The sequence below is a fragment of the Vibrio scophthalmi LMG 19158 genome (genome assembly GCF_000222585.1).
Classification (GTDB): Bacteria; Pseudomonadota; Gammaproteobacteria; order Enterobacterales; family Vibrionaceae; genus Vibrio; species Vibrio scophthalmi.
In genome coordinates this window covers 115,343-173,013 of record NZ_AFWE01000040.1, presented here as the reverse complement: position 1 = coordinate 173,013, position 57,671 = coordinate 115,343, and the positions used below count along the sequence as shown (strand labels likewise).

The 57,671-nt window shown below is 45.9% G+C and carries 44 protein-coding genes (1 of these 44 cut by a window edge); 28 read left to right on the top strand and 16 right to left on the bottom strand.

Annotated features, from left to right (window positions below; genetic code table 11):
- The first annotated feature begins 83 nt into the window (after positions 1-83).
- The 15 genes from RH88_RS02545 (at position 84) to RH88_RS02475 (ending at position 22,065) form a co-directional block, all read left to right on the top strand.
- Positions 84-1,169, top strand: a complete 1,086-nt coding sequence (locus RH88_RS02545) for an AI-2E family transporter (RefSeq protein WP_005593240.1) — start codon at positions 84-86, stop codon at positions 1,167-1,169.
- Positions 1,170-1,265: 96 nt separating this feature from the next.
- Positions 1,266-2,288 (top strand): 16S rRNA (guanine(1207)-N(2))-methyltransferase RsmC, encoded by a 1,023-nt coding sequence (gene rsmC / locus RH88_RS02540; protein WP_005593239.1) that lies wholly within the window; start codon positions 1,266-1,268, stop codon positions 2,286-2,288.
- A 193-nt stretch (positions 2,289-2,481) separates the two neighbouring features.
- Positions 2,482-5,865 carry a response regulator gene (locus RH88_RS02535; RefSeq protein WP_005593238.1) on the top strand — a complete coding sequence of 1,128 codons (3,384 nt, stop codon included), beginning with the start codon at positions 2,482-2,484 and terminating at the stop codon, positions 5,863-5,865.
- A 642-nt stretch (positions 5,866-6,507) separates the two neighbouring features.
- On the top strand, positions 6,508-8,190 hold the full coding sequence (locus tag RH88_RS02530; RefSeq protein ID WP_005593237.1) for an ABC transporter substrate-binding protein: 1,683 nt from the start codon (positions 6,508-6,510) through the stop codon (positions 8,188-8,190).
- 172 nt (positions 8,191-8,362) lie between these two features.
- The gene (locus RH88_RS02525; RefSeq protein ID WP_005593236.1) at positions 8,363-9,349 is read left to right on the top strand and encodes an ABC transporter permease; all 987 of its coding nucleotides are present in this window, start codon (positions 8,363-8,365) and stop codon (positions 9,347-9,349) included.
- 2 nt (positions 9,350-9,351) lie between these two features.
- On the top strand, positions 9,352-10,377 hold the full coding sequence (locus tag RH88_RS02520) for an ABC transporter permease (protein WP_005593235.1): 1,026 nt from the start codon (positions 9,352-9,354) through the stop codon (positions 10,375-10,377).
- 2 nt (positions 10,378-10,379) lie between these two features.
- Positions 10,380-11,363 carry an ABC transporter ATP-binding protein gene (locus RH88_RS02515; RefSeq protein WP_005593234.1) on the top strand — a complete coding sequence of 328 codons (984 nt, stop codon included), beginning with the start codon at positions 10,380-10,382 and terminating at the stop codon, positions 11,361-11,363.
- Between the two features lie 39 nt (positions 11,364-11,402).
- Positions 11,403-12,398: an ABC transporter ATP-binding protein gene (locus RH88_RS02510; RefSeq protein WP_005593233.1), complete on the top strand. Its 996-nt coding sequence runs from the start codon at positions 11,403-11,405 to the stop codon at positions 12,396-12,398.
- A gap of 80 nt (positions 12,399-12,478) precedes the next feature.
- Complete coding sequence (locus RH88_RS02505) at positions 12,479-14,197, top strand: glycoside hydrolase family 9 protein (RefSeq protein WP_005593231.1); 1,719 nt, start codon at positions 12,479-12,481, stop codon at positions 14,195-14,197.
- Between the two features lie 4 nt (positions 14,198-14,201).
- The gene (locus tag RH88_RS02500; RefSeq protein ID WP_005593229.1) at positions 14,202-15,077 is read left to right on the top strand and encodes a glucosamine kinase nucleotide-binding domain-containing protein; all 876 of its coding nucleotides are present in this window, start codon (positions 14,202-14,204) and stop codon (positions 15,075-15,077) included.
- A gap of 12 nt (positions 15,078-15,089) precedes the next feature.
- The gene (locus tag RH88_RS02495) at positions 15,090-17,003 is read left to right on the top strand and encodes a beta-N-acetylhexosaminidase (protein ID WP_005593228.1); all 1,914 of its coding nucleotides are present in this window, start codon (positions 15,090-15,092) and stop codon (positions 17,001-17,003) included.
- 93 nt (positions 17,004-17,096) lie between these two features.
- Positions 17,097-19,505, top strand: a complete 2,409-nt coding sequence (locus tag RH88_RS02490) for a glycoside hydrolase family 94 protein (protein ID WP_005593227.1) — start codon at positions 17,097-17,099, stop codon at positions 19,503-19,505.
- 49 nt (positions 19,506-19,554) lie between these two features.
- A complete protein-coding gene (locus tag RH88_RS02485) occupies positions 19,555-20,967 on the top strand; it encodes a phosphoglucomutase/phosphomannomutase family protein (protein ID WP_005593226.1) in 1,413 nt (470 codons plus the stop codon).
- Positions 20,968-21,128: 161 nt separating this feature from the next.
- Positions 21,129-21,689: a DJ-1/PfpI family protein gene (locus tag RH88_RS02480; protein WP_005593225.1), complete on the top strand. Its 561-nt coding sequence runs from the start codon at positions 21,129-21,131 to the stop codon at positions 21,687-21,689.
- A 97-nt stretch (positions 21,690-21,786) separates the two neighbouring features.
- Entirely contained in the window at positions 21,787-22,065 is a 279-nt protein-coding gene (locus RH88_RS02475; protein WP_005593224.1) for a ribbon-helix-helix domain-containing protein, read from the top strand.
- Here RH88_RS02475 and RH88_RS02470 read toward each other — a convergent pair.
- The 8 genes from RH88_RS02470 to RH88_RS02435 all read right to left on the bottom strand — a co-directional run bounded on the left by RH88_RS02470 (position 22,062) and on the right by RH88_RS02435 (position 30,141).
- Positions 22,062-23,093: an ABC transporter ATP-binding protein gene (locus tag RH88_RS02470; RefSeq protein WP_005593223.1), complete on the bottom strand. Its 1,032-nt coding sequence runs from the start codon at positions 23,091-23,093 to the stop codon at positions 22,062-22,064. The genes RH88_RS02475 and RH88_RS02470 overlap by 4 nt on opposite strands.
- Positions 23,093-24,718 (bottom strand): ABC transporter permease, encoded by a 1,626-nt coding sequence (locus RH88_RS02465; RefSeq protein ID WP_005593222.1) that lies wholly within the window; start codon positions 24,716-24,718, stop codon positions 23,093-23,095. Before RH88_RS02465 ends, RH88_RS02470 begins: the two co-directional genes overlap by 1 nt.
- 87 nt (positions 24,719-24,805) lie before the next feature.
- On the bottom strand, positions 24,806-25,819 hold the full coding sequence (locus RH88_RS02460) for a Fe(3+) ABC transporter substrate-binding protein (protein WP_005593221.1): 1,014 nt from the start codon (positions 25,817-25,819) through the stop codon (positions 24,806-24,808).
- Positions 25,820-25,970: 151 nt separating this feature from the next.
- The gene (locus RH88_RS02455) at positions 25,971-27,200 is read right to left on the bottom strand and encodes an ammonium transporter (protein WP_005593220.1); all 1,230 of its coding nucleotides are present in this window, start codon (positions 27,198-27,200) and stop codon (positions 25,971-25,973) included.
- Positions 27,201-27,223: 23 nt separating this feature from the next.
- Positions 27,224-27,562, bottom strand: coding sequence for a P-II family nitrogen regulator (locus tag RH88_RS02450; protein WP_005593219.1), 339 nt, complete (start codon positions 27,560-27,562; stop codon positions 27,224-27,226).
- 230 nt (positions 27,563-27,792) lie between these two features.
- Positions 27,793-28,164, bottom strand: a complete 372-nt coding sequence (locus RH88_RS02445; RefSeq protein WP_038219390.1) for a YacL family protein — start codon at positions 28,162-28,164, stop codon at positions 27,793-27,795.
- Between the two features lie 80 nt (positions 28,165-28,244).
- Positions 28,245-29,501, bottom strand: a complete 1,257-nt coding sequence (locus RH88_RS02440; RefSeq protein ID WP_005593216.1) for a sensor histidine kinase — start codon at positions 29,499-29,501, stop codon at positions 28,245-28,247.
- Positions 29,473-30,141 (bottom strand): response regulator transcription factor, encoded by a 669-nt coding sequence (locus tag RH88_RS02435; protein WP_005593215.1) that lies wholly within the window; start codon positions 30,139-30,141, stop codon positions 29,473-29,475. The genes RH88_RS02440 and RH88_RS02435 overlap by 29 nt, the downstream gene beginning before the upstream one ends.
- Positions 30,142-30,228: 87 nt before the next feature.
- Here RH88_RS02435 and RH88_RS02430 point away from each other — a divergent pair, with 87 nt between their 5' ends.
- From RH88_RS02430 to RH88_RS02415, 4 genes are all read left to right on the top strand, one after another.
- Positions 30,229-31,359, top strand: a complete 1,131-nt coding sequence (locus tag RH88_RS02430) for a DUF5666 domain-containing protein (RefSeq protein ID WP_005593213.1) — start codon at positions 30,229-30,231, stop codon at positions 31,357-31,359.
- 176 nt (positions 31,360-31,535) lie between these two features.
- Positions 31,536-32,687, top strand: coding sequence for a sugar diacid recognition domain-containing protein (locus RH88_RS02425; RefSeq protein WP_005593212.1), 1,152 nt, complete (start codon positions 31,536-31,538; stop codon positions 32,685-32,687).
- 133 nt (positions 32,688-32,820) lie between these two features.
- Positions 32,821-34,086 carry a GntP family permease gene (locus tag RH88_RS02420; protein ID WP_005593211.1) on the top strand — a complete coding sequence of 422 codons (1,266 nt, stop codon included), beginning with the start codon at positions 32,821-32,823 and terminating at the stop codon, positions 34,084-34,086.
- Positions 34,087-34,105: 19 nt separating this feature from the next.
- Positions 34,106-35,239: a glycerate kinase gene (locus RH88_RS02415; protein WP_005593210.1), complete on the top strand. Its 1,134-nt coding sequence runs from the start codon at positions 34,106-34,108 to the stop codon at positions 35,237-35,239.
- 260 nt (positions 35,240-35,499) lie between these two features.
- Here the strand turns inward: RH88_RS02415 and acnB are convergent, their stop codons facing one another.
- The 4 genes from acnB to hrpB form a co-directional block, all read right to left on the bottom strand.
- On the bottom strand, positions 35,500-38,088 hold the full coding sequence (gene acnB / locus RH88_RS02410; protein ID WP_005593209.1) for a bifunctional aconitate hydratase 2/2-methylisocitrate dehydratase: 2,589 nt from the start codon (positions 38,086-38,088) through the stop codon (positions 35,500-35,502).
- Positions 38,089-38,365: 277 nt separating this feature from the next.
- Entirely contained in the window at positions 38,366-40,648 is a 2,283-nt protein-coding gene (locus RH88_RS02405; RefSeq protein ID WP_420895763.1) for a patatin-like phospholipase family protein, read from the bottom strand.
- An 82-nt stretch (positions 40,649-40,730) separates the two neighbouring features.
- Entirely contained in the window at positions 40,731-43,109 is a 2,379-nt protein-coding gene (gene mrcB / locus RH88_RS02400) for a penicillin-binding protein 1B (protein WP_005593207.1), read from the bottom strand.
- 27 nt (positions 43,110-43,136) lie between these two features.
- The gene (gene hrpB / locus RH88_RS02395; RefSeq protein WP_005593206.1) at positions 43,137-45,623 is read right to left on the bottom strand and encodes an ATP-dependent helicase HrpB; all 2,487 of its coding nucleotides are present in this window, start codon (positions 45,621-45,623) and stop codon (positions 43,137-43,139) included.
- A gap of 61 nt (positions 45,624-45,684) precedes the next feature.
- Between hrpB and sfsA the strand changes: the two genes are divergently transcribed.
- From sfsA to panC, 7 genes are all read left to right on the top strand, one after another.
- Complete coding sequence (gene sfsA / locus RH88_RS02390) at positions 45,685-46,404, top strand: DNA/RNA nuclease SfsA (protein ID WP_005593205.1); 720 nt, start codon at positions 45,685-45,687, stop codon at positions 46,402-46,404.
- Between the two features lie 129 nt (positions 46,405-46,533).
- A complete protein-coding gene (dksA, locus tag RH88_RS02385) occupies positions 46,534-46,980 on the top strand; it encodes an RNA polymerase-binding protein DksA (protein WP_005593204.1) in 447 nt (148 codons plus the stop codon).
- Between the two features lie 76 nt (positions 46,981-47,056).
- On the top strand, positions 47,057-47,947 hold the full coding sequence (gene gluQRS, locus RH88_RS02380) for a tRNA glutamyl-Q(34) synthetase GluQRS (RefSeq protein ID WP_005593203.1): 891 nt from the start codon (positions 47,057-47,059) through the stop codon (positions 47,945-47,947).
- An 85-nt stretch (positions 47,948-48,032) separates the two neighbouring features.
- Positions 48,033-49,409 (top strand): polynucleotide adenylyltransferase PcnB, encoded by a 1,377-nt coding sequence (pcnB, locus tag RH88_RS02375; protein ID WP_005593201.1) that lies wholly within the window; start codon positions 48,033-48,035, stop codon positions 49,407-49,409.
- Entirely contained in the window at positions 49,406-49,891 is a 486-nt protein-coding gene (gene folK / locus RH88_RS02370) for a 2-amino-4-hydroxy-6-hydroxymethyldihydropteridine diphosphokinase (RefSeq protein ID WP_005593199.1), read from the top strand. The genes pcnB and folK overlap by 4 nt, the downstream gene beginning before the upstream one ends.
- A gap of 23 nt (positions 49,892-49,914) precedes the next feature.
- Entirely contained in the window at positions 49,915-50,709 is a 795-nt protein-coding gene (gene panB, locus RH88_RS02365) for a 3-methyl-2-oxobutanoate hydroxymethyltransferase (RefSeq protein ID WP_005593198.1), read from the top strand.
- 11 nt (positions 50,710-50,720) lie between these two features.
- Positions 50,721-51,623: a pantoate--beta-alanine ligase gene (panC, locus tag RH88_RS02360; protein ID WP_005593197.1), complete on the top strand. Its 903-nt coding sequence runs from the start codon at positions 50,721-50,723 to the stop codon at positions 51,621-51,623.
- Positions 51,624-51,788: 165 nt separating this feature from the next.
- On the opposite strand, the gene RH88_RS02355 is transcribed toward panC, so the two are convergent.
- The 3 genes from RH88_RS02355 to RH88_RS02345 form a co-directional block, all read right to left on the bottom strand.
- The gene (locus RH88_RS02355) at positions 51,789-52,559 is read right to left on the bottom strand and encodes an ABC transporter permease (protein ID WP_005593196.1); all 771 of its coding nucleotides are present in this window, start codon (positions 52,557-52,559) and stop codon (positions 51,789-51,791) included.
- A gap of 1 nt (position 52,560) precedes the next feature.
- Positions 52,561-53,484: an ABC transporter ATP-binding protein gene (locus RH88_RS02350; RefSeq protein WP_005593195.1), complete on the bottom strand. Its 924-nt coding sequence runs from the start codon at positions 53,482-53,484 to the stop codon at positions 52,561-52,563.
- 200 nt (positions 53,485-53,684) lie between these two features.
- On the bottom strand, positions 53,685-55,358 hold the full coding sequence (locus RH88_RS02345) for a SulP family inorganic anion transporter (protein ID WP_005593194.1): 1,674 nt from the start codon (positions 55,356-55,358) through the stop codon (positions 53,685-53,687).
- A 245-nt stretch (positions 55,359-55,603) separates the two neighbouring features.
- Here RH88_RS02345 and can point away from each other — a divergent pair, with 245 nt between their 5' ends.
- Positions 55,604-56,272, top strand: a complete 669-nt coding sequence (can, locus tag RH88_RS02340; protein ID WP_005593193.1) for a carbonate dehydratase — start codon at positions 55,604-55,606, stop codon at positions 56,270-56,272.
- Positions 56,273-56,371: 99 nt separating this feature from the next.
- Here can and hpt read toward each other — a convergent pair whose 3' ends face one another.
- The gene (gene hpt, locus RH88_RS02335) at positions 56,372-56,902 is read right to left on the bottom strand and encodes a hypoxanthine phosphoribosyltransferase (RefSeq protein WP_005593192.1); all 531 of its coding nucleotides are present in this window, start codon (positions 56,900-56,902) and stop codon (positions 56,372-56,374) included.
- 407 nt (positions 56,903-57,309) lie between these two features.
- On the opposite strand from hpt, the gene RH88_RS02330 reads away from it, so the two are divergent.
- Positions 57,310-57,671 carry the 5' portion of a LuxR/HapR/OpaR family quorum-sensing transcriptional regulator gene (locus RH88_RS02330; RefSeq protein ID WP_005593191.1) on the top strand. Its footprint extends 253 nt past the window's final position, so the window shows 362 of its 615 coding nt (coding positions 1-362); the start codon lies at positions 57,310-57,312; the stop codon falls past the right edge of the window.

Genomic DNA, 57,671 nt, shown 5'->3' with positions numbered 1-57,671 from the left:
ACACCCCATCACACCCTCATTAGTTGCCTAGCCACTATTTTCACGTCATTATAATTGTATTGCACTTTACTTTGGGTTCGCTTGTGTCAAAAAAAATAAATATCACCTCTGATCATTGGGTGTTGATCGCAGCATTATTAGCGTCAGCCTTTGCCTGTTTTTTACTGCTTGAGCCGTATATCAACTCCATTGTGATGGCATTCATCATTTCGCTATTGATGTTTCCAATCCATGGCTGGATTGAAGGCAAGCTACCTAATCACAAAAACCTCGTTTCTTTGCTCTCTTGTATCGTATTGACCTTTATCATTGTGATTCCGCTGCTGTTTGTTTTTGCCGCTATCGTGCAGCAAGGTACGGTTTTTTCACAAAATGTGTATCAATGGGTGTCGACCGGCGGTATTCAAGAGATCTTTGCTCATCCTTTAGTGGTTAAGGGATTAAAACTGGTCAATACATACTTACCATTTGATGCAATTAAGCCACAAGAAATTGCCCAAAAAGTCGCGGAGTTCGCTACCACCTTTGGTACAAACATTGTTGGTATCAGCGCTAAAATTCTTGGTGATGCGACCAACTTCTTGATGTCGTTTTTCTTGATGCTATTCGTACTGTTTTTCTTACTACGTGATCACGACAAAATTATTTCCGCAATTCGTCATATTTTGCCACTATCACGTAGCCAAGAAGATAAATTGCTCGATGAAGTCGAAAAAGTCGCTAAATCAGCGGTAATGGGGTCGTTCTTAACCGCTATTGCACAAGGTTTTGCCGGTGGGTTTGGTATGTGGATAGCAGGCTTCCCAGGCTTATTCTGGGGCACAATCATGGGGTTTGCGTCGTTTATTCCCGTGGTTGGAACCGCACTTATTTGGGTACCTGCCGTCGCCTATCTATTCCTCACTGGAGACACCACATGGGCGATCTTCCTATTAGTGTGGAGTGTCGCGATTGTGGGCTCTATTGATAACTTACTACGTCCATTGTTGATGCAAGGCAGCGCAGGCATGAACACGCTGATGATTTTCTTCTCATTATTGGGGGGCTTACATCTGTTCGGCTTGATTGGTTTGATTTATGGTCCAATCATCTTTGCTGTCACCATGGTGTTGTTTAACATCTACGAAGAAGAATTCTCTGATTTCCTTGATTCGCAAGACAATAAATAAGCCATCAATATCTGCGTTGTTATTTAAAGCGTGCTAGTTTCAAGTGAGGGAGGATTATGAGAGAATCCTCCCTCTTTTTTTTCTGTCGAGCACACCATGTCTGCTTATATTGCCCCAAGCCAAATCGCTGAGCGCCAACTTGCCTACTTCGCAGGCAAACACGTCTTGGTGGCTGGCGAAGCTGAAGATCTTTTTCCCGTTGAATTAGCAAAACATTGTGAGTCTGTCACCGTGTTCACCACTAACTACGGCTACTATCGTCAGCTGAAAGCCAACACCAGCATCACAGCGGTATTTGGTGCCGAGTTTGATCAGCAGACCAATGCCGACATGGTGCTTTTATATTGGCCAAAAGCCAAAGCAGAAGCTGAATACCTACTCGCGATGCTAATGGCGAAGCTGGGTGCAGAGACGGAAATTGCCGTGGTCGGTGAAAATCGTTCTGGCATTAAGAGCGTCGAGAAGATGTTTCAGCCTTATGGCGTGGTTAAAAAATATGACTCTGCTCGTCGCTGCTCGTTCTATTGGGGTCAGTGCACCCAACAAGCTGCGCCTTTTAACATGGAAGCTTGGTTTAAAAGCTACTCTGTCGATTACCAAGGTACAGCCTTGACTATCAAAAGTTTACCGGGAGTCTTTAGCCACGGTGAGTTTGATATCGGCAGTAAACTGCTGCTTGATACCTTACCGTCATTGCACGGTAAAGTACTTGATTTCGGCTGTGGTGCTGGCGTGATTGGCAGCGTGATGGCGATGCTAAATCCAGAGATTAAACTAGAGATGTGCGACATCAGCGCGCTTGCGGTGGAATCCTCTAAAGCGACACTGGCAGCGAATGGCTTACAAGGCCAAGTCTTTGCCTCTGATGTCTATTCCGATTGTCACGATGGTTACCAATTTATCATCAGTAACCCTCCGTTCCACTCAGGGCTTGATACCAGCTACAGTGCAACCGAAACACTACTTGCACAAGCACCACAGCAACTTTCCTCGGCAGGAACACTGCTGATAGTGGCCAATAGCTTCTTAAAATACCCGCCGATTATTGAGCAGGCGTTTGGAAATTGCGAGACGCTAAATAAGACCAATAAATTCACCATCTACGCTGCAAAAAAATAACCTTCGGCCCAGAATTACTCAAATTCTGGGCTTTTTTACTGCAATTCAAATAAAACTGCGCCTTTTACCACGCTTTACATGTTACTTACTTGTCAAAGTAAAAAAACTCGTTAATTTTGTCATTTCAGCAAATTCAACGTTTTTAACACCGAGCCGATTACGCTTGGTTCTCATGGAAAGTCATCCCCTTATCATGTTTAAGTTGTATCGAAAACAAAGATTCAAACGCCTGCAAAATACACTCATGCTGGCATTTTTGGCGCTCAGTATCACGCCTCTAACTGTGATCGCCCTCTTCTTCCTCAATTCGCACAGCCAAGATCTGCAAGAACAAAGCACTTCACATCTTCTCTCTGTACGAGATAGTAAGCACCAACAGATTGTTGATTATCTTGATGCACGCGAATCGGAAGTGATGGGGTTTGTCCGTTCAGAGCTCGCTTACGCCAGTGGCGGCCGCTTCTATGGCTTAGTCAATGCATTCCAAAGTCTCGGTTTGGACATCAACCAGGCTCGTGATTATGCGCAGCAACGCTATATTCAAGGCTCTGGGAATCAGATTAAAACGTCAATTTTGCCGCAATCGGACATTTATAACGGTACAGAGCGCTATCGATTACTACATACTCGTTATCATCGCGCCTATTTAGAACTGTTAAAACGTTCTGATTTTGACGACATTTTGTTGGTCGATATTAACGGCAACGTCACCTATTCCATCTATAAGCACGATAACTTCGGTACCAACCTGATCTCTGGTAAATACAAAGACGATAACTTAGGCTTGGCCTTTCAAAAACTGAAGAAAAATGTCACGTCGGTACGTAAGACCAATGAAGACTACACGCCAGTGTTCTTCTCTGACTTTGAAACTCATCATGGAAAATCTTACGCTTGGATCGGTGCGCCAATCATCCAACAAGGCTACCTGCATAGCTACGCGATGTTCCGTCTACCAAATAATAGTTTGACCAAATTGATGGCTGACAATAACAACATTTGGTCGATAAAAACCTTACTGGTTGGTGAAGACCACAAGCCACGTACCCTTGCTTATAGCCAAGAAGAGGTTGATAACAGCCTGACTATTATCGATCGTGCCTTTAACAATCCAGCGTCAGTAGGCACCTTTACCAATGCTCTCGGTGAAGAGATCATTGCTGCCTACAGCCATATCCAAACCAAAGGTATTGACTGGGCACTTGTGGTGGAAGTTGCTGAAAAAGAGGCCTTTGCGCGTGTACAACAGCTTGAGCGATTGTTTGTTTTTGCCATGCTGTTTGCCATTATCGTGGTGGTCATCGCTTCGCACTACCTCTCCAACTTCATCACGCTACCATTATTGAAATTAACGTGGTCGGCAGAAAAAGCCTCCGCCGGTGATCTCAATGCTGAAATCAACACTCAGCGTAAAGATGAGATTGGCCGACTCGCCATTGCGTTTGATCGCATGCAGCGTTCTATTCGTGACAAAATCCAGCTTATTCGCGAACAAAATGAAGAGCTGGAAGATAACCTCACGATAATCCAAAAGAAAAACGATGAATTGCAGCTGGCCAACAAACTTAAAGATGAGTTTCTTGCCACCACTTCACACGAATTACGCACCCCACTGCATGGCATGATTGGTATTGCTGAAGCGCTTATTTCGGGGGCTAGTGGGCCGATTACTGCCGATCATAAATATCAACTCGATATTATCATCAGCAGCGGACAACGCTTAACCACCTTGGTTGACGATCTACTCGACTATCACAAAATGCGTTATGGCAATCTTGACATCGAAACCTGTGGTGTCGACTTATCGAGTGCCACTCGCCTTGTGCTAGAGCTCTCGTCACACCTACTGGGTAACAAACAGATCCGCATTATTAACCAAGTGGCGGCTGAGCCAGTTTGGGTTGCGGCGGATCCACAACGTCTTGAACAGGTGCTTTATAATCTCGTTGGTAACGCGATCAAATACACCCGCGAAGGTAAAATTGTTATTTCTGCCACGGTAGTAGACGATAAAATTCGCGTGCAAGTGGTTGATACAGGCCAAGGCATTCCTGCCGACCAAATCGAGCATATTTTCGAACCATTAATCCAAGCCAGCGATGATGCCAGCCGCTACCGTCAGGGTGCAGGCCTTGGTCTGTCTATTAGCCGCCAGTTAGTTGAATTGATGGATGGCTCACTCTATGTCAGCAGCCAACCAATGGTCGGCACAACATTTAGCTTTACCTTACCGATTGCCACCGAAGCGCAAATCGCGCAGGCGAGCCATAACGATAGCATCCACTTTAAAGTACCTGAGAGCTATGAACTAGAAGAGGCCAGCATTAGTAGCCTACCTGAGAACCCAGATGGCCAATTGCTGCTTGTTGTGGATGATGAACCGGTAAACTTAAGAGTATTGGACAGCTTCTTAAGAATCGCGGGCTATCGCGTGCGCACGGCGAAAGATGGGTTTGAAGCCTTACAACAAATTGAACAAGAAAGACCGGAACTGGTGCTACTGGATGTGATGATGCCGGGCTTAAGTGGCTATCAAGTCTGTGAAACCATTCGTGAAAATTACAGCCAGTCAGAATTGCCTGTCATTATGTTAACTGCCTTAAACCAGCCTGATGACCGTATTCGTGGCTTCAATTCCGGTGCCAATGACTACTTATCAAAACCATTCAATAAACAAGAGTTGGCGGCCCGTATTTTAGTGCACCTGTCTGCAAGCCAAGCTGAATTGCGTAAAGCGGAAAACCACCGTTTACAGCAAGAATTAAAACAACGTGCCGCCGTGGAAGCGAGCTTGCTCGAAACACAAGGTCGATTGCTAGAGCAACTGGAGTCTGCTCCAGAAGCGATAATCTGTATCCGGGACGATGGTCGAATCCGCTTTGCTAACGAAGCGGCAGCACGACTGTTTAAACGCAGCACCGAACAGCTAAAACGTTCAAATGCAGACGAAATTTTAGGCCCTAAGTTCCTTGATGTTGAGCAAGAGCACTATTGCGGTAAGGTTGATATCTACGTTGAGGATACCCGCCAACATCTCGATGCCGACATTCTGCGTCTGCCACTGGAATCAGGCCTTAAGTCAATGTACATCTTTGATAATGGCGGCGGCGCCAATGCGGTGCGTATTCACAACCTAGAGACCGCCATAGAGGCACTTTCAAGCTATGCGTTTGACGGTGACAAGGGCAAGTTACAAGAGCTCAAAGAATTAGGCGGTGAATTTACTCGCCTTGCTGACCGTGTCACAGGTGAACATAAGTCGAAACAGGAAGTGATGCGCGAAGTATTGGTGGATGCAATGACAACCGCAATCAATTACTGGGAAAACAGTTCAGGCCAAACCAAGTTTGCCTTTGCCGAGCAAAGTGGTTTATGGCGCGTCTATCTAGACCGCAGTACTCTGCAAACGCGTACCTTGGATAAATACCTACGTATCGAAACGCTACCGAAAACACCACGTTGGCGTACCGTACTGAGCTCACTGGAATATATTCTTGATAACAGCCACGAGATGAATGCCGAACGAGCACTGATTGAAGAGCTGCGAGATAAGCTTCAACACCTACTGACCAGTTAGTGAGTTCAATCACTATCCAGCCCGTCAAATCGATGGGCTTTTTTTTATCTTGAGATAATCGTTCTCATTAGCGTTTTTACACAGCGAAAAACAACTTGGTTTCACGTCGACAATTGTTTGAAACTGAGCCCAAAAATAACGGTCAAAAACGCTAAAATCCGCCTAAAAGTAAATAAAGCAACGTAATTGCGAACCCAATCACAACAATTCGTCAGTTTAAAATTAGCGTAGTGAATTAACACTAAAACCGCCTAGTGATGGAGATCGCACCGAACCAGAACCACCAACACAACCATTTAAAATAAAGAAACAAGAAGATAGTGAACACTAACTTAACACCATCACCCCAAGGCAAACTGCGACACACTTCAAAGCTTGTTTTTTAACCGTATTGAGCAAAAAATACAATTAATTGACGTTATTGACGTTACTGAGTGGTGTTTTGACGTTTTTAACGGGAATGGCAATTGATAAACATGCGAATTCAGTGTTTTCTAGATGTGCCTAGGGCCTACAGGCCACTCATATTTCCCAACAACCTCTGACGTTGAGAAATAGTTTCTGAGGTAGGTCTTGGCGAGTGTTCATCAATTGATAACATTCATCCATTAGTGAAATGAAAGCAAATAGTAAGGAACAGCTATGCTTGCCAACATTAAAAAAACTGCATTAGCAACAGCGATCATCGCAACAGCTACTACTGGTTTCGCATCAGTAGCAACTGCAGCAGAAAAAAGTGAACTAACGATCCACCCTAAAGAGTACACTACCTTCGTACGTAACTTTAACCCGTACCTAGGTGCAACTAACTTGCACACTACTCGTGATTTCCTATACGAGCCGCTAGTTGTATTCAACGAAATGCACGGTAACACTCCTGTATTCCGTCTAGCTGAAGGTTTTACCGTTGCTGACGATCTACTAAGTGTTGTTTTCGATATCCGTAAAGGCGTTAAATGGTCTGACGGCGAAACATTCAACGCAGACGACGTTATCTACTCTTTTGAACTAGTTAAAGCAAAACCTGAACTAGACCAAGCAGGTACTAACGCTTGGGTTACTAGCGTAGAGAAACTGAACGACTACCAAGTTAAGTTCAACATTGCGGAAGCGAACTCAAACGCGCCTTACGAAATCGTTAAACTACCTATCGTTCCTGAGCACATCTGGAGCAAAGTAAAAGATCCATCAACGTTCACAAACGAAAATCCAGTAGGTACTGGTCCGTTTACTGAAATCGATACTTTTACTCCTCAACTTTACACACAATGTCGTAACCCTAACTACTGGGATGCTGACAACCTAGAAGTTGACTGTCTACGTGTTCCGCAAATCGCGAACAACGACCAGTTCCTAGGTAAAGTTGTAAACAGCGAAATGGACTGGACTTCATCGTTCGTTCCAGATATCGACCGTACTTACGCAGCTGCAAGTCCTAACCACCAATACTGGTACCCGCCATCAGGTACTCAGTCATTCGTAGTTAACTTCAAGCACCCAGATGCAGTGAAGAACGAAGCGTTAACTAACGTTGACTTCCGTCGCGCATTCTCTATGGCTATTGACCGTCAAACTATTATCGACATCGCATTCTACGGCGGCGGTACAGTGAATGACTTCGCTTCTGGTCTTGGTTACGCGTTTAAGACTTGGTCTGACGAAGAAACTCACGCTAAGTACAAAGGCTACAACACGTACAACGTTGAAGGTGCTAAAGCGCTACTAGCTAAAGCTGGCTTTAAAGATGTGAACAAAGACGGTTTCGTTGACACTCCATCTGGTAAGTCTTTCGAACTTCTAATCCAATCTCCAAACGGTTGGACTGACTTCAACAACACTGTTCAACTTGCTGTTGAGCAACTGGCTGAAGTAGGCATCAAAGCGAAAGCGCGTACACCAGACTTCTCTGTGTACAACCAAGCGATGCTAGAAGCAACGTACGACGTAGCATACACCAACTACTTCCACGGTGCGGATCCACACCTATACTGGAACAGTGCTTACAACTCAGCACTTCAGTCTGGTGACGGCATGCCACGCTTTGCTTTGCACTACTACAAGAACGACAAGCTAGATGGTCTTCTAAACAGCTTCTACAAAACTGCTGATAAGAAAGAACAGCTAGACATCGCTCACGGTATCCAGCAAATCATCGCAGCTGACCAAGTAACGGTTCCTGTAATGTCTGGTGCATACATGTACCAATACAATACAACTCGTTTCACTGGTTGGTGGAATGAAGAAAATCCTAAGGGTCGTCCAAACATTTGGGACGGTATCCCTGAGCGTCTACTACACGTACTGGACCTAAAACCAGTTAAGTAATTAGACATTCAATATAGCGGCGCACATCCCGTGCGCCGCACATCCCCCCTCCTGTTAGCATTTATGGTATGGCGCTTTGCGTCAGGGGATTTTTCGCGCTCAAATAAGTAGTTTCGCTGAGGGCGACCTGACACCAGGAACAGGGAAAATCTGGGTGATTAAGGTGTAAGTTATGGGTTATTTTTTAAGACGTTTGTCATTTTATTTTGTCGCTCTTTTAGTTGCGGCAACGTTGAACTTTATTATTCCGCGAGCAATGCCTGGTGACCCAGTTACCATGATGTTTGCCAACGCTTCGGTTCAGGTTACTCCTGAGCGTATTGAAGCAATGAAACAACTACTAGGCTTCGTAGATGGTCCTATTTGGATGCAATACTTTGCCTACATGAAAAACATTCTGAGCTGGGAGCTGGGTACTTCGATTCAATTCTACCCTCTGTCAGTAAACACTCTACTTGGTGGTGCATTTGGCTGGTCTCTATTCCTAGCAGGTACTGCAGTAGTTTTTTCATTCTCTCTTGGCTCAATCTTAGGTATCTACGCAGCTTGGAAACGCGGTAGTAAATACGATGCGTTCATTACTCCTGGCATGCTAGTTATCCAAGCAGTACCTCAAGTCGTTATTGCCATGATTGCACTGTTTACTTTCGCAATCGGTCTTAAATGGTTCCCTACGGGTTACGCTTACACAGCGGGTACATCTCCTGACTGGACAAGCTGGGCGTTCATTAAAGACGTCGCTTACCACGCAGTACTACCGCTAGTGTGTGCAACCATCGTTCAGATTGGTGGCTTCCTAGTAAACATGCGTAACAACATGATCAACCTACTAGCGGAAGATTACATTACGATGGCGAAAGGCAAAGGCCTAAGCGAAAAACGTATTGTATTTAACTACGCAGCTCGTAACGCGATGCTTCCAAGTGTAACCGCACTTTCAATGGCACTAGGTATGGCAATCGGTGGTCAGTTGATTATCGAAATCATCTTTAACTACCCAGGTCTAGGTTCAGTTCTATTTAACGCGATTAAAGCGCGTGATTACCAAGTACTTCAAGGTCAGCTACTTATCATGACGTTATTCATGCTGTTCTTTAACCTACTTGCAGACATGCTATACGTAGTTCTCGACCCTCGCCTACGTAAGGGAGGTAAATAATAATGAAAGGTATCTTCAAACTGATCGTCGGTAACCCGATGGCACTGGTTGGCAGTATTATTCTTAGCGCGTTTGTTTTGATGGCTCTATGTGCACCGCTACTTGCAAAGCACGCTCCAGACAAACGTACTGGTAACCCACACGAATATCCAGCATCTGTGGTAAAAGCTGCACAAGCAAATCCAGATGGTTGGGTAGCGAAAAACCTAGCTGATGATCGCCGCACTTTGATTATGTCGAAAAAAGCGGACCACGTAATGGGTACCTCTCGTATGGGCCGTGACGTTTGGTCTCAGTTCGTACACGGTTCTCGCGTATCACTATCAGTAGGTTTTGGCGCTGGTATCACAGTATGTTTTCTAGCGACGGTTATCGGTATCTCAGCAGGTTACTTCGGTGGACGTGTTGATGACTTCCTAACTGCAGCAATGAACATCATGCTGGTTATTCCACAGTACCCACTACTGTTTGTTCTCGCGGCCTTTATCGGTGAGGCAGGGCCACTAACCATTGCCTTAATCATCGGCTTTACGGCCTGGGCCTGGGGTGCTCGTGTTATACGCTCCCAAACTCTTGCCCTACGTGAAAAAGAGTTCGTTAAAGCAGCAGAAGTATTGGGTGAATCTTCATGGCGCATCATCTTCGTTGAGATTTTGCCAAACCTTATCCCAATCGTTGGTGCAAGCTTCATCGGTTCAGTTATGTACGCAATCATGATGGAAGCCACTATCTCGTTCCTAGGTCTTGGTGACCCGAACACCGTTAGCTGGGGTATCATGCTGTACAACGTACAGACATCATCTTCAATGCTGATTGGCGCTTGGTGGGAACTACTCGCTCCATGTATGGCTCTGATTCTTCTTATGACTGGTCTTGCTCTACTTAACTTCGCTGTGGATGAAATTGCTAACCCGCAACTTCGCTCACACAAAGGTATGAAGCGTTGGAAGAAGCTTGCTGCGCAAGATAAAAACGAGCGTGAACCTGAGCTACCACCACAAAATGCACTTTGGAGCGGAGATAAATAATCATGACAGCACCACTAATTTCCGTCCGCAACCTTTGCGTTGACTACATCACAGCATCGGGCGATGTCCGTGCCTGTAACAATGTGAGCTTTGACCTAGCACCAGGTGAAGTCTTTGGCCTAGCCGGTGAATCTGGTTGTGGTAAATCGACCGTTGCCTTCTCGCTAATGCGTCTACATAAGCCGCCAGCATTTATCACCGGTGGTGAGGTTATTTTCAACGGCGAAAATATCCTCAACTACAGCGACGAGCGCATGCAAGCTTTCCGCTGGAGCGAGATGTCGATGGTTTTCCAAAGTGCGATGAACGCACTAAACCCTGTACTGACGATGGAAGAACAGTTCTGTGACGTAATCATGCGTCACACGAACATGACTCGTGAGCAAGCGAAAAGACGTGCAGAAGGTTTATTGGAAATCGTTGATATCCACCCTAACCGTTTGACTGACTACCCTCACCAGTTCTCTGGTGGTATGCGTCAACGTTTGGTTATCGCGATTGCATTGGCGCTTAATCCCAAAATGATCATCATGGATGAACCAACAACAGCGCTAGACGTTGTGGTTCAACGTGAAATTCTTCAAAAGATCTATGCACTGAAAGAAGAGTTTGGTTTCTCGATTCTGTTTATTACACACGACCTATCATTGATGGTCGAGTTCTCAGACCGTATCGGCATCATGTACTCAGGTGAATTGATCGAAGTTGCTCCATCGAAGGAAATTTTAACTAGCCCTTACCACCCGTACACCAAAGGGCTGGGAAGTTCATTCCCTCCATTGACTGGGCCTAAAACTAAGCTGACAGGTATCCCTGGCAACCCATTGAACTTGCTAGAAATACCACAAGGCTGTCGTTTCCAGGCACGTTGCGACCGTGTGCATGACAAATGTACTCAAGTTGCGACTCAGTTGAGAGAGATTGAACCTAACCATCTTTCTAACTGCCACCTTTACGGTGAGCCAATTGCCCAGACCAAAATCTAGCAATTAATAAAGAAAAACTAAAAATTTCTGGAGTCAATTATGAGCAAAGCGTATGGCGAATTACTGGTTGAGGGTAAAAACCTTATTAAGGATTTCCCGATCAGTAGTAACGCCCTTAAACAACCGATGATGCGTGCGATCAACGACGTATCATTCAAAATGTACAAAAGTCGCGGCTTAGCAGTAGTAGGTGAATCAGGTTCTGGTAAATCAACTACAGCAAAAATGATCGCAAAAATGTATGCCCCAACATCAGGCACTATCGAATACAAAGGACGCGATATCTTAGATATCAACTCTAAATCCGATTTGATGCACTACCGTGAAGGCGTGCAAATGGTTTGGCAAGACCCGTTTGGCTCGCTAAACCCAACGCACAACATTTTCCACCACATTGCTCGACCACTGTTGATCCATAAAAAGGTTAACCCAGGTAACAAAAAGGAATTGGAAGAGCATGTTTACGATTTGCTAGAGCAAGTTGGCTTGATCCCACCAAAAGAAACAGCGGAAAAATACCCGCATCAGCTTTCAGGTGGTCAACGTCAACGTGTCAACCTAGCACGTAACATTGCGGTTGGTGCAGAAGTCGTTCTAGCGGATGAACCAACATCAATGCTCGACGTTTCAATTCGTGCCGGCGTACTTAACCTAATGGAAGAGATGAAGTTTGAGAAGGAAATGTCTCTACTTTACATCACGCACGATATCGCAACAGCGCGTTACATTGCGGAAGACATCGCAGTTATGTATGTCGGACACATGGTTGAATGGGGCGATACGGAAGAGATCATCCATGATCCTCAACACCCGTATACCCAGTTGCTGGTTTCTGCCGTGCCAGATCCAAGCAAGTCAATCCATACAGAGCTAAAAGGCAACAAAGGTGAAATTCCACTTTGGACGCCAAACTCTGTCGGCTGTCCTTTCGCAGGCCGTTGTACTCATGTCACTGAGAAATGTCGTGAGCGCTTACCAAGCGTGACGCAACTTTCTGAGAACCACTTTGTGCGTTGTTACCTTTTCGAAGACTAAGCACGAAAGAGCCAAGAGACCTGTTCTCTTGGCTCTCATAATTTAATTGAAGTCATTAAGAATTTTTTGCGGAGATATCAATGCTGCTAATTACTAACCATATTGGTTATGAATCCCTTGGGCCTAAGCAGGCTGTTTTGATGACAAAAAAGACGCGCCAGTCTACTACCACTGCCTTGCTGGTGTGCGCTGATAGCCATCAAACAGTTGCAACTTTGCATGTCCAAAAGGGCAGCAAAGTCGCTAACTGGCACCAAGGGAATTTTTTCCGCATTGATTTTTCTGATTTCCAAACCCCAGGTTGCTACTACTTACGTTTCGATAATATTCGCTCAGAAGTATTCGAAATTGGTCAAGGCGTATTAATGCAGCAAACCTTCTCTGACGTACTGCACTATTTCAAATCTCAACGCTGTGGCGGCATTTTCGATAAACAAGATAAGCAAGCTCGTATTCTTGGCAGCGATGAAACCATCGATGCTCATGGCGGTTGGTATGATGCATCTGGTGATGTAAGTAAGTACCTAAGTCACTTATCTTACGCAAACTACTTTAACCCTCAACAAACCCCAATGGTGGTTTGGAATATGCTTAAAGGGTTAGAGCTTGTGGGTGACAATGAAAAATTTGCCCAATACTCACGCGTTCGCTTAGCAGAAGAAGCGCTATTCGGTGCTGACTTTTTGATGAGAATGCAAAACCCGCAAGGTTTCTTCTACATGACCGTATTTGATAAATGGTCTAAAGATATCAACCAACGCGAGATCTGCGCTTATGCCACTCAGCAAGGCCATAAGTCAGAAGATTACCAAGCAGGCTTTAGACAAGGTGGCGGTATTTCGATTGCTGCACTTGCTGCCGCAGCTCGTCTTAACGTTGAGGGTGATTACACCGCTCAAGAATATTTACAAGCGGCAGAAAAAGGCTATTGGCACCTTAAAGAAATGAACAGCCAGTATCTCAATGATGGTAAAGAGAACATCATTGATGAGTACTGCGCATTATTAGCGACTGTCGAGCTGTATCGCTCCACTCAAAATAATGATTTTCTTGCTGAAAGCCGCATTTGGGCACAGCGCCTGGCTGAGCGTCAAATGTCAGATGACAACATCAAGCATTATTGGTCTGCCAACCAAGATGGTTCACGCCCTTATTTCCATGCAGCGGAAGCCGGTTTACCGGTGATCGCGCTATGCGAATACCTTGCGTTTGAAAATGACCCAGCCTTAAAACAAAGCATTGAAAAAATCGTCGCACAAGCGATCAACTTTGAACTAACGATTTCTCACCAAGTGGCGAATCCATTTGGTTACCCACGCCAATATGTTAAACCTGTCAATGATGCAAAGCGTGCAGCTTTCTTCGTCGCTCACGACAATGAAACAGGTTACTGGTGGCAAGGTGAAAACGCGCGCCTAGGTTCTTTGGCGACCATGGCTTTCCTAGCGAAAAATTACGCTCAAGACGCCGCGCAGCAAAAACAATTAATTGAATTTGCACAAAATTCCCTCAACTGGGTCGTGGGTCAAAACCCATACAACATGTGCATGCTCGATGGTTACGGCCACAATAATCCTGACTATTTGCCTCATTTAGGCTTCTTCAACGCCAAGGGTGGCGTTTGCAATGGGATTACAGGCGGTTTTGAGGACGAGGAAGACATCGCCTTTAATCCAGCCAAACAGAAAGATGATATGTTGCAAAACTGGCGATGGGGTGAGCAATGGATTCCTCACGGAGCTTGGTATTTACTCGCCATCATCTGTCAATTCGACCATTTTGACAGCATAAAGGATTAGTAACATGACGCTATACCATGTCGGTATCGATGGCGGCGGCACTTCTTGCCGCGCACGTATTCGTGATGAGCACAACACATTAATTGGTGAAGCCAAAAGTGGCAGCGCTAACATCATGCTTGGCGCAGAAGTCGCGATGGCAGCCATTATCGATGCCATCACTTCAGCCGCTAAGCAAGGTGGACTGGACGACAAAGATTTCGCCAACATGCACATTGGTTTAGCGCTCGCTGGCGCAGAGCACAAAGCATCATGGCAACAATTCATGGCACAAGCGCACCCCTTTGCTTCAATGACACTCAATACGGATGCTTATGGCGCTTGTATTGGTGCGCATAACGGTGACGATGGTGCCATCATGATTGGTGGCACTGGCTCATGTGGTATCTACCTAAACGGTGGCGAGCAACATGTGGTGGGCGGCCGTGAATTTCCGATTTCAGACCAAGGAGGTGGCGCAGTCATGGGCCTTCGTCTGATTCAGCAAGTGCTGCTGGCTTACGATGGCATCGTCGAAAAAACCCCACTTGCTAGTCACGTTTTGCACCACTTCGACAATGACGTTGATGCCATTGTGGAATGGTCGAAAGGGGCGATACCAAAAGACTACGGTCAATTTTCTCCTGCTATTTTTGAACACGCCTACCAAGGTGACCCTCTGGCCATTTCGATGCTTAAGCAAACCGCAGCGGATATCGAGATGTTCCTCATTGCATTGAACAAGCAAGGCGCAACGCGCATTTGTCTAATGGGCAGTATAGCGGAACGCATTCAAGATTGGCTTTCCCCCCCTGTTCAACAATGGATCGTCGCCCCTCAATTCGATGCGATTGAAGGTGCAATTATGTTTGCTGGCAAGCCAGAGCATAATCTGTATTAAGGATTTGTAGATATGAGCTATCGCGTTGACCTGACCGTACTTGCCGAGCAAAAACAGTTTTGCCGCTTTGGTCTAACGTTACATAACCTATCAGACCAAGATTTGGTTGATTGGAAACTGCAATTTATTATCGACCGCTACATTTTGCCTGACAGCTTTACACACGGCGACGTGAAGCAAATTGGTAGCTTTTGTACAGTCACGCCTGAAGTCAACGTGCTTACCGCCAACACTCACTATTATTGCGAATTCAGCATTAGTACTGCGCCGCTGCGCTTCTACACTGATGGATTCAAAGATGCTTTATTGGTTGAGCAGGATGGCAAGGTATCGCACCCAGTTGTTGTAACACCAATTTCTCTTGCGTCACCTTACCGTGACCGCAGTTCGGTGCCAGATGTTGAGGCGAGCAAATTTGCTCTAATTCCAAAGCCAAATAAGATCGTTCACATGGATGGTCACTATTTACTGTCGCCAAATAGTCAAATCACTTTGCAAGCCAACCTTGCCGAGAAAGCTGCGACATGGCTGCAAGTCGAATTAGAGTCGCTGTATAGCTTTAAAACGCATCCGATTGGTCATAGCGATATTCTGTTTCGCAATAACCCAACATTAGATGAAGGTGAGTACACGCTAACCGTTAGCAGCAGCGGGATTCGCCTTGAAGCGGGTTCAGCGGCGGGCTTTGTACACGCCAGTGCCACTTTACTTCAGTTAATTGAAACCACTGAACAAGCCAATACACTCAAAGTACCGTACATCAAGATTACTGATGCACCACGTTTCCGCTATCGCGGCATGATGCTCGATTGTGCACGTCACTTTCATTCTGTTGAACGAGTAAAACGCTTAATTAATCATTTGGCTCACTACAAATTTAACCATTTTCATTGGCACCTGACCGATGATGAAGGTTGGCGTATTGAAATCAAAGCTTACCCTGAGTTGACTGAAATCGGCTCGATTCGTGGCCCAGGTACCGCTTTAGAGCCCCAGTTCAGTACATTGAACGGTGTCCATGGTGGTTTTTATAGCCAAGAGGAAATTCGTGATGTGATTGCCTATGCATCAGAGCGTGGCATTACCGTCATTCCTGAAATTGATATTCCAGGCCACTGCCGTGCGGCTCTCAAAGCGCTGCCTCATCTATTGAAAGATGACCAAGACCAATCGGTCTACCGCAGCATTCAGCATTATACCGACAACGTTCTGTCACCAGCGTTACCAGGCACCTATGAGTTCCTTGATACCGTGCTCACTGAAGTTGCCGAGTTGTTCCCATCACCTTGGGTTCACATTGGTGCGGATGAAGTGCCGGACGGAGTATGGGTCAATAGCCCAAGCTGCCGCATGTTGATGGAAAACCACGGCTACCAGAGCAGCAAAGAACTGCAAGGCCACCTACTGCGCTACGCGGAAAAACGCCTACAAACGCTCGGTAAACGCATGGTTGGCTGGGAAGAAGCACAACATGGTAACAAGGTCAGCAAAGACACCATTATTTATTCTTGGCTCAGCGAAGAAGCCGCACTCAACTGTGCCAGCCAAGGTTTTGATGTCATTTTGCAACCGGCGCAATACACCTATTTAGATATGACGCAAGACTACTCTCCGGATGAGCCGGGCGTCGATTGGGCCAGCACCATTCCACTGGAAAGTGCTTATCGTTATGAGCCTTTAAAAGAAGTCCCAGACAACGACCCTATTCGTAAACGAATTCTCGGTATTCAGTGTGCTTTGTGGTGTGAAATTGTTACCCACCAACAGCGCATGGATTACATGATTTTCCCGCGCTTAACCGCGATGGCAGAAGCCTGCTGGACGGATAAGCCACAACGCAACTGGCAAGACTATTTATCTCGATTGAAAGGTCATCTCCCCCTACTGGATAAACAGGGTGTCGAATACCGCCAACCGTGGAAATAAAAACAACAAGCTAACACATAACAATGTTAGTTGTTTTCTCTAGCTTAAAATTTTAACCACCTAAGAGTGGCTCTTGGTAAAAAGGAAATTAAGATGAAATACGGCTATTTCGATAACGACAATCGCGAATATGTCATTACTCGCCCTGACGTGCCTGCACCATGGACGAACTACCTAGGTACAGAAAAATTCTGTACTGTTATCTCACACAATGCTGGCGGTTACTCTTTCTACAACTCTCCAGAGTACAACCGTGTGACGAAATTCCGTCCAAACGCGACATTCGATCGCCCAGGACACTACGTTTACTTGCGTGATGACGAGACTGGCGATTACTGGTCAATCTCATGGCAGCCAGTAGCGAAGAGCCTAGACGAAGCGAGCTACGAAGTTCGTCACGGCCTGTCTTACTCGAAATTCAAGTGTGATTACAACGGCATTGAAGCAACTAAAACGCTATTCGTTCCTAAAGGCGAAGATGCGGAAGTTTGGGATGTTGTGATCAAAAACACGTCAGATAAGCCACGTACTATCAGTGCTTTCTCTTTTGTTGAGTTCTCTTTCAGCCATATCCAATCTGACAACCAAAACCACCAGATGTCTTTGTACTCTGCGGGTACGTCTTACAATGATGGCGTGATCGAATACGATCTTTACTACAACACCAATGATTTCGAAGGTTTCTACTACCTAGCTTCAACGTTTGATCCAGATTCATATGACGGTCAACGTGATAGCTTCCTAGGCGCGTACCGCGACGAAGCAAACCCACTAGCCGTAGAACAAGGTAAGTGTTTCAACACAGCGCAAACTTGTTACAACCACTGTGGTTCTCTACACAAGCAATTTGTTATTCAACCAGGCCAAGAAGTTCGCTTTGCTTACATCCTTGGTATCGGTAAAGGCAACGGTGAGCGTCTACGTGCGAAATACAAAAACCTTGCTGAAGTAGATAACGCATTTGCTGGCATCAAAGCGCACTGGGATGAGCGTTGTGCAAAATTCCAAGTGAAATCGCCTAACGAAGGTCTAGATACCATGATTAACGCATGGACTCTATACCAAGCTGAAACGTGTGTGGTTTGGTCTCGCTTTGCTTCATTTATCGAAGTGGGTGGTCGTACTGGCTTGGGTTACCGTGACACTGCGCAAGACGCAATCTCTGTTCCACATGCCAACCCTGCGATGACGCGTAAGCGTTTGGTTGATCTACTACGCGGCCAAGTAAAAGCCGGTTACGGTCTGCACCTATTCGATCCTGATTGGTTCGATCCAGAGAAAGCAGATGTTGCTCCATCTAAATCACCAACGGTAGTCCCTACCCCATCAGATGATGACAAAATCCACGGTATCGAAGATACCTGTTCTGATGACCACCTATGGTTAGTTCCGACTATCTGTAAGTACGTGATGGAAACTGGTGAGCACAGCTTCTTCAATGAAATGATCCCTTACGCAGATGGCGGCGTTGCGACTGTTTACGATCACCTGAAAGCAGCACTGGACTTCTCTGCGGAATACGTTGGTCAAACGGGTATCTGTAAAGGCCTACGCGCAGACTGGAACGACTGTCTAAACCTAGGCGGTGGTGAGTCTTCAATGGTGTCATTCCTCCACTTCTGGGCACTACAAGAGTTCATCGACCTAGCGAAGTTCCTAGGTAAGAACGAAGACGTGGAAAAATACACCATCATGGCGGCTAACGTTCGTGAAGCGTGTGAAACACACCTGTGGGATAACGAAGGCGGTTGGTACATCCGTGGTTTGACTAAGAATGGCGACAAGATCGGTACTGCGCAACAAGCGGAAGGCCGTGTACACCTTGAGTCGAATACCCTAGCAGTACTATCTGGTGCGGTTTCTCAAGAGCGCGGTGAAAAAGCGATGGATGCAGTTGATGAGAACCTATTCTCTGAATACGGTCTACATCTAAACTCACCATCATTTGCAACGCCAAATGATGACATCGGTTTTGTGACTCGCGTTTACCAAGGCGTGAAAGAGAATGGCGCTATCTTCTCGCATCCAAACCCATGGGCATGGGTTGCGGAAGCAAAACTAGGTCGTGGTGACCGTGCAATGAAGTTCTACGATGCACTAAACCCATACAACCAAAACGACATGATTGAAAAACGTTATGCAGAACCATACTCATACGTTCAGTTCATCATGGGTCGTGACCACCAAGACCACGGTCGTGCAAACCACCCATGGCTAACGGGTACGTCTGGTTGGGCTTACTTCGCTGTGACTAACTTTATTCTGGGTGTTCGTACCGGTTTTGATGGCCTAACCATCGATCCATGTATCCCAACCAACTGGCCTGGATTTGAAGTGACTCGTCAATGGCTAGGTGCAACCTACAACATCCAAGTTGTTAACCCAGATTCAGTCAGCAAAGGCGTGAAATCTATTACGCTAAATGGCGAGCAAATCACGGGTACAGCAGTACCGGTTCAAGCGGAAGGCTCAGTAAACGAAGTTATCGTAACACTAGGCTAATCTGATGGGCAGCAGTCACGCTGCTGCCCTCTTTCCTAAGGAATATCCCATGATCCAATTTGGTACAGGCGGCTGGCGCGCCTTCATTGGTGAAGAATTTACCAAAGACAACGTTCGTCTTGTTGCCCAAGCACTCTCTAATATTATTAACGATGAAAACGTCGCTGAACGCGGTTTTATCATCGGTTATGACCGTCGTTTCTTGTCTGACAAAGCAGCATGTTGGTTCTCTGAAGTTCTTGCCGCTAATAACATTAAAGTCAGCTTCATCGACAAGTTTGTTCCAACCCCTATCGTGATGTTTGAAGCAAAAGAGCGCAACTGTGCTTACTCTGCTTGCATTACCGCTTCGCACAACCCGGCTGACTACAATGGGATTAAAATTTTCATTGAAGGTGGCCGTGATGCAGATGAAGTCATCACACAAAAAGTTGAACAGCAGATTTCGACTCTAACCGCTGACCAAGTAAAAAGTGTCGATTTTGAACAAGCTCAGGCTGACCAACTGATTGAAATCATCAATCCAATGAACGCGTTTGTTGATTCAATCATTAACTTCATCGACATCGAAGCGATCAAAAAAGCCAATCTGCGCGTACTGATCGATCCGATGTTTGGTGTGGCGAAAAATGCCCTACAAACCGTTTTGATCAATGGCCGTTGTGAAGTAGACGTCATCAATGACGGTAAGAACCCAGACTTTGGTGGTTTAATGCCATCACCAAGTGCAGCCACGCTTTACCGCCTGATGCACATCGTCGCTCATGAAGGCTACGACATCGGTATCGGTACCGATGGCGATGCAGACCGTCTGGGTATCATCGATGAAAAAGGTCACTTTATTCATCCAAATGAAGTACTGATGCTGCTTTACTACTACATGCTTGAATACAAAGGCTGGAAAGGCTCTGTAGTGCGTAACATCGCGACCACGCATATCTTGGACAAGATTGCCGCTGATCATGGCGAGAAGAGCTTTGAGGTTCCAGTAGGCTTTAAGCACATTAGCTCACAAATGGAAGCCGATGATTCGCTTATCGGTGGTGAAAGTTCTGGTGGCTTAACGATTCGTGGTCACATCAAAGGCAAAGATGGCGTATTCGCCTCAAGCCTCTTGGTAGAAATGATCTCTGTGACGGGCAAGAAGATTTCTGAACTGCTCGATGAAATCTACGCGAAATACGGCTATGCCTATACCGCTGAAGGTGACTGCAAATTTAAACCTGCACACAGAGATGCGCTATACAGCAAAATTTACGTCGACAAGCAACTTCCTGAATTCGATTTTGACATCGAAAAGGTCAGCTACGAAGACGGAGCTAAAGTGTACTTTAAGAATGGCGGCTGGGTTATCGCTCGTTTCTCTGGTACCGAACCACTACTGCGTATCTTTGCTGAAATGGCAGACAAAGAAACCGCAGAGCGTGTGGTCCTACAGGTAAAAGAGTTCTTACAGCTCTAACAGTTTACCAAGCATCTCAACACCCTATAGGTGAGAGCATTGCCCAGCATTCGCTGGGCTTTTTTCTGCTCTCCAATCACTCGATGTAGTAATCCCTTATTACCACTAATTGTAAATAAGTTGTTAACTTAGCCATTCCACCACACAAGGAGTAAGTTCACATGGCTAAAGTACTGATCATTGCAGGCGATTTTGTTGAAGATTACGAGTTAATGGTGCCTTTTCAGGCGCTACAAATGTTGGGTCATCGCGTCGATGTCGTTTGCCCAGAAAAACTCAAAGGCGAGCAAATAAAAACGGCCATTCATGACTTTGAAGGTGACCAAACTTACACAGAAAAAGTAGGCCATAATTTCACCCTCAATCACAGCTTTCACACGGTACATTCGACTCAGTATGATGCCTTGCTGATCCCAGGGGGCCGCGCCCCTGAGTACTTAAGACTCAATCCAGAAGTGATCATCTTAGTTCAAGCTTTCTACCAAGATAATAAGCCGATCGCGGCGATTTGCCACGGTGCACAACTGCTCACCGCGGCAAACATTATTGAAGGACAACAGATTTCGGCTTACCCAGCTTGTCAGCCTGAAGTTGTGTTAGCTGGCGCGACCTACGTGGCACTAGAAATGGATCAAGCAGTCACTTCTGGTCAGTTTGTAACTGCACCTGCGTGGCCAGCACATCCAGCATGGCTTGCTCAATTCAACCAGCAGTTAGCCTAATACGATAACCCTTTGATCTTTGTTTAGACCAAAGGGTTACTGTGATTTCCTATCAATTGACTATGCTAATCACTCCTAAGCAAAGGATGTGCTTAATATGTGTGAGATCTACTCAGGTGCAGAAGTCGAGCTGTTCGCCTTAAAATCAAAGTCAGTACGCATTGACGGCGTCGTCACGAGCGTGCGACTGGAAGCGGTGTTTTGGAAGGTCATTGAAGACATCGCCAGCGAATCTGACATTAGCGTGGCTGAGTTTTTAACGCGTATTTATAATGAAGTGATAGAAAAAAGAGGCGAAGTCGGTAACTTCACCTCTTTATTGCGCGTTGCTTGTACCACCTATCTTAACGGTGGCCAGCGAATCTCTCTTAGCTAAAAAGCTAAAATACCTTGAGTTTCAACTTTAACCGAAACAGGCTGACCGATTTCTAATGGCTCAGAAGCGCTCGCTAGCAAGCGATTTCCGTAGGCATTAATCACATAGCGACAGTGATCGCCCATGAATTGCTGCTCCATCACGACCACACTGCTCTCTTCCACCGCGCTGATTTGAATATATTGCGGACGCAGTAGCAACTCACATTGTGCTTGTAACTCAATCTCTCTTTGCGCCGTCGCTTCAATCAAACCAAGCTCAGTTTGATATTCAAATTCCGATACACGTTGGGCCGTTAAGTAACTTCCGCCGCCAAGAAAATCAGCGACAAACTTGCTCGATGGCTGATAGTACAACTCCGTTGCCGTACCATACTGTTCAATCACACCATGATTCATCACCGCCATTTTATCGGCAAAGGCAAAAGCCTCTTCACGGCTGTGAGTAACAAAAATGGCCGTCACGCCTTGCTGCTTGAAGATTTTCCTAATTTCACCAATCAGTTCATGACGAACTTGAGTATCAATATTGGAAAATGGTTCATCGAGCAGCAATAAGTCTGGGTTATACGCCAATGAACGAGCAATCGCGACACGCTGCTGCTGACCACCAGAAAGCTGGTGCGGATAACGCTCGCCAAAGCCAGTAAGGTGCACTAACTCCAACATATCAGCCACAATGCTACGTTTTTCATCGTTGCTTAAATCGCGGAGGCCAAAGGCCACGTTTTGCTCAACGGTAAGATGAGGAAATAACGCATAATCTTGGAAGATCATCCCAATATTACGTTGCTCTGGCGGCAGCCAATTCTCACCATCGTCAATGGTCATACAGTTTAACGTCATCGACCCAGAGCTCAGGGGAAGCAAGCCAGCAATCGCTTTGAGCAAAGTCGTTTTACCACAGCCACTCGCGCCCAGTAAGCAGATAATCTCCCCCTGCTCCACTTCAAGAGAAAGCTCTTTTAAAATCGTTGTCTGCTCATCGTATTTGCAAGTGAGATTATTAATGGAAAGTGCACAGCTCATCAATGTACCTGCTCTAAAGAACGATTAATCAATACCAATGGCACAAGGCCAACCAGAACAAGAATCACCGCCGGCATAGCTGCCAGCTCTAGATGCTCATCTGACGCGTAGTTGAAAACATAAGTCGCCAGTGTTTCAAAATTAAATGGACGCAGTAATAGCGAGGCATTGAGCTCCTTCATTGACTCAATAAACACCAGCAGTGCTGCAATCAACGCACCACGACGAATCAAGGGCACATGCACTTTCAAGAGCATGGTATTGGGGTTGCAACCCATGGTACGAGAGGCCATATCAAGTGATGGAGATACCTTACTCAAACTACTTTCAATACTGCCAATTGCGACCGCAGAAAAACGCACCACTAACGCAAAAATAATCGCAAACATCGAGCCAGAGAAAATCAATCCCGGGCGGCCCCATTCCATCGCTTTCGCTAAGTCATTGACCGCATGATCCATAAAGATCACTGGCACCATAACACCAATGGCCAATACCGTGCCTGGCACCGCGTAGCCTAAAGAAGAGAGGCGCATAAACAGCACAGAAGTACGACTGGCACTCAAGCGATGATAGAAATTGACCACTAATGCGATCAGTACACCAATCACCGCCGCACTTAATGAAACATACAAACTATTGAGCGCGTATTGTTGAAATTCTGGCGTCCAGCTTTGGGCAAAATATTTATAAGCATAGAGGCACAACTGCCCTAGCGGGAAGATAAAGGCGACAGCCACCAAGCCCCAACACCAAATAAGTGCGAGCCATTTTTTCCAACCACGCAGTTCATAACGGAAATCTTCACGGCTGCTAAATTGGCTTTGAAACAGTTTTTGTTTACGGCGGCTGTAGCGCTCTAGCGACAACAACAGAATCACAAATACCAGCATGATCACCGAGATTTTTGCTGCAGCCGTTAAGCTAGAATAACCGAGCCAAGTATCGTAAACCGCGGTAGTAAGCGTATTCACAGCGAAATAGCTCACCGTACCAAAATCACCAATGGTTTCCATCGCCACCAGCGACAAACCAACGGCGATCGCAGGACGGACTAAAGGTAATGAAATACGGTAAAAGCTCTGCCAAGGGGAGCATTTAAGTAGTCGAGCCGATTGCAGCAAAGAAACATTTTGTTCCATAAAAGCTGCTCGACAAAGCAGATAAACGTATGGGTAAAGGACTAATGCCAACACAATAATCGCGCCGCCCAAGGTACGAATATCGGGGAACCAATAATCCCCAGCTTGCCAGCCCATCACATCTCGCAATGCAATTTGAATCGGGCCTGCAAAATCAAACCAATCAGTAAAAATATAACCGACGATATAAGCAGGCATTGCCAACGGTAGCACCAGAGCCCATTGCAAAATACGCTCGCTTGGCAAACGACACATCGCCATCAACCACGCACACGGGATACCAAAAAGAAGGGAAAGCAGCATCACACCAACAACCAGCACCACCGTATTATAGGTGTAAGTGGCCATCACTGTAGACATCAAGTGAGAGAAGAGTTGGTCTGTTTCACCAACTGCGGTAAAAAATATCGCTAAGATAGGTAAAACCAGCAGCAGAGCAAGCGCCCCACTGCTGGTTTTCCAGAAATAATTATTTTCTTTCATTGCCTAGTCATATCAGGCTGATGAGGTGTAAATACAAATACACCTCATTCCTTAAAACATTGGGTACTGTTATACCCTTAGATATGATTACAGGTCAAATTTCACTTCATCAAGTAACTTGATAGCCGCTTCATGGTGATCAGCAATTTTATCAAGTGAAATTGGGTCAGCTTTAAATTCGCCCCATGATGCCACTAGCTCAGAAGGTTTTACACCTGGTTTCACTGGGTATTCGTAGTTCACTTCTGCGTACATGTTTTGCGCAACATCACCGGCTAGGAACTCCATCAATTTCTGAGCGTTCTCTTTGTTTGGTGCGTATTTCGCCATCGCCATACCAGAGATGTTGACGTGCGTACCAGTGGTTTCTTGGTTAGGGAAGTTGATGTATACCGACTCTGCCCACGCTAGTTGCTCAGGATCGTTAACCATTTTACCTAGGTAGTAGCTGTTACCAAGAGCCACGTCACATAGACCTTCTTTAATCGCTTTCACTTGCGCGCGGTCGTTACCTTGCGGTTTACGAGCGAGGTTCGCTTTAACGCCTTCTAACCACTCTTTTGTTGCGGCTTCGCCGTTTTCAGCGATCATCGCTGAAACCAAAGAAACGTTGTAAGGGTGCTTACCGCTACGAGTACAAATTTTGCCTTTGAATTCAGGCTTAACAAGGTCTGCGTAAGTAAAATCTTGACCTAGTTTGCCAACACGGTCACGTGATGAGTAAACGCTACGAGTACGTGTAGTCAGAGCAAACCACTCGTTATCCGTATCTTGGTATTGCGCTGGAATATTTGTTTCAAGAATGTCGCTGTTCACTGGTTGAACTAAGCCTTTCTCTGTCAATTCAGAGAGACGGCTGATATCAACTGTTAGAACAACGTCTGCTGGACTGTACTCACCTTCTTGAGCTAGCTTTTCTGCTAACCCTTTTTTGGCAAACTTAACGTTTACTTTGATACCCGTTTCTTTAGTGAACTCGTTGAACATTGGTTCAACTAGGAAAGGTTGACGATAAGAGTATACGTTCACTTCATCAGCAGCCATTGCTGTAGGGGCGATAGTTGCACAAGCTAGTGCAGAAAGTGTGAGCAGCTTTTTCATTCTCAGAAATCCTTTATTTTTATTAAATGATAATGTTTATCAGTTGCGTTATTATAATCATGTGCCATTAGAATACAATTCTTAAACACAAAAAAACCTGCCGATATCGACAGGTTTTATATGAGTTAATTTGTAACGCTATATTTCAATACTATTTCAGAGAAACAAACTCAGGGTAAGCGCCAACACCACAATCATGTAAGTCCATCCCTTCTTGCTCTTCATCTTCCGATACGCGGATACCAATCGTCAGTTTCAATACACCCCATACTGCAAGGCTTGCTGCAAAGACCCAAGCAAAGATAACCAAAGCACCTAACAGCTGCGCACTGAATGTCGCGTCTGCATTACTCAGTGGCACCACCATCAAACCAAAGAAACCACACACACCATGAACTGAAATCGCACCAACTGGATCATCTATTTTCATTTTATCCAGAGCAACAATACTAAACACCACAACCACACCTGATACCGCGCCAATCGCCACTGCGTACATCGGTGAAGGTGACAATGGGTCGGCGGTAATCGCAACCAAGCCCGCCAAAGCGCCATTGAGAATCATAGTCAGGTCAGCTTTACCCCAAGTGGTTTTACACACTAATAAAGAAGCAATCGCGCCAGCTGCTGCCGCGGCATTCGTGTTCAAGAAGATTTGACCAACGGCTGTAGCATTTTCAAAATCTGAAATCATCAGTTGTGAACCACCGTTAAAGCCAAACCAACCGAACCACAAAATAAAAGTACCTAATGTTGCTAGTGGCATGTTTGAACCCGGAATTGGGTAAATTTCGCCATTTTTGCCGTATTTCCCTTTACGCGCCCCCAGTAGTAGTACACCAGCTAATGCTGCTGATGCGCCCGCCATGTGCACGATACCAGAGCCAGCGAAGTCACTAAAACCTGCTTCAGATAAGAAACCACCACCCCAGGTCCAATAACCTTCCATTGGGTAAATAAAGGCAGTCAGTACCACAGAGAAAATAAGGAAAGACCATAGCTTCATGCGTTCTGCTACCGCGCCAGACACCACTGACATTGCCGTTGCAACAAACACAACTTGGAAGAAGAAATCCGACTCCAACGAATGATCCGCACCTTCACTTTGTGTACCAATCAAAGCACCAAATGAAGGTAACCAACCACCAGCACTATTATCAACATACATAATGTTGTAACCCACCAAGAGGAAAGTGGTACACGCTATTGCGTAAAGGCAGATATTTTTGGTTAAAATTTCTGTGGTGTTTTTTGAGCGTACCAAACCAGCTTCAAGCATGGCAAAACCGGCTGCCATCCACATCACTAACGCACCAGAAATAAGAAAGAAAAAGGTGTCGAGGGCGTAGCGTAGTTCAGTTACTGTTAATGATAATTCCATGTTCATTCTCCAATCCTTTGCTATTACAGTGCTTCAACGTCCATTTCGCCGGTACGAATCCGTACCGCTTGGCTCAAGTCATAGACAAAAATTTTGCCGTCACCGATCTTGCCGGTATGCGCCGCTTTCGTGATCGCTTCAATCACACGATCGACATTCTCCGCTTGAGTAGCCACTTCCAGTTTTACTTTTGGTAAAAAATCGACTTGATATTCCGCACCGCGATACAGTTCCGTGTGGCCTTTTTGGCGACCAAAACCTTTCACTTCAGAAACGGTCATCCCTTCAATACCGACATCGGCAAGCGCTTCTCGCACGTCGTCTAATTTAAATGGTTTAATAATGGCGTTGATTAGTTTCATTGCTTCCTCTCAATATTCTGTCTGTTACTTTATCATTCCTATTCCAAGTTACGTGCCAGAATTTAAGTTGTTGTTTTTATTAAAAAATGAAAGCAAGACTAATTCTAAAAACAAAAAAGGCGCACCATCGTGGTGCGCCTTTTCACAAAGATAAAGCATCAAATGAGCATTGTTAGCTCGGCTCATTTTTTATTGGCCAGCATGCAACAAACGGTGCAATCAACTCAGTATTAACGGTTGGCGAGAAAACGTTTCCATTGCTCAATGGCGAGTGAAAAATCCTCTAACCCGCAGCTCGCGGTGCTTTCACAATCATAGAAATCGTATTCACTATCAGCATCCAGCTCTTCACCATGCAATAACACATTTTCTTGCACCATTACTTCATCGCCTAAAATAGAGAGGCTAATTTCCTTGCCGAGTAGCATGTGCTCTTGCTGAGGCGCGGATAGAGCTTGATCGATCAATTGTTCGACTTGAGCAATTTTCTGCTCATCTTTGCCAATTTCTTCTTGTAGCCAACGCCCAACGATTTCATGTCCCATACTACATTTCACGTAGTATTCGCCCATTAAGGTGTTTCTTACAAATTCAAATTCCATCACTAAGACCTAGCAAATTTAATCGCGGCGAGTATAACGACAAGCCACCTTCGACGCAAAGTTGCCATCTAACTAACTCTTTATAAGTCGGACGGTGCCGTTCGAAACTGCACTTGGGCACGATAGAACTCACCATCATCTTGGCGAATAAACTCCCAACCCATCCTTTCGCAAATTCGTTCTACGATCACCAAACCACAGCCATAACCTGCGTTGTAGGTTTCATGACCTGCGTGACGATTAGTGATGAACAATGTCGCTCCTTCTAGAACCACATCGATATCACCAAGGCTGTAACTGAAGGCGTTTTTGATTAGATTATTAATCACGATTACGACAAAACTTTTCGGTGCAAACACCTTACTCATTCCCTCAACACGCAACTGATAACTGGCATCTTGTTTAGCAAATAACGGCGACATTTCGGCTAATTGGACTTCGAGCTCCTCACACAAACAACACGGTTGTAAATGATGGTGATCTATTTCTTCTTTACCTAACAGCAAAAAGGTTTCTGTTAATACTCGCATTTGTTCACAAGCGATATCGAGCCGATTGATGGCTTTATTGGCTAACGGGACTTGATTAGGAATTTTACCAAGCAGATCGGTTGAACCTCGTATTACCATAATTGGCGTGCGCAGTTCATGCGATGCAAAACGACTAAACTCTTTTTCGCGCTGAAAATAACCAGAGATATTCATCTTGCTATCGAGCAAGGTTTGCTCAATATGCCGCGTTTCGGCATATTCGGTATCTACACTAAATATTGGCTGATCCGGTGGCATATTCCGAATTTTGTCTTCAATACGATTGAGTGGACGTGAAAGTGAACGCACCACATAGACGCCATACAACACCACCAATATTGAGATAAAACCGCCAATCACAAAGGTCGAGTTATGTAGACTAAATTCATATTCATCGAGGTAATCATCAGCATCATCTTGAAAGACGATGTACAACATCCCTTGACCAGAGGGATGTTCAGTCACAATAAAGTGCTTATCTTCTTTGCCGAGCAGGTGCTCATAAAAACCTGGCTTACGATAACCTTGTAACCAGACTGGTAGCGACTTTTCACTCCAATAGGTGGAGAATTCCGCCTCTTGTGGTAGACGTGCACTTGCGCCTTCCCGCTTATAATCTGCACTATAACGGGAGGCCTCGGTGTCGAGCCAATGGTGCAAACTAATAATTTCAATTTGGTTTTCAGCAAAGTAAATCACCGCCCAAAAGGTGCTAAACATCAATAGTGTCATAACACCGAAACTAAGGCGTATCTTGCGATAAATACTCGGGTAATGCTTATGCTTTGATTCGGTAACCTTGTCCATGAATAGTCTCTAATCTGGATTGCTCAAAACCTTTATCTAATGCGCTACGCAAACCATAGATATGACTGCGTAAAGCATCACTACTCGGCTCATCATCGCCCCACACTGAATCAGTTAATTCTTGTCGTGAAACGATCGCAGGCGCATGGCGTAGCAGCTCTTTTAATATTTTGCGCTGAATTCGACTCAGTTTAAGCACAACGCCAGCCCTACGCACTTCATCTGTTTGAGTGTTGACGGTAATATCAGCGAAACTCAATTGACCAATATCTTGTCGAGGTCCACGACTCGCTAAGGCTTTTACTCGCAGACTTAACTCTTGCATTGCAAAAGGTTTTAATAAGTAATCATCACCGCCCGCCTCAAAAGCTGCGACTTTGTCGTCCAAACTATCTTTAGCAGTAAGAAACAGAATCGGCGTGTTGCAAAACTGCTCTTGGCGTAACTTTTTCACTGCCGATATTCCATCTACTTTGGGCATCATAATGTCCATGATAATGACATCATAATGTTGCTTATCGACCAATTTTAACGCCGCTTCACCGTGATAAGCGCAATCTATCGTCATACCTTCTAACTCTAAATAGTCAGCAATGGTTTCCGCGACATTATGACTATCATCCACAATTAATATTTTCATGCTGCTTCCACATTTCTTCACGATTGCTTCACGTTTGGTCGATTAGGATACACCCGTTTTAAGCATTCTAGTCAGGAAAATAAGTAAATGAAAAAGTTGGTTTTAGTTAGTCTACTCGGCGCTGTATTAGCGGGTTGTGGTGGCGGTGGTGGTTCAGATGACAAATCTGATAACAATAACAACCATCGACCAAATGCAGCACAAGGTACGATTGAGCGCGTATCTGGTAACGTAATTACCGTTAATGGCCATCAATATGATGTAGCGAGCGTCGGATATAGCCATGTTGATCTATCAACTGCGCAACTTGAACCAGGTATGTTGGTCGCACTCACCTCTAGCCCTGCTCGTGCGGTGGGTAAACATGTTCAACTTGAACCAACGGTGACTGGTCTTATCAACATCACGGATGCAGCGACAGGTAAATTCACAGTAAATGGCGTTGAACTAACTTATGCTGATTTATCACCTGAAATTCAAGATGGTGATTGGGTAATGGTCTCATCACTGCCTACAGCAACGGCGGGTTACCATGTTCTGTCGGTAGTAAAATTTGAACAACCAGAATTACTAGGTATGTTCGAAGTAGAAGGCACTGTAACTAATCTAACCAATTCTACTTTTACGCTAGGTGCAGCGCTTACTGTTGATTACGCAGGTATTGCAGTGGAAGGAGGTGAATTACGAAATGGCCTATGGGTTGAAGTTGAAGGTGAATACGACTCAACAAACAATAAAATCACTGCTACTGAGGTTGAAGTAGAAACCTACGACGATATCGATAACGATACTGAAATTGAAGGTTTATTAACGTGGGTCTCTAGTGATAAAAGCGCTTTTGAACTCAACTACCGTGGTCGCTTTAATGTTACTGGTCAAACTCGCTTTGAAGATGGCAATAAAAACCACTTAGTACAAGGAGCCATGGTTGAAGTAACCACTGGTGTCAACAATGTCGCACTAGAAGTCGAATTTGACAATGATGATAACAACACGGGTGACTGGTCTGATAATGACATTGAATTAGTTGGCACTGCGACAATCATCAGTGAAGATAACTTGAGCTTCTCTGTTCAAGGTAAGACCGTATTCGTTAACCGCTTTACTGAATTTGATGATGGTCTAAGGTTTGATACGCTTGGAACACAAAGAGTTGAAGTCGAAGCTTACAAGGTAAATGGGCAACTTATTGCAAGTGAGATTGAACTCGCTGACTAATTTGGCCTTCCTGACTACACATATCAAAGCACCTGCCTCGCAGGTGCTTTCTCATAGCCAAAACACTCCCCACAGTAAATCTTAATTTACTGCTTTCCAACTGGGCGTGAGAGTAAGATTGTTCCATTGCTAGGCCAGTGGTATCTTTCCTTTTTTGCTCACACCATGCCTTTTCTATGCAGTTAAACGAAACCATCGCCCGACAAATCGTTGAGCGTTCGATGAAAATCATCCCTTATTCAGTCAATGTGATGGACGAGTTTGGCCGAATTATTGGCTCTGGCGATCCTACGCGGCTGCGTCAACGTCATGAAGGCTCGATTCTTGCCATCGCAGAACAGCGCGTGGTGGCGATTGACTCTGCTACCGCTCAGCATCTCAAAGGGGTAAAGCCGGGCATCAACTTCCCGATCATCTATCAAGATAAAGTGATTGGGGTGATTGGTATCTCAGGCGAACCTGACAACGTTCAGCAATATGGTGAACTGGTCAAAATGACCGCTGAATTGATCGTTGAACAAGCAGCGCTGATGTCACAAGTTGAGTGGCATAAGCGCCATCGCGAAGAGTTGGTGATGCAATTGATACAAGGTGCGCCATTGGATGACGGTCAGATCCGCGTGATTGCCGAGCGTTTGGAACTGGATTTAACCAAACCGCGCATCGCCGCTGTCGTTCAAGTGATGTCGGACGATGATCATGCACCTCTTTCACTGGCAAACTTGCAGCAATTAGTGCACTTATTGGAGTTTCCTGAGCGCGATAACTTGGTCGGAATCCTATCGGTATCGACCAATGAAGTGGTGGTATTAAAGCCTATCGAACTGACCAAATCAGGCTGGTCGGTTGAAAACGAGCGTAAGCGAGTCACCAAGCTACTAAAACGAGTGCGTCAGCTAGGCAAGTTTAAAATTCGCATGGCATTGGGCGATTATTTTTCAGGTCCTGATGGTTTGAGTAAGTCTTATCAAACTGCCAAACTGACATTGGATGCCATTGACGATCAAGACGGTGAGGTGTTTTTCTATCAAAACCACCGCTTACCCGTCCTGCTCAGCAGCCTATTTGAAGAGTCTTGGAAAGTAGAGCAAATCAAAGAACCGTTTGATTTATTACTGCAAAAGGACAGTAAAGGGGCATTGGTAAAGACACTTAAAGCTTTTTTTGCCCAGAACTGTGACGCTTATCAAACATGCCAAACACTGCATATTCACCGTAATACTCTACGTTATCGACTAGAACGAATAGAAGAAATAACTTCATTAAATATCAACAACTTAGATGATAAGTTACACCTCTATCTTGCCTTGAAATTATTTGGTCATTAACCCCAAACTTGTGCGGTTGCACAAAAATCACCACCTAAACGCTGGAATATTTGTTAACCATTCTAAAGACGATGAGCCTGCGCCTCTCTATAGTCAGCAAAAAATAACTCTTACAACTTAGATGGAAACAACCATGGTTGAAGTCTCTACCCTAGGCGCCTTAGCTGCACTGATTGTGGCAATCGCGCTTATCCTACGCAAAGTTCCACCCGCTTACGGCATGATCATTGGCGCACTGGTTGGTGGTGTCATTGGTGGTGTATCACTGACTGATACCGTTTCACTGATGATTGGCGGCGCACAAGGCATTGTTACTGCAGTGCTGCGTATTTTGGCCGCAGGTGTACTGGCTGGCGTGCTGATTGAATCTGGCGCTGCTACCTCGATTGCTGAAACGATTGTAAAAAAAGTAGGCGAAACTCGTGCCCTACTTGCTCTTGCTCTAGCGACTCTTATTCTTACTGCTGTTGGCGTATTCGTTGACGTTGCGGTGATCACCGTTTCTCCTATCGCTCTGGCTATCGCGCAACGTGCCAATATCTCTAAAGCCGCAATTTTGCTGGCAATGGTCGGCGGCGGTAAAGCCGGTAACGTGATGTCACCAAACCCAAATGCGATCGCAGCAGCAGACGCGTTTAACGTACCACTGACCTCAGTAATGGCCGCGGGCGTGATCCCAGGTTTGTTTGGTTTAATCGTGGCTTACATGATTGCAAAGCGCCTGACTAACAAAGGCAGCATGGTGCATGAAAGCGAAGTGGTCTCCGTTGACCTAAGCAAACTACCAAGCTTCGGCGCTGCGATTGTTGCCCCACTGGTTGCGATTGCACTACTTGCGCTACGCCCTATCGCAGGCATCAACATCGATCCTCTGATTGCTCTACCGCTTGGGGGCTTCCTTGGCGCGGTGGTAATGGGTCGCTTCCATGATACCAACCGCTTCGCTGTCTCTGGCCTAAGCCGTATGGCACCAGTGGCAGTAATGCTACTAGGTACAGGTACTCTGGCCGGTATCATTGCGAACTCTGGCCTAAAAGGCGGATTAATTGAGCTCCTAACCGCATCTGGTTTACCTTCTTACCTACTCGCGCCAATTTCAGGTGCCATGATGTCACTAGCAACCGCTTCTACTACAGCAGGTACAGCAGTCGCTGCAAGCGTATTTAGTGGCACAATTCTAGAACTTGGCGTACCTGCACTGGCTGGCGCAGCCATGATTCACTCTGGTGCAACCGTATTTGACCACATGCCTCATGGTAGCTTCTTCCATGCCACTGGCGGTGCAGTACACATGGATATTCGCGAGCGTCTTAAGCTCATCCCTTATGAGTCAGCCGTCGGTCTAATGATCGCATTTGTCTCTACTATGATGTTCGGTGTGTTTGGTTTATTTGTTTAAGGCGTTTAAGGTTATTACTATGAAAATTGTTATTGCTCCAGATTCATACAAAGAAAGTCTTAGTGCGATGGACGTCGCGATTGCGATTGAACACGGCTTTAAACAAGTTCTGCCAAACGCTGAATACATCAAACTACCAATGGCAGATGGTGGTGAAGGCACGGTGCAATCCTTGGTGGATGCTACCGGTGGTGACATCATCGAACACGCAGTGACTGGCCCACTCGGTGAGCAAGTCAACGCTTTCTACGGTTTAATGGGTGATGGCAAAACGGCAATCATCGAAATGGCAGCAGCATCTGGCCTACATTTGGTTGAGCCAGCAAAGCGTAACCCTATGCTGACCACAACCCTTGGTACCGGCGAGTTGATCCAAGCGGTGCTTGATAAAGGTGTTGAACACATCATCGTTGGTATTGGTGGCAGCGCAACCAACGATGGCGGCCTCGGAATGGCGCAAGCTCTGGGCATTCGTCTACTGGATCAAGCAGGCCAATCGCTGGGTTTTGGCGGTGGCGAGCTGGAAAAACTACACACCATCGACATGAGCGGCCTTGATCCTCGTCTTGCACAAGTGCGTTTAGAAGTGGCGTGTGATGTGGACAACCCACTGTGTGGCCCTAAAGGTGCATCGCAAGTATTCGGCCCACAAAAAGGCGCAACACCAGAAATGGTGGCACAACTTGATAGCAACCTTGCTCATTATGCAGAAGTAATCAAACAGCAATTGGGTCACGATGTTCTAAACCGTCCCGGCGCTGGCGCGGCAGGTGGTTTAGGTGCAGCACTGATGGGCTTGCTTAACGCAGAACTTCGCCCGGGCATCGAGATTGTGATGGACGCGGTAAACCTAACAGATGTGGTGGCTGATGCCGATTTGGTGATTACTGGAGAAGGTCGTATTGATAGCCAAACCATTCACGGTAAAACACCAATTGGTGTCGCGCGCGCAGCGAAAAAACATTCAGTCCCAGTGATCGGTATTTCAGGCTGTTTAACCCAAGACTGCGGTGTCGTGCATGAGCACGGTATTGATGCAGTATTTGCGGTGGTGAACCGTTCAGTCGATTTACCAACCGCGATGGCTGAAGCGGCGGAGAACATTGAATTAACGGCACGTAATGTCGCAGCAATGTTCGCGCTAAAAATCTAGATTCACTCTATATGTTCTGAAACAACCATGAACATTAAACCAATATCTCCTAATTAGTTGGTATTGCAGCAAGGCAGCAAACGAAGCAATCTTCTGAGCATAGTGGGCGTCTTTATTCGATGATGGTGATGATGTTGCTGAGAGCAAGCTAACACAGCGGCAATGACAAATAAGACGGAGATAAAAAAACCGCAGACTCTCAATCTGCGGTTTTTTATTTTCTATCAAACACACGAGTTCGATAGGGAAAGCATCAGCGTTTACGCAGGCTCTTGGAAGATCACTTCATCCGCTTTCTTGGTGTACTCTGCCATTTTATGGAAGTTCAAGTAACGGTAAGTATCCGCAGCCGTTGCATCAATTTGCTTAGCGTACTCTAGATACTCTTCCATCGTTGGAATCTTACCTAGAATTGCACCAACTGCAGCCAGTTCTGCTGAAGCAAGATAAACGTTCGCGCCAGTTCCTAAACGGTTCGGGAAGTTACGCGTCGAAGTCGACATCACTGTCGCTTTATCTGCAACGCGAGCTTGGTTACCCATGCATAGTGAACAGCCCGGAGTTTCAATACGCACCCCAGCACGGCCAAAGATGCCGTAGTAACCTTCTTCGGTTAGCTGATCCTTATCCATCTTCGTTGGTGGAGCAACCCACAAACGCGTATCGAGCTGACCATTAAACTTCTCAAGCAGTTTACCTGCTGCGCGGAAGTGACCGATGTTGGTCATACAAGAACCAATAAAGACTTCATCGATCTGTGTACCTTGTACATCCGATAACAGACGAGCATCATCAGGATCGTTTGGCGCACAAAGAATAGGTTGATCAATCTCAGCCAAATCAATTTCAATCACGTGTGCGTATTCTGCATCCGCATCCGCTTCCATCAACTCAGGGTTTGCTAGCCACTCTTGCATTGCCGTAATACGACGCTCGATAGTACGACGATCGCCATAGCCTTCTGCAATCATCCACTTCAACATGGTGATATTCGAGTTTAGGTATTCTTCAATCGACGCTTGAGAAAGCTTCACGGTACAGCCCGCAGCAGAACGCTCTGCTGAAGCATCAGACAGTTCGAATGCTTGCTCCACGCTAAGATGCTCAACCCCTTCAATTTCCAGTACACGGCCTGAAAATTCGTTGATCTTACCGGCTTTTTCTACCGTCAAAAGACCTTGCTGAATACCGTAGTAAGGGATGGCATGTACCAAATCACGTAGCGTGATGCCTGGCTTCATTTCACCTTTAAAGCGCACCAAAATTGACTCTGGCATATCCAGTGGCATCACACCCGTTGCCGCAGCAAAGGCGACTAAGCCAGAACCTGCTGGGAATGAAATACCCAATGGGAAGCGCGTATGTGAATCACCGCCAGTACCAACAGTATCAGGCAATAACATACGGTTTAACCACGAGTGGATAACACCATCACCCGGACGCAGTGATACACCGCCGCGGTTCATAATGAAATCAGGCAGCGTATGGTGCGTATTCACATCAACTGGTTTCGGGTAAGCCGAGGTGTGACAGAAAGACTGCATCACCAAGTCAGCCGAGAAGCCAAGACACGCCAAGTCTTTCAATTCATCACGCGTCATTGGGCCGGTGGTATCTTGCGAACCAACTGTCGTCATCTTCGGCTCACAGTATTGACCAGCACGAACACCTTCGACACCACACGCTTTACCGACCATTTTCTGTGCCAGCGTATAGCCTTTATCAGAAGCATTAGGATCAATCGGTTTCGCAAACAGTTCGGTCTCTTCTAGACCAAGAGAAGCGCGAGCACGGCTGGTTAAACCACGACCAATGATCAGAGGAATACGACCACCCGCACGGACTTCATCAAGCAATACACTGCTCAGTTTGAAACTTGAAATCTCAGCGCCGTTTTTGCAAACCACACCTTCATATGGGTAGATGTCGATAACATCGCCCATATTCATATCTTGTACATTCAATTCAATTGGCAAAGCGCCTGAATCTTCCATGGTGTTGTAGAAGATAGGGGCAATTTTTCCGCCTAAACAGATACCACCAGTACGTTTGTTTGGTACATAAGGGATATCGTCGCCCATAAACCAAAGTACAGAGTTGGTGGCTGATTTACGTGAAGAACCCGTACCAACAACATCCCCGACATAAGCCAGTGGAATGCCATCTTTTTGCAATTCTTCAATTTGAGTAATTGGACCTACGTTACCCGCATCATCTGGATTGATGCCTTCACGCTCCATCTTAAGCATCGCTTTAGCATGAACAGGAATATCAGGACGCGACCATGCATCTGGTGCTGGAGACAAGTCATCGGTATTGGTTTCACCAGTGACTTTAAATACTTTAACTGTGATTTTTTCTGCGACTTTATTTTTCGACGTAAACCATTCAGCATCCGCCCAAGATTGCAGCACTTGCTGTGCGTGCGCGTTGCCCGCTTTGGCTTTTTCTTCCACATCGTAGAATGAATCAAACATCAATAGAGTATGCGATAACGCGGTGACCGCAATCGGTGCCAACTCAGCATCATCCAGCAACTCAATCAATGACTCGATGTTGTAACCACCTTGCATGGTACCTAGCAGTTGCGCGGCTTTCTCACGGCTCACCAGTGGAGATACCACTTCGCCTTTTGCTACAGCGGTTAAGAATCCGGCTTTTACATAAGCCGCTTCATCAACACCTGGTGGAATGCGGTTCTCAAGCAGATCAAGAATGAAGGCTTCTTCACCTTGTGGGGGATTTTTAACAAGTTCGATGAGTCCAGCAACTTGTTCTGCGTCTAAAGGTTTTGGTACAACTCCTTCAGCAGCACGCTCTTCGACGTGTTTACGGTAGGCTTCAAGCACGACTTTTTCCTCTCATTGCGGTTCCTCCGCCTATTTTCGGTGGGGAGTGAACATCCTTGGAAACTTGGCTCTCCATTGCCATATTTGTCATTCTTTTTAGACTGATAAACAGTGCCAGAGAGGCCAAACTGTGGGCGGCATGATAGCAAATTTAACGTTAAATTAAAATCTTGCCATTTTGACCAACATAGCAACTTAAGACTAAAGTTCTATGAATAATCATCCAACCGTCCCGCATCATCACTCTGAAAACAGAGTGATGTTTATCTTAACTCAGCTATTTAAAAGACGTTCCTATTATTAAATAAACCGAATCGAAATTGTGTTCTGTGCGACCATACGCCAGCATTATTGGTCCAATAGGAGAGTCAATACCAGCAAAAATAGACCCTGCTTTGTATAGTGGCGCATCTTCAATACCAATATCAGGATCGGACCACACTCCGCCGTATTCCACTGATGCCCCTAGATAAAATGGCGCGGTAAATAAACCGAAATCATTATCAAACCAACGATAGCGATAGACCAAACTGCTAAAGACTTTGTTTTGGCCAATGAGGCTGTTGCGGGGAATACCCGAAAGATTTAAGAAGCCGCCAATCTCTTTAGGATCAACCGGAACCGCCGAGTTTTTACTCTCTACAAAGCCAGTATCGAGATTTGCGACCAAAGTATGGCGAGAAAAACTGGTCGCCGCGATCAATTGGGCGCCAAATTCATAGGAGGTATCTTTTTCTTCCGCCGCGAAAGAGACATTTCCTTGGCCTTCGTCGTGGGAAATAAGGTAATTGATATCGAAATAGACACCTCGAGTCGGCAAGCTAAAGTTATCTAACGTATCAATACGGTAGTTGGCAAACACACCCGTCCGCTGAAATTGGACATCGCCAATCGAAGGCAATGACGCAAAGGCACCATCACCATCCGTGTATCGCAAGCCGATTTTAAACTCACGCCACAACGTTTCTTGGTAACCTAATGCCAGTTCGCCAACCCACTCGGTGTAAGTGACCGGTAGGAAATCTTGCGTTGATTCTAAACTGGTATCATCAAAACCACTTAATGGCGCATTGCGCTTTTGTTTGTTGTAACGAAGACCTAAGGTTGTAAACACTTTTTGCTGAGAGAAGAAGGGGCTGTAAAGCTCTGCCTCGATGGTCTTATCAGTCCCCATCTCCAAGTTAGTACGCAGTTCAGCACCATTTTGGTTAATATCGGTAAAGTTGGTCGAAATACCAATCGAATATTGGCTATCGGTTGAGAAATCATCCTCAAGGAAAAAACGGAAGTTCATGTAGTTCGGGCCCCATGACTTCTCGTTTACATCGACCACCAGCACATCTTGTTGATCAATTTGATCATAGCGATAACTAATCAATTCAAAACGATCAAGCGCGTATAAATCCTGCACGCTTTGCTCAAGCTCATGCGTGGTGACTTGGCGGCCAGAATCGATATCTAAACGATTTTCCAGCAGTTCGTCACTGTAGTGGGTATGGTTGTTGATCACCACATCACTGATTTCAATTTCATCACCATAGCGCAGTTGTTTACGTACCGCCTGTTTGTGGTCGATATAGGCTTGGTATTCCGCCGCGGTCAGCGCCAAAGCAGACAATTTATCTCGCTGCGCCATGGTGATTTGATAACCTTCTTGATACGCCTCTGGCATGCGTTCAAATTCGGTAGTTTCCATATCACCGACATTCGGTTGCAACAACAAATCCGAATCATGAAGGGTAGCGGCTTGACGAGAGGTGCTACTGCGTACCAAATAATTGGAGAGTTGATCGGCGACGGTAAATAGATCGGTAAAGTCTTCTTCCTGCTTGTAATCGGTGCTGATATCGACCGCAATCACCACGTCGGCGCCGAGATCACGAGCGACATCAACCGGCATGTTATTAGTCACGCCACCATCCACCAGCAGGTGATCGTCAAGACGATACGGTGGCAATGCGCCAGGTACTGACATGCTCGCCATCATCGCATCAACCAAATAGCCCTGATCAATGACCACAGGTTCAAGTTCGATAATGTCGGTTGCGACCGAACGGTAAGGAATAGCTAGCTCATTAAATGATTTAAATTTCGGTAGGTTACCGGTGGTTTCACGTAAGATACGCAGCATCCCTTGCCCTTGCACCACGCCGCGAGTGCCTTTTAACTCACCCCAGCCAAAACCAATATCGGTGGTCAGTTGATAGCGGTCTTCATACTCTTTATCACGAACCCGACGCTGACTGCGATCAACTCTATCGCGATAGCCATTATTCCAATCTATCGTGGTAAGAAAGCTTTCGATTTCATCGGCGCTCATGCCCGTTGCATACAAGCCACCGACAAATGCCCCCATACTGGTACCGGTCACCATATCGACAGGTACACGCATTTCTTCGAGCGCCTTTAACACCCCAATGTGCGCGGCACCTTTTGCTCCACCACCAGCGAGTACGACGGCGACTTTCGTGCGAGGAGTACTTTCTTCTTGCTCCGCGGCAATCGCTGAAGATGCGATCATCCAAGGTAGCATGACCAATAATAGGCGAAACGTTTTCACAAATGATGTCCCTTTCTCATCGAACGGCTGATCGTTCAGCTTGCCGCTTAAAGACGGCTCACTGAACAATATAAGCAAATCGTTACCAGCTGAAAATATTTTTCAGCCATTGTGCGGGTTGATTACTGCACTCTTTTTTCCACTGACCTTTGTTATCCCAAACTGGTAATTTGAAGGCATTCTCACAATCAAGCTGCAAATCCCCACGGCTGGTTTTCGCAAAACCGACGGTTGAGATATCTTTTGGCCACGGTAAGGTTAACTGCGTCGGAATACGATGTTGCAAATACTCCGCATAAACGCGTAACGCGCCACTTGAACCAGTGAGTTTGGTCGATTTGTTATCATCACGGCCGAGCCAAATGGTGGTCACCTCGCGGCCATCAACGCCGACAAACCAACTGTCTTTGGTGTCATTACTGGTACCGGTTTTTCCTGCCAGTGCCGCCCAAGCAAACTGAGTATTGAGAAAACGCCCCGTTCCTTCAGCCACACCACGCTTCATAGCATAAGTCGTCAACCAAGCGGCATTTTGATCTACGGTTTGCTTAGCAATTGGCAGGGATTGATACAATACATCTCCGTCCATATCGACCACAGAGCGCAAGGCGGAAAGCTTGGCTTGTTTGCCTGAATTGGTCAGCGTTTGATACATCTGCGCCACTTGAAATGGTGTAAGAGTAAAGGAACCCAAAAACATCGATGGTACCGGGCGAATCTCATCGCGATTAATGCCCAATTTTTCAAACGTATCCACCACGTTCGGAATGCCCAATTGCATACCTAACTGCACCGTAGGAACATTCAGTGATTTTGCTAATGCAATATACAACGGCACATCACCACGGAATTTACGATCGTAGTTACGTGGCGACCACACCTTGCCTTTCGAGCCTTTTAAGCTCAGCGGTTTATCATTTAGCGTGCTGGCTAGGCTGTATTTCTCCGGTTGCTGTAACGCGGTTAGATAAACGGCAGGTTTCGCCAGTGAACCAATTTGACGGCTGGCGTTGAGTGCACGGTTAAAGCCATCATAACCGGTGCGCTTTCCTCCCACCATTGCACGTATCTCGCCACTATGACGGTCAACGGCAATTGCCGCACCTTCCAGATCTTTACCCGCCACTTTAGCAAGTTGTGGGATCTTGGTTTTAATCGCAGTTTCGAGTTCATGCTGGGAAACCGGATCAAGTGAGGTAAACACTTTCAAGCCCTTATCGGCTTCAAACGCTGCACCCACTTTCTCTTCTAGCTCAATTTGCAGTTGCTGAAAATAAGCCGGTTGGCGACTAGCAATGCGCACATTGTCTTGAATATCCAACGGACGACTGGCGGCATGATCAAATTCACTCGCCGTCAGGTAACCTTGTTGCATCATCAAGCGCAGCACCAAGTCACGGCGGGTTTTCGCTCGCTCAGGAAAGCGCACTGGGTTGTAGTAAGACGGTCCTTTAACCATGCCGACCAAAAGTGCTAGCTGATCAATGCGTAACTCTTGGATTGGCTGACCAAAGTAAAGACGCGCAGCCAAACCAAAACCGTGAATGGCTTCACCGCCACTTTGACCGAGATACACTTCATTAAGGTACGCTTCAAGGATACGATCTTTGTCATAACGATAATCTAAGATCACCGCGATATACGCTTCGCGGATCTTACGCCACAAGGTGCGATCACTGGTTAAAAATAGGTTTTTAGCCAACTGTTGAGTTAGGGTACTGCCCCCTTGTACCGTGCGACCCGCTTTTATGTTCGCCACCAAAGCACGGGCAATCGCCAACGGTGAAACACCATCATGTTGATAGAAGTCGCGATCTTCGGTCACCAATAGCGCATCGACCATCACTTCTGGAAATTGCTCACGACGTAGGAATAAACGTTGTTCATCTCGATTTTTTTCTAGCATACCCAGCATCTTCGGCTCGATACGCAAATAACCAAGATCACCCGGTTTTTCCAACGATTGAATGCGCGTTAAACCTGAAGCATCGAAATGCAGCATCACATGACGATCAGGCTCTGGCCCATCGGTAAATTCAAATGGGCGGCGCATCAACTCAATCTTAGTCGAAGAAGAGGAGTATTCGCCTGGATACTTAGGCTGGCTGACCTTACGGTAGTTCAATACATCCAGCTCATTGCGCACTTCTTTTAAACTGATTTGATCACCAGGCGCTAAATTCAAAATACGCGCATAAACCACCGTTGGTAGTTCAAACAGCTGCCCTTCGAATTTCTGCTTAACTAAGCTATCGAGATAAATACCGACAAAAAACAAAATGGCAAAGCCAACCAATGCGAGCTTCCATGTCATACCCCATAAGATTTTTAACCACGTTTTATTGGTTGCTGCCTTTTTCTTCTTGGGTGCGGCTTTGGCACGCTTCGCCTTTGGTTTCGCTGCGGATTTCGCTGCGGATTTCGCTGCCGGTTTGCGCGGCGTTTTATTTTTATCGGTCATGTTTATTGGTCATATTCATCGAATAGGCTACTGATTAAAGTGTCGTTTGGTTTTGGTCGTAGCGACGTGATTAGCAGGGTCGTCAGGCCAAACGTGCTTAGGATAACGACCTTTCATCTCTTTTTTAACTTCTTGGTACGCTCCTGACCAAAAACTTGCAAGATTACTGGTCAATTGTAATGGCCGTTGTGCCGGAGAAAGAAGTTCTAACACCACTGTTTTGCGTCCTTGCGCCACCGTTGGCGAACTTTGTTCACCAAATACTTCTTGCATCCTAACAGACAAAATTGGCTCATGGCCGACCTGATAACGGATCTTCTTTTTACTGCCAGTCGGCAAGACATAGTCGATCGGCAACCATTGCTCGATTTCTTGGTTGAGTGGCCAACCTAAATAGGCCAATAAAGCTTCATTAAGATTAACTTGGCTCAGCGCTTTAGCAGAGCGCACACCAACCAAATACGGGGACAACCACAGCTCAAGGTCATTGAGCAATGCGTCATCACTTAATGCTGGCCATGCTTGCTCAGGTAACCATTCACAACCACAACGCAGCCTTGCTAATAGATCACTCGCCGAGTCCGTCCAGTTTAAGCATTGTAACCCTTGGCGGCGGACATAATTGAGCAGCGCCTCACTCATTTTGTCCGCGGATGGTTGCGCCATTTCGCGGCTATCAACAATTAAATCGCCCCATTGAGTACGTTCTTCAGCCACTAATTTGCCGCGCTTATCATCCCAATCCGCAATTTGTTGCTGGATAAATTTTTCTGGCAAGGCATTTTGCAACGCATGGAGATCAAGATCGATCGCGGAATAAATCATTGCCGCATCGCCGTGGCTGCGCATCAAATCAATCGCAATCAGGTAATCACTCGCCGCAAGTGGTTCATCGTCACGCAATTGTGCGCCGTGGCCATTCGCCAAGAGATAACGACCACCTTGTTTACTGCGGCTTTGTGCCACGCGATCAGGAAACGCCAACGCTAGCACCAGCGCGACTTGCATTTCATCAACAGCAGCAAGAGAAAAACTCAGCCCTAACTTGCGCGCAAGACTCTGCGCTCGCGCTTCAACGATACGTTGCTTGGTGTGTTTGCGCGCTTTAAAACGCAGCACTGAGTGAGCGAAATCCACAACATTGCGTTCTGGCTCTTCGAGCAATGCCGCAACCGCTAAAGCGGTCGTTGGCCAATGGTTTGGTCTACCATGATCCAATTGCGTCGCCTGCACCAACATCGCCGCGATACGCGGTTCTAAACCCAGCTTTTGCGCACTTTGCCCCATTGGCGTTAATTGGTGTTTGTCATCCACTAAACCAAGCGAAGAGAGTAAACTACGCGCTTGTGCCATTGCGCTATTAGGCGGCAGATCCAACCAATTCAACTCACCCGCATCAAGGCAACCCCATTGCGCCAGTTCCATCGCTAATGAAGAAAGGTCACTATGCAGGATCTCAGCCGCAGGTACAGCAGGTTGCTGCGCTAATTGTCCTTCGCTGTACAAACGTAAACAGATGCCCGCCTCTGTACGGCCTGCACGGCCTGCGCGCTGTTCAGCTGACGACTGGGCAATACGCACTTGCTCAAGCTTAGTAATACCGGTTTTTAAGTCATATTTGGCGATGCGCTCTAAACCAGAATCGACCACCATGCGAATGCCTTCAATCGTCAGTGATGTTTCAGCAATATTGGTCGCTAGCACCACTTTACGCCGTCCCGTAGGTGCTGGATGAATTGCCGCTTGCTGCTGTTCAACGCTCAATTGACCATATAAAGGGCAAATATCAACATCACTTGGCAACAAACTGGATGGCTGCAACTGCTGCTGTAATTGCTGAATTGCACTAACCCCAGGAAGAAAAGCCAGCAGGGAGCCCGATTCGCTATTCATCAGGCTATGGATGTTTCTTGCTATTACATCAACAAAGCGTTCATTCGCTTTAAGTGGCGCGTAACGAAATTCAACAGGATAGCTACGGCCTTGCGATTGCACATAACGAGATTGTGGCATTAAACGCGCTAACGCTTGTTGGTCGAGAGTTGCTGACATTACCACCAATTTAAGGTCATCACGCAGCGCCTCTTGGATTTCTAAACACAGTGCCAAGCCCATATCAGCATGGATACTACGCTCATGAAATTCATCAAAAATAATTAAATCGACACCATTGAGTTCAGGATCACTTTGAATCATCCGCGTCATGATCCCTTCCGTCACAATCTCCAACTGCGTCGCTTGACTCACCTTATTCTCACCACGAACACGGTACCCGACACGCTGCCCTACCGTTTCACCGAGTTGTTGTGCCAGATAGCGAGCGATATTACGCGCGGCTAAACGACGAGGTTCGAGCATGATAATTTTCCCGCTCACCGCTTGCTGTTGCAGTAGCTGTAAAGGGAAAAAAGTCGACTTACCTGCACCGGGGGCGGCTTTAAGGATGAGTTGGTTGCAATCGCGAACACCAGAGAGAAGCTCTGGCATCACGCCTTCAATCGGCAGTTGTGACAATGGATAGGCCTTATGATGTAATGGAAGCCACATTGTATAGAAGAAACGTAACCAGACCAAAATGAAGTTCCTCCCTCCACTAGAGTCCGCTACGCTATTAAAGCGTTATAAACGCTTCTTAGCCGACATTCAGTTTGATGACGGCAGTGAACGCACCATTCATTGCGCCAATACCGGAGCCATGACGGGGTGTGCGACACCCGGTGACAAAGTCTGGTTTTCGACCTCAGACAACCCAAAACGAAAATACCCCAATAGCTGGGAGTTGAGCCAAACTGCCACTGGTCACCGTATCTGTATTAATACGGCACGTGCGAATCAGTTAGCCGTAGAAGGAATTCAACAAGGTGTCATCACCGAGTTACTCGATTACGAGCAACTTCAAACTGAAGTGAAATATGGTCAAGAAAATAGCCGGATTGATATCTTGCTCAGTGATCCGCAAAAAGCAACATGCTATATAGAAGTGAAAAGCGTGACACTATTGGCAGAAGAGAGCCAAGGACAAGGATTTTTTCCCGACGCAGTGACGACTCGAGGGCAGAAACACCTGCGTGAACTGGCGGAAATGGCGAAAAATGGGAAGCGATCTGTACTTTTATTTATTGTTTTACATTCGGGGATTGAAAAAGTATCTCCCGCACACCATATAGACGCCAACTATTCACAATTACTCAAAATTGCGATCGAACAAGGAGTGGAAGTGTTGTGCTATAAGGCGCAGCTTTCAGAAAGTGAGATAAAGCTCATTAACGCTGTGGAATTTAACTATCACTGCTAAAAAATGATGCCGTCTTCACAATGACAATAACTTTACGCAACAGTGTTTGCCTCCTAAAGTTCTTTTTGCTATAGATACCCGCCTTAAATTAACTGCTCAAGCAGTTGACTAGGTGTTAGGAGATACTGCATGTCAGAATTAAAGAAAAAAGCGATAGGCATCCTAGCCATTGCAGGCGTTGAACCTTATCAAGAAAAGCCAGGTGAAGAGTACATGTCACCTGAGCAAATGGCTCACTTTAACCAAATTTTACAAGCTTGGCGCAACCAGCTAAGACAGGAAGTTGATCGTACTGTTCACCACATGCAGGATGAAGCGGCGAACTTCCCAGATCCAGTTGACCGTGCTTCGCAAGAAGAAGAGTTTAGCCTAGAGCTACGCAACCGTGATCGTGAGCGTCGCTTGATCAAGAAAATCGAAAAAACATTAACTAAAATCGAAGAAGACGATTTTGGTTTCTGTGAATCTTGTGGCGTTGAAATTGGCGTGCGTCGTTTAGAAGCTCGTCCAACTGCAGATCTTTGTATCGACTGTAAAACACTTGCAGAGATGAAAGAAAAGCAGATGCAAGGTTAATCTTGCCAGCCATTAAGTGAAAAGGGAGCAGATATGCTCCCTTTTTGGTTTCTTCACTTCTTTGTTCGGTTTCATTATGAGTTACATCGGTCGCTTCGCTCCCTCCCCTTCTGGCCCGCTTCACTTTGGCTCTTTAGTGGCCGCTCTGGGCAGTTATTTTCAAGCCAAAGCCCATCAAGGCCAGTGGTTAGTCAGAATTGAAGATATTGACCCACCCAGAGAAATGGTGGGCGCGTCAGATCTCATTTTGCGCACGTTAGAGGCTTATCAACTGCATTGGGATGGTGAAGTGGTTTACCAAAGCCAACGTCATCAGCTCTACCAAGATCAAATCGAGCAATGGCTCGCGAGTGGTCAGGCTTACTATTGCCAATGCAGTCGAAAAGAGATCAAACAAGCAGGTGGGTTTTACTTAGGCACCTGCCGCGATCTGAAACTCTCTGCCACAACACCTTGTGCGATTCGCCTACGCATGACAAAACCTGTGTACGATTTCGTCGACCAAAAGCATGGTCTGCTGACGATTCCGACCACTCTGGCTGATGAAGATTTTATTATAAAGCGTCGTGATGGCTTATTTGCTTACAACCTTGCGGTAGTATTGGATGATATTGACCAAGGGATCACTCAAGTGGTGCGAGGGGCAGACTTGATTGAACCGACTGGACGTCAAATCAGTCTCTATAAAATGTTAGGCAAAACCCCTGTTAGCTATCTTCACCTGCCTTTAGCATTGGGTGAGAATGGTCAAAAATTATCAAAACAAAATCATGCTCCTGCGGTAGACAATCTCAATCCTAAGCCCGCATTATTAGAAGCAATGCACTTTTTAGGCTTTGATTTAGAAAAAGATTTAGCAAACGCTTCCTTAGCAGAAATCATCCATTGGGGCGTACAAAATTGGCATACTAAGCAGCTACCTAATACAACAGAGATCACGCCGAGATTCTCAAATCGGCCTTGTTAAGCTATTATTAGCCGCAAATTCGCCCTTGGGCGCCAGAATTTAATGGAAACAGAAGCGGTTTAATGACCGATTTTGTCAAAAGCACATGAATAAAAACGACTATACACCAAGCGAGCTAACTAGCTTTCCGGAGCTCGCTCTAAATATTATTACTCGAGAAGAGCACAATATTTCGCGCAAGCAAATCAGTGACAATGCACTGAAGGTGCTATACCGACTTCATGGTGCAGGCTTTGATGCATTTCTTGTTGGCGGCGGCGTGCGCGACTTATTATTAGGTCACTCGCCAAAAGATTTTGATATCGCAACCAATGCGACGCCAGAGCAGATTCGCCATTTGTTTAAAAACTGCCGCCTAATTGGCCGCCGTTTCCGCTTAGCGCACATTATGTTTGGCCGCGATATTATCGAAGTCGCGACTTTCCGTGGTCACCACCAAGAGCCAAGCAAAAATGTCGCAATGCAATCAAAAGAAGGCATGCTGCTACGCGATAACGTCTATGGCACCATTGATGAAGATGCAGAGCGCCGTGATTTCACCATCAATGCGATGTATTACAACATTGGTAACTTTGCCATTCACGATTACGCTCGCGGCAATGAAGACCTCGAAGACAAACTGGTCCGACTAATCGGTGATCCAGAAACGCGTTACCGTGAAGATCCGGTACGTATGTTGCGCGCGATCCGCTTTGCCGTAAAACTTGATTTTGATATCGAAGAAGATACCGCAGCGCCAATCGAAGAGTTAGCGCACCTGTTAAAAGAGATCCCTTCAGCGCGTTTGTACGAAGAGTCGCTTAAAATGCTACAAACTGGCTACGGCCTTGAGACGTACCATTTAATGCGTGAATACAACCTCTTCCAACCGCTATTCCCAACGGTATCGGAATTCTTCACTGAAGAGTACGATTCACCAGCGGAACAGATGCTTGATCTCGTTTTAGATTCAACCGACCAACGAGTTGAAGAAGGTAAACGCATTAACCCTGCATTTATGTTTGCGGCCATGCTGTGGTACCCACTGCAAGCGAAAGCAAAAGAGCTAATGGAAACTCGTAAACTGTGTGATTACGATGCCATGATGGAAGCAAGTAACATCATCCTTGATGAGCAAGTGCGCACCATCGCGATTCCTCGCCGTCATACCGCAACCATTCGCGAAATTTGGCAACTGCAATTACGCTTGCCTCGTCGCAACGGTAAACGCGCTTTCCGTTTAATGGAGCTCAACAAGTTCCGTGCAGGTTACGATTTCTTAGAAATGCGCGCTGAAATCGAAGGTGGCGAAACCGAAAAACTGGCAAAATGGTGGAACACTTTCCAAAATGCCGGTCGTAATATTCGCCAAGAAATGGCCGCAGAATTAGACAGCGAGCCAGCGGCGAAAAGCGGCCAACGTCGCCGTAAGAGCAACAACCGCAATCGACGTAATACGCGTAAAAGCAGCAACGCATCATGATCACCGCCTATATTGCTGTCGGCAGTAATATGGCTGATCCTGTTGCACAAGCGAATGTCGCGATTGAGGCGCTAAAACAGCTGCCTAGATCAGAGTTTGTTCAGGCCTCAATGCTCTATAGTAGCACGCCAATGGGGCCACAAAATCAACCTGATTACATCAATGCGGTCGTGGCTATTCAAACCGAATTAACGCCAATTGAACTGCTCGATTGCACCCAAGCAATTGAACAAGAACAAGGGCGTGTCCGTAAAGAAGAGCGCTGGGGACCAAGAACCTTAGATCTCGACATTATTCTTTATGGCAATGAGGAAATCGATTCCGAGCGATTAACCGTTCCACATTATGGAATGCGTGATAGAGAGTTTGTGCTCTATCCGCTTGCTGAAATCGCCCCTAATTTAACGCTCCCTGACGGGACTGAGCTTGCACAACTGCTACAAAAAGTTGACCGCAATGGACTCAGAATTTGGCACTCATAGCCAGCTCCTATTAAGGATAATTAATGAAAAAAATTACCATCAACGATCTTATTAAGTGGAAACAAGAAGGTCGTAAATTTGCCTCTTCTACAGCGTATGACGCAAGCTTTGCTCAACTATTCGAGCAACAAGAAATGCCTGTCCTGCTGGTCGGTGATTCGCTCGGTATGGTGCTACAAGGCCAATCAAGCACATTACCTGTCACGGTAGAAGATATTGCTTACCACACGCGCTGTGTGCGTGCTGGCAGCCCAAATTGCTTACTTATGGCTGATATGCCATTCATGAGTTACGCAACGCCTGAGCAAGCTTGTGAAAGCGCAGGCCAGCTGATGCGTGCTGGTGCCAACATGGTCAAGCTTGAAGGTGGTGATTGGTTAGTTGATACCGTAAAAATGCTGACTGAGCGCGCTGTACCTGTGTGTGCTCACCTAGGTTTAACCCCTCAATCAGTCAACATTTTCGGTGGTTTCAAAGTTCAAGGTCGTGAGCAAGAAAAAGCTGACCGTATGGTACGTGACGCTCTTGCTCTGCAAGAAGCAGGCGCACAAATTGTGTTGCTTGAATGTGTACCGCAAGAACTAGCAGCACGCATTACCGAAGTGCTCGATGTTCCTGTGATTGGTATTGGTGCAGGCAACGTGACAGATGGTCAGATCCTTGTGATGCATGACATGTTCGGCATTGCAGCGAACTACATGCCTAAATTCTCGAAAAACTTCCTAGCTGAAACTGGCGATATGCGCAAAGCCGTAACTAAATACATCGATGATGTAGCCAGTGCCGCATTCCCAGATGAAGCTCATACGATTGCCTAGAGGATATCATCATGCAAACATTTGCTGACATTTCAGCTCTACGCGAGCAGATCAAACAGTATAAGCGTGACGGTCGCAAAGTCGCTTTTGTCCCAACCATGGGCAACCTTCACGAAGGTCACCTCACGCTGGTTCGTAAAGCACGTGAATACGCTGATATCGTGGTAGTGAGTATCTTCGTCAACCCAATGCAATTTGAGCGCGCAGATGACCTTAATAATTATCCTCGCACTCTAGAAGACGACTTAAACAAGCTCAATGGCGAAGGTGTCGAGTTGGTTTTTACCCCAACACCTGAAACCATCTACCCTGAAGGTTTAGAAAGCCAAACATCGGTTGATGTGCCAGTACTGTCAACCATGCTTGAAGGTGCGTCTCGTCCTGGTCACTTCCGTGGCGTATCGACCATCGTGACGAAGCTTTTCAACATCGTTCAACCAAACATAGCTTGTTTTGGTGAGAAAGATTTCCAACAACTGGCGATCATCCGCAAGATGGTGGAAGACTTGGCGATGGATATCGAAATCATCGGTGTTCCAACCGTACGTGAAATGGATGGCTTAGCCATGAGTTCACGCAACGGCCTGCTCACTCTCGACGAACGTCAACGTGCCCCTGTTTTAGCTCGTACTATGCGTTGGATCAGTAGTGCGATGCGCGGTGGCCGTGATGATTACGCCTCAGTGATTGAAGATGCCAGCGACCAACTACGCGCTGCCGGCTTACAACCGGATGAAATCTTCATTCGTGATGCTCGCACACTACAAACCATCACAGCAGAAACCACTCAAGCTGTGATTCTGATGTCAGCTTTCCTAGGTAAAGCTCGCCTAATTGATAACCAAACGGTTGAGATGGCGACTGAAGCGAAAGAAGAGGCTGATACTAGCGAAGAGAACTCTCCAGAGAGTTAGGCTCAACCGCTAGCGACAGGCATAAAACAAAAAAGGTTGGCACATGCCAACCTTTTTTATGAGTGTTCAATTAGAAACAGCAAAGCTTTGAGAATCTAAAAACACCTCGTAACTAACCACCTTACTTCTCTAGCGAAGCGCTCTACCCTCTCGCTTCTTCACACCCTACGAACGTAAGCCAATGCCTTTAGTCACTAGGTAATGAGCAATCGCGTACAATACGACAACAAACACTCCCAGCACACCAAATGAAGTGACAATGCCAACATCGGAAACACCCAAAAAGCCGTAGCGGAACGCATTGACCATATAGACGATAGGGTTAATCTTCGAAATGCCCTGCCAAAACTCAGGCAACAAACTGATCGAGTAAAACACGCCACCCAAATAGGTTAGAGGTGTCAGTACGAAGGTTGGGATGATTGAGATATCATCAAACGTGCGCGCATAGACTGCATTAATCAAGCCACCCAAAGAAAAAACCACTGAAGTCAAAAAGACGGTAGCAATGATAATGCCCCAATGATCCACTTGTAGGTCAACAAAAAACAGCGACACAAACGTCACGATTGTCCCCACCAGCAAGCCCCGCACCACGCCGCCCATGACAAAGCCAAGAATGATGACGTAGTTTGGTACTGGTGCAACCAATAGCTCTTCAATATTGCGTTGGAACTTAGAGCTGAAGAACGACGATGCAACATTGGAATATGAGTTGGTGATCACCGACATCATGATCAAACCCGGTACGATATATTCCATATAGCTAAAACCGTTCATTTCGCCAATGCGTGAACCGATTAAGTTACCAAAGATAATAAAATAGAGCGTCATCGTGATCGCTGGTGGAACAAGAGTTTGAACCCAAATTCGCGTAAAACGATTGATTTCTTTAGTCAATAAGCTACAAAAAGCCGTCCAGTAAAGTTGATACATATTATTCGCCTCGGCTTTGTTGCTGAACAATGCTGACAAACAGCTCTTCCAATCGATTAGCTTTATTGCGCATCGACATCACCTGAACACCTTGCTCACTCAACTGAGCAAACACATGGTTAAGTCCTTTATTCTTGGCAATTTCAATTTCAAGCGAGCCATTGATTTCATGTTGAGAAATGACCCCTTCTAACTCTGGAAGAGTTTGCTCCGTATCGACATCCAGAATAAACGTTTCCACATCCAGTTTAGAGAGCAACGCCTTCATCGAGGTGTTTTCAATCAACTCACCACGATTGATAATACCGATGTTACGACACAGCATTTCTGCCTCTTCAAGATAGTGTGTGGTCAAAATAATCGTAATACCTTGCTCTGAATTGATCTCTTTGAGGAATTCCCACATTGAGCGGCGCAATTCAATATCCACCCCTGCGGTTGGTTCATCGAGGATCAGAAGTTGTGGCTCATGCATCAAGGCACGCGCGATCATCAAACGACGCTTCATACCACCAGAAAGGTTACGCGCGCGCTCTTTGCGCTTTTCCCACAAGTCTAACTTGGTCAGATATTTTTCAGCGCGTTGCTTAGCAAGCGACTTGGCAACGCCATAGTAACCCGCTTGCTGCAGTACGATTTGTTCAACCGTTTCAAACGGATTAAAGTTAAATTCTTGCGGTACCAAACCAAGATTCTGCTTTGCTCGTTCAAGATCGCTATCGATATCAAAGCCAAAAATTTTAACCTTGCCTGAACTCTTATTTACCAACGAGGAAATAACCCCAATCGTGGTTGATTTACCCGCGCCGTTCGGCCCGAGTAAAGCGTAAAAATCCCCTTTTTCCACATTCAGGCTAACACCTTTCAATGCTTCAAATCCGCCAGCATAAGTCTTTCTTAGCTGATCTATTTCTAATGCGTACATAATCGCTCGCTTGTTGTGACCAACCGCTTTTCGATGACAAAGCGGTTAGCGACTATCAATTTCAAATCAGTTTATCGTCGAATAACGATGATTACAAATAAACCTTTCGAATAAGTTCGAAACATTTAGCCTAGCGATAAATAAAAAGACCGTAAGATCTCTCTTACGGCCTCAATTAAATCACTAATCTATTGGTCAAATTAAACGGTAATCATCTGATGTTCATCCGTTTCAACATGTTTAATCGCAGCACGTAGCGCTTCGTAACGGAACGAGTATATGTTTTGCCCCGGCACTAAATCGAGAATGTGGAATTTCTCTAATTGCTGCCAAATCTGTTTATTCGGACAGAGTAAATACACCGCACAATGAGCATCAAGCGCATCGTTAATCGCATTTTCCAATGCCAGACCAACGGTGACATCAATCATCGGCACATCGGTCAGATCAAGAATCATCGCTTCATATTCATCAATACTGCTGTGCTGACGAGAAATCGCTTTCGAGACACTAAAAATCATCGGCCCTGACAGATAGAAAAACAGTACCTTGCCATTTGCTTGGTCAAGTAAGCCACGTTCACTTTCCGTCAGTGGTACATCGTCTTCATCAGCATCACTGATGGCTTTAACTTGGCGCGCCTGCTCACGGCTCAAGCGTTCAATGATGATAATATTGGAAATGAAAACCCCCAATCCCACCGCAGCAATCAAATCAACAAACACCGTCAGTAGCATCACGCCGTACATGATCGCCATACCCTGCACACTCACTTTGTGTGCTCGTTGAATAAAACTCCAATCAAGGATGTTAAAACCAACATAGACCGCAATACCGGCCAGCACCGCCATTGGAATCGGCTCGGTTAAGCCCCCCGCGACAAGGACCACCAATGCCAGCATCAATGCACGAATCACCCCAGAAAGTGGCGAGCGTGCTCCAACTTGAATATTGGTCACCGTGCCCATGGTGGCACCTGCCCCTGGCAATGCGCCAAACAAGCCAGAGAGCATATTCGCAAGGCCTTGACCACGCAGCTCTTTATCAGAGTCATGCTCTTTTCGAGTTAATGAATCACCGATAACCGCCGTCAATAAAGTATCAATACAGCCCAATGTTCCCAGCACCAAGGCATCAATCACCATGGTGGTAAACATTTCTGTATTAATGTGCGGCACGACTAACGAAGGCAACCCGGCAGGGATTTCACCAATGCGGCGAATCGCATCGTTATCAAACAAAATAACCGAGAGTAACGTCACCGCAACTAATGCAACTAATTGGGCAGGCACGTATTTGCGGTATTTCGATGGAAAGAAAAATAAAATTCCGAGCGTTAGCGCGCCCAAAAACAGTTCACCAAATTTCACGTTAGCCAATGTATCGGGCAATGCAGACAAAGTGCCCATCACCCCGCCAGAGGGCGCTGCGTGGCCTAATAACGGCGAGAGTTGCAAAATAATAAGAATAACGCCAATCCCCGACATAAATCCGGAAATCACGCTATATGGCATCAAAGTGACGTATTTTCCCAGCTTTAACGTACCGAGTAATACTTGAAAAGCACCGGCCATCATCACTACGGTAAACGTCATCGCCATACCTGTCTCTGGGTACTTAGCCATCATGCTGGTCAATACCGCAGTCATGATCACTGTCATTGGGCCTGTTGGTTCTGAGATCAGCGTTGATGAGCCACCAAACAGTGCCGCAAACAAACCAACCATGATCGCGCCCCACAAGCCAGCTTCAGCCCCGGCTCCGGAGGCAACACCAAATGCCAGCGCCAATGGCAAAGAGATGATAGCGGTCGTCACACCACCAAACAGATCTCCCTTCAAATTGATCTCTTTAAAACGATCTCCAAACAACATATCGCTCCCTGCAATAGTAAACAGCCAAACCGATTTATATTACCAAACGTTACTAGCGATACGACAGTGTTAATTACATCACACACCTATAACAACTGATAGATTTGGCATAAAAATGACTAAGTTTATGATTTTGACTACAGCAACACGTCAGATGAGTGCATTTTCATGCATTTTTTTAGAGAATGGCTTTGTAACATTGTGTATATTGTTGAGCAGAAACTTTAGGGATATAAGTAACGACAATGCCGAAAATGAAACAGTTGTTCGACAATAACTCGAAATGGTCTGAAGAAATCAAATCAGAACGACCTGAATATTTTACCCGACTTGCGGAAGGGCAAAAGCCTGACTTTCTCTGGATTGGTTGTTCTGACAGCCGCGTACCAGCAGAACGTTTAACCGGATTATTTTCTGGCGAGTTGTTTGTACACCGTAATGTAGCAAACCTCGTAGTGCATACAGATCTTAACTGCCTATCTGTGGTGCAGTACGCAGTGGATGTGTTGAAAATCAAACACATCATTATCTGTGGTCACTATGGCTGTGGTGGTGTCAATGCAGCGATTGATAACCCGCAATTGGGTCTGATCAATAACTGGTTGTTGCACATCCGCGATATCTATTTCAAACACCGCGCTTACCTTGACCAAATGTCTGAAGCAGATAAAGCCGATAAACTGGGTGAGATCAACGTAGCAGAGCAAGTGTATAACTTAGGCAACTCAACCATCATTCAAAATGCATGGGAACGCGGTCAAGAAGTTGAAATTCACGGTGTGGTTTATGGTATTGATGATGGGCGTTTGCAATATCTAGGTAATCGCTCCAACTCGAAAGAATCAGTAGAAGCTTCTTACCTCTCTTCATTGGAAGCGATTCTTAACCCTGATTTCAAACTGCTGTGTCGCTAATCGCTCAGCTTATACAGATGAATACATAGCAAAAAGCCCACCACGTTACCGTGATGGGCTTTTTTAATCTTTCCACTCAAGCATTATTAAGCCATTGGCTTATTCTTGAGGAACCACTTTACCGATGTATGGTAGGTGACGGTATTTTTGGGCGTAATCGATACCCACACCAACAACGAATTCATCTGGAATTTCAAAACCAATCCACTGTACTGGTACATCGACTTCGCGACGAGAAGGCTTATCTAGTAAGGTACAGATTTCAATCGACTTTGGCTCACGTAGCGAAAGGATTTCGCGAACTTTGTTCAGCGTGTTACCCGTATCGATAATGTCTTCAACCAGCAGCACGTCTTTGCCTTTGATGTCATCATCAAGGTCTTTAAGGATGCGTACGTCGCGCGAGCTTTCCATGGTGTTGCCATAGCTAGACGCAGTCATGAAATCAACTTGGTGAGTAAGTTCGATAGCACGTGCAAGGTCAGCCATAAAGACAAAAGAACCACGTAGTAGACCAACCAAGACAAGATCTTCACTGCCTTGATAATGAGCCGTGATCTGTTTACCTAATTCACGCACACGTTCCTGAACTTCCTGCTCAGAAATCATTACTTCTATTGTATGTTTCATACCACTCTCGCTTGTCATTTTTAGCGTCTAATAATAGTAGCTCAGACACCGTTGGGCGTTTGCAAGCGCGTAGTTTAACACCAGCACAGAAAGAGAATAAACCTCAAGCGACTACAATTCTCTGAAACAAGCGAAAAACAGTATGACCTTTCGCACGTTACTAACAAAATTGATTATTAAGTGTACTGAAAATGTTGACCCTAACCATATGCACCATTACACTCATAAGCGCGATATACAATTAATAAAATACTAATTAGGGCAAAGCCCATTTACTAAGATGCGCCTTATTTTCCGGGGTCAGCAGTACTCTTATTCCATTGATATCGCTCAAATTGAATAAGAGAACCTAAGAATGATGATGTGCATGGATGTAATCAACTCATTTGGCAAGGATTTAAATTAATATGGACTCTATAGCAAAAAGACCCCGCACCCGACTCTCGCCCAAAAAACGTAAGCAACAGCTGATGGATATTTCTCTGGATGTATTTGCGCGCCGTGGGATTGGTCGTGGTGGTCATGCCGATATTGCGGAAATTGCACAAGTATCGGTCGCCACGGTATTCAACTACTTCCCAACACGTGAAGACTTAGTCGATGATGTACTGAACTATGTGGTACGTCAGTTCTCTAATTTTCTTTCAGACAATATCGACCTAGATTTACACGCCAAACAAAACCTCGCGAATTTGACATCAGAGATGGTTAATCTCATCGCTGAAGATTGTCATTGGCTTAAAGTGTGGTTTGAGTGGAGCGCGTCAAC

Coding starts and splice junctions, on each gene's coding strand:
- rsmC (WP_005593239.1), top strand. CDS start 1,266: ATGTCTGCTTATATTGCCCCAAGCCAAATCGCTGAGCGCCAACTTGCC.
- RH88_RS02535 (WP_005593238.1), top strand. CDS start 2,482: ATGTTTAAGTTGTATCGAAAACAAAGATTCAAACGCCTGCAAAATACA.
- RH88_RS02530 (WP_005593237.1), top strand. CDS start 6,508: ATGCTTGCCAACATTAAAAAAACTGCATTAGCAACAGCGATCATCGCA.
- RH88_RS02525 (WP_005593236.1), top strand. CDS start 8,363: ATGGGTTATTTTTTAAGACGTTTGTCATTTTATTTTGTCGCTCTTTTA.
- RH88_RS02520 (WP_005593235.1), top strand. CDS start 9,352: ATGAAAGGTATCTTCAAACTGATCGTCGGTAACCCGATGGCACTGGTT.
- RH88_RS02515 (WP_005593234.1), top strand. CDS start 10,380: ATGACAGCACCACTAATTTCCGTCCGCAACCTTTGCGTTGACTACATC.
- RH88_RS02510 (WP_005593233.1), top strand. CDS start 11,403: ATGAGCAAAGCGTATGGCGAATTACTGGTTGAGGGTAAAAACCTTATT.
- RH88_RS02505 (WP_005593231.1), top strand. CDS start 12,479: ATGCTGCTAATTACTAACCATATTGGTTATGAATCCCTTGGGCCTAAG.
- RH88_RS02500 (WP_005593229.1), top strand. CDS start 14,202: ATGACGCTATACCATGTCGGTATCGATGGCGGCGGCACTTCTTGCCGC.
- RH88_RS02495 (WP_005593228.1), top strand. CDS start 15,090: ATGAGCTATCGCGTTGACCTGACCGTACTTGCCGAGCAAAAACAGTTT.
- RH88_RS02490 (WP_005593227.1), top strand. CDS start 17,097: ATGAAATACGGCTATTTCGATAACGACAATCGCGAATATGTCATTACT.
- RH88_RS02485 (WP_005593226.1), top strand. CDS start 19,555: ATGATCCAATTTGGTACAGGCGGCTGGCGCGCCTTCATTGGTGAAGAA.
- RH88_RS02480 (WP_005593225.1), top strand. CDS start 21,129: ATGGCTAAAGTACTGATCATTGCAGGCGATTTTGTTGAAGATTACGAG.
- RH88_RS02475 (WP_005593224.1), top strand. CDS start 21,787: ATGTGTGAGATCTACTCAGGTGCAGAAGTCGAGCTGTTCGCCTTAAAA.
- RH88_RS02470 (WP_005593223.1), bottom strand. CDS start 23,093: ATGAGCTGTGCACTTTCCATTAATAATCTCACTTGCAAATACGATGAG.
- RH88_RS02465 (WP_005593222.1), bottom strand. CDS start 24,718: ATGAAAGAAAATAATTATTTCTGGAAAACCAGCAGTGGGGCGCTTGCT.
- RH88_RS02460 (WP_005593221.1), bottom strand. CDS start 25,819: ATGAAAAAGCTGCTCACACTTTCTGCACTAGCTTGTGCAACTATCGCC.
- RH88_RS02455 (WP_005593220.1), bottom strand. CDS start 27,200: ATGGAATTATCATTAACAGTAACTGAACTACGCTACGCCCTCGACACC.
- RH88_RS02450 (WP_005593219.1), bottom strand. CDS start 27,562: ATGAAACTAATCAACGCCATTATTAAACCATTTAAATTAGACGACGTG.
- RH88_RS02445 (WP_038219390.1), bottom strand. CDS start 28,164: ATGGAATTTGAATTTGTAAGAAACACCTTAATGGGCGAATACTACGTG.
- RH88_RS02440 (WP_005593216.1), bottom strand. CDS start 29,501: ATGGACAAGGTTACCGAATCAAAGCATAAGCATTACCCGAGTATTTAT.
- RH88_RS02435 (WP_005593215.1), bottom strand. CDS start 30,141: ATGAAAATATTAATTGTGGATGATAGTCATAATGTCGCGGAAACCATT.
- RH88_RS02430 (WP_005593213.1), top strand. CDS start 30,229: ATGAAAAAGTTGGTTTTAGTTAGTCTACTCGGCGCTGTATTAGCGGGT.
- RH88_RS02425 (WP_005593212.1), top strand. CDS start 31,536: ATGCAGTTAAACGAAACCATCGCCCGACAAATCGTTGAGCGTTCGATG.
- RH88_RS02420 (WP_005593211.1), top strand. CDS start 32,821: ATGGTTGAAGTCTCTACCCTAGGCGCCTTAGCTGCACTGATTGTGGCA.
- RH88_RS02415 (WP_005593210.1), top strand. CDS start 34,106: ATGAAAATTGTTATTGCTCCAGATTCATACAAAGAAAGTCTTAGTGCG.
- mrcB (WP_005593207.1), bottom strand. CDS start 43,109: ATGACCGATAAAAATAAAACGCCGCGCAAACCGGCAGCGAAATCCGCA.
- sfsA (WP_005593205.1), top strand. CDS start 45,685: ATGAAGTTCCTCCCTCCACTAGAGTCCGCTACGCTATTAAAGCGTTAT.
- dksA (WP_005593204.1), top strand. CDS start 46,534: ATGTCAGAATTAAAGAAAAAAGCGATAGGCATCCTAGCCATTGCAGGC.
- gluQRS (WP_005593203.1), top strand. CDS start 47,057: ATGAGTTACATCGGTCGCTTCGCTCCCTCCCCTTCTGGCCCGCTTCAC.
- pcnB (WP_005593201.1), top strand. CDS start 48,033: ATGAATAAAAACGACTATACACCAAGCGAGCTAACTAGCTTTCCGGAG.
- folK (WP_005593199.1), top strand. CDS start 49,406: ATGATCACCGCCTATATTGCTGTCGGCAGTAATATGGCTGATCCTGTT.
- panB (WP_005593198.1), top strand. CDS start 49,915: ATGAAAAAAATTACCATCAACGATCTTATTAAGTGGAAACAAGAAGGT.
- panC (WP_005593197.1), top strand. CDS start 50,721: ATGCAAACATTTGCTGACATTTCAGCTCTACGCGAGCAGATCAAACAG.
- RH88_RS02355 (WP_005593196.1), bottom strand. CDS start 52,559: ATGTATCAACTTTACTGGACGGCTTTTTGTAGCTTATTGACTAAAGAA.
- RH88_RS02350 (WP_005593195.1), bottom strand. CDS start 53,484: ATGTACGCATTAGAAATAGATCAGCTAAGAAAGACTTATGCTGGCGGA.
- RH88_RS02345 (WP_005593194.1), bottom strand. CDS start 55,358: ATGTTGTTTGGAGATCGTTTTAAAGAGATCAATTTGAAGGGAGATCTG.
- can (WP_005593193.1), top strand. CDS start 55,604: ATGCCGAAAATGAAACAGTTGTTCGACAATAACTCGAAATGGTCTGAA.
- hpt (WP_005593192.1), bottom strand. CDS start 56,902: ATGAAACATACAATAGAAGTAATGATTTCTGAGCAGGAAGTTCAGGAA.